This window comes from Ruegeria halocynthiae, from assembly GCF_900106805.1.
In the GTDB taxonomy this organism is placed as follows: domain Bacteria; phylum Pseudomonadota; class Alphaproteobacteria; order Rhodobacterales; family Rhodobacteraceae; genus Ruegeria; species Ruegeria halocynthiae.
In genome coordinates, this window is the sequence record NZ_FNNP01000005.1 from 57672 (window position 1) to 115342 (window position 57671).

Sequence of the window (57671 nt, forward strand, 5' to 3'; positions counted from 1 at the left end):
CGGAGTGTCGGAAATGACCGTAAGCCGGGTGCTGCGCAATCGCGGTGATGTGTCGGATGCCACCCGCGTCCGCGTTCTGGCGGCTGCAAAAAACCTGGGATATGTGCCCAACAAGATCGCCGGCGCGCTGGCCTCAAGCCGGGTGAACCTGGTGGCGGTGATCATTCCATCGCTGTCGAACATGGTTTTTCCCGAGGTTCTGACAGGCATCAATCAGGTGCTGGAGGATACCGAATTGCAGCCCGTGGTTGGCGTGACTGACTATCTGCCCGAGAAGGAAGAAAAGGTTCTGTACGAGATGCTCTCGTGGCGGCCTTCGGGCGTGATCATCGCCGGGCTGGAACACACCGAGGCGGCGCGTACTATGCTGGATTCAGCCGGTATTCCAGTGGTCGAAATCATGGATACCGATGGCAAGCCCGTCGATGCGATGGTCGGCATATCACACCGTCGCGCCGGGCGAGAGATGGCGCAGGCGATCCTGAAGGCCGGATATGAGCATATCGGCTTTATGGGCACCAAAATGCCGCTGGATCATCGCGCGCGGAAACGGTTCGAAGGCTTTACCGAAGTGCTGGGCAAGCATGGGGTCGAGATTGAGGACCGCGAGTTTTATTCGGGCGGCTCGGCTCTGGCCAAGGGGCGTGAGATGACCCAGGCGATGTTGGACCGCTCACCCGATTTGGATTTTCTGTATTATTCCAACGATATGATCGGCGCTGGCGGGTTGTTGTATCTGTTGGATCAGGGCATTGATGTGCCCGGTCAAATCGGATTGGCCGGATTCAACAACGTTGAGCTGCTGCAAGGTCTACCGCGTAAACTGGCCACAATGGATGCCTGCCGGACCGAGATCGGCCGGACCGCGGCCGAGATCATCGCCGCAAAACTCGCCGAGCCGGACGCGGAGGTCGAAACCCGCGTCACACTGACCCCCAAGATCAGTTATGGTGACACGTTGAAACGGCGCTAAAACGGGATGGCATTGCAACGGCTGGACAATCGCGCCGCGCGCGCCCTGTTCATGGATCGCCATGCGCTGTTGGAGCAACCCACAGGAGGGTCGAAAGGTGAGGATCTGCTGCAGCTGATCCATCGTCTGGGCTTTGTCCAGCTTGACAGCATCAACACGGTCGCACGCGCCCATGACATGATCCTGTATGCGCGCAGACCCAGCTATCGCGCGCGCCATCTCAAGCAATTGTATGAACGCGACCGGGCGCTTTTTGAGCATTGGACTCATGATGCAGCCGTCATTCCGATCGAATTCTATCGCCACTGGCACCTAAGGTTCCTGCGCGACGCCGATATGCTGAAAGCGCGCTGGAAGAACTGGCGGCGTGACGGGTTTGAGCAGAAATTTGAAACGGTTCTGCAACATATCCGTGACCATGGTCCGGTCGGGTCGTCCGACGTGGGCAAGGACGAAAAGAAAGGCTCGGGCGGTTGGTGGGACTGGCACCCGTCCAAGACCGCGCTGGAATACCTCTGGCGGTCCGGCGCCTTGACGGTTGTAGGGCGCGATGGGTTTCAGAAACGCTATGATCTGACCGAGCGTGTGTTAGATGCGCATCTCTGCCCCGGTGATACGTGCGATGCCGAGGCGACTGTCGATTGGCTGTGCAATGCAGCGTTTGATCGGCTGGGCATTGCCACGTCCGGTGAGATCGCTGCATTTTGGGATACGGTCAGCGCGACAGAAGCAAAGATCTGGTGTGGGCAGGCTCTGGCGCGCGGCGATATTGAAGAAATCGGCCTTGAATGCGCAGATGGGAGAGAGCGTAAAGTCTTTGCCCGGCCCGGCACCTGCGAACAAGCTGCGGCATTGCACGATGCGCCAGGGCGGATCAGGATTCTCAGCCCCTTTGATCCGATGCTGCGCGACCGGAACCGGGCCGAGCGTTTGTTTGGGTTCCACTATCGTATTGAGGTGTTTGTCCCCGAACCCAAGCGCATCTATGGCTATTATGTCTTCCCGTTGTTGGAAGGGGATCGACTGATCGGGCGCATCGACATGAAGGCGCAGCGTGACCACGACTTATTGCACATTCGTGCAATGTGGCCTGAACGCTCGGTCCGCTGGTCAGATACACGGACCCGGCGGCTGCAGGCCGAGCTTGACCGGGTTCGGAGATTTACTGACCTGGGTAAGGTCACGTTTGCGGATAATTGGCTAAAAAGCCCCAAATAGAGCCTATTATTTTGTCAGAAACCCATGTTCATCCACAAGATTCCGCAAGTCTTTCAGTGACGCCTCCGGGGTTCGTCCCGATGTGTCCATCTGTGCGTTTGCCCGTCCGTACAACGCCTCGCGACTGGCCAAAATGCACTTGAGTTGCTCCATCGCCCTGGGGTTTCCAGCCATCGGACGCTCATCGCCCTGGGCTCTCACTCTTTCCATATGCTCGGTCGGCGAAGTCCGCAGCCAGACGGTATGAAACCGGCTGAGCAGCGTGGTATAGGTCGAGGGTTCGGAAACGATCCCGCCCGCAACGGCCAATACCATGCGATCATGCTCCGTGATAACTCGATCCAGCGCCTGTGCTTCAAGATTGCGATACCCCTCCTGCCCGTAAAAGGCCATCACTTCGGACAATGGCATCCCGGCCATTTCCTCAATCCGAGCCGTCAGCTCGACAAAGGGTAGCCCAAGCGAGGCACCAAGCATGGCACCCAGAGTGGACTTACCCGCGCCTCGCAAGCCAATCAGGCACACACGTTGCGCCCGAGCGTCGTCGTCAGGTCGAGGGCGTAACACCTGAATAACGCTTTCTCTCACGTCATCGCTGGCCTTCCGGAATAGCTCCTGCATCTGCCAAGCGTCCGAATCCCATGGATCGTCTTCTCCGATCAGCCATTCGGCCTTATAGTCCAACGCCCGTGCAATACGCTGCAGAACACCGATCGAGATATTGCCTGCCCCCGCTTCAAGCTGAGCCAAATAGCGAGGCGAAACGCCCGAGCTTTCCGACAGCACCCGGCGCGGGATGCCGCGTATCTGCCGGGCTCGGCGCACGCGCGCGCCAACAAGTGCGCTTAGGTTCTGCGATCCAGCGTCTTCAGATTGCGCCGGGTTTGGCGGCTTGGGCCCATCCATCTCCAACAAACCGTTTGTTCAAAGTACTTCGCAGGCTACGACGCGAAGACCGGGCGGGCAACGGATTTTGCTTTCTGATCCAGTAAGCTTGCCGCCGACAGCGATCAGCTCGGTTATTTGACTCAACAAACGACCTTTATTAGAGCCTGATACGTAGGTGAAATTAGCCTTCCAAGTCGTGAAGCTCACCCAGAAGATCCAGCAGCATCTCATGCCGCTCAGCCCCCAACCGGGAGCGCGTGTGCTCCGCCAGCTGCAACATTTCCGGCAAGTTGGCATGGATAATCTGCAACCCATCTTCGTTGATCTCGACAATCTGACGGCGACGGTCTTTGGTGTCAGGCTTCCGAACGATCAACTTCTTGTCTTCCAGCTTTTTCAGAATGCGCGTCAGGCTGGGCAGCAGAAGACAGGCGCGCACAGCGATCTGAGTCGGTTCCTGCGGGCCCTCTTCCTGCAGAACACGCAGAACACGCCATTGCTGTTCGGTAACGCCTGCATCGGCCAGTACGCCACGGATCGGGCCCATCACCCTCTCCCGTGCGCGCAATAGCGCAATCGGTAGTGAACGGGACGTCAGTGGCAAATTCTTCGACATAAGGAATTTTTACGCAATTCCAGTTGTTTCGCAATAGATCGTTGGTTTAGTCGTTTCGATCACACTACAATTTACTTAACTTGTTTAATATATACATTGAGAACTGTAGATGAAGGTGTTGTATGGACTCCGGCAAAGGCGGGGGCCTGCTGGTATGGCACTGATGATGGAGAGCCAGAGATGAAGTGGGACGAATTTTCCGACTGGGGCAAGAAAATTGCGGATTGGACGCAGGATTATCATCTGAGCGTCGGCAAAAAGCCTGTGCGTGCCCGGACCGAACCCGGTGATGTTCTGAACGCCCTGCCCGCTCATCCTCCCGAGCAAGGTGAAGCGATCGAAGATATCTTTCGCGATTTCGAACAGATCGTGATGCCCGGCATCACACATTGGCAGCACCCTCGGTTCTTTGCCTATTTCAATTCGAATGCCTCGGCCCCATCGGTGCTGGCCGAGTTTCTGGCCAGCGCCATCGCGCCGCAATGCATGTTGTGGCAGACCTCACCCGCTGCGACCGAGATGGAAACGCGGATGATGGACTGGCTGCGCACCGCACTGGACCTGCCAGATGGGTTCGCAGGTGTCATTCAAGACTCGGCCTCCTCCGCGACGCTGGCAGCGGTGCTGACCATGCGTGAAAAAGCCATGAACTGGCAGGGCAATAGCCAAGGTTTGTTCAGTCATAAACCACTGCGCATATACTGCTCGTCCGAGGTGCATACATCGATCGACCGCGCCATATGGGTTGCCGGCATCGGACAGGACAATCTGATACGCATTCCGGTTCAAGGCGACTGGCGCGGGATGAACCCGGAATCACTGGAAGCAGCGATTCAAGTCGATTTAGACTCTGGGTATCAACCAACCGGTGTTATTCTGTGTGTGGGAGGAACTGGAACCGGCGCAACCGATCCGGTAGATCGCTGCCTTGAGATTGCGCGGAAGTACGGGCTCTATACCCATGTCGATGCCGCATGGGCAGGGTCGGCAATGATCTGTCCCGAGTATCGCCATTACTGGCCCGGAATCGATCAGGCCGACAGCATTGTCTTCAACCCGCACAAGTGGCTGGGCGTCCAATTTGACTGTTGCGCGCATTTTCTGAAAGACCCCGATGATCTGGTCCGCACACTGGCAATCAGCCCCGAATATCTGAAGACCCACGGCAAGGATGGCATCATCAATTACTCGGAATGGTCAGTGCCGCTGGGCCGCCGCTTCCGTGCGCTGAAACTGTGGTTTGTCATCCGCACCTATGGGCTAGAGGGGCTCCGCCAACGGCTGCGCAATCACGTCAACTGGTCGGTCGCGCTGCATGATCGGCTGGCGGCCGAACCAGATTTCCGGATCGTCACGCCACCGATGTGGTCGCTATGGACCTTCCGATATGAGCCGGACGGCGCCGTCGATTTGGATGACCTCAACCTGCGACTCGTGAATGCAATCAACGATGACGGCCGAATATACCTGACCCAGACCCGCGTGGATGGAGATCTGGTGATCCGTTTTCAGGCTGGTCAATTCGAAACCACAGAACAAGACGTCATGATGGCATATGACGTGATCACCGAGATCGCACGCGGGATTTAAGCCCGCATTGCCGCCGCGGCCTGAGTGTAACCGCCCGAGGCTCCGTCGACGAAATGTACGTGATCGTCGCGCGTGGCCGAGGGCACAAAGCAGGTCATCATAGCTTCTTGCTGGGCGTGCAGGCCATATCGGATTTTGCCCTGCGCCTGTGCCTGTTCCAACATTCGGGTGATCTGCTCCAAGGTGGCCGGATCACAATCCAACGTCATTTTCAGCCCGTCATCGAACTTGCGGAAATCAGCGTTTCGGCTGACCATCTCTTTGTAGTGGTTGGGTTCGAACTGCCCCAGGCGTATCCCGGTTTTGAACAGCAACCCAATCAACATATTGCCAATTGTAAGCCGTATCTTCTGGACAATCAGATTGCGCCCGGCGCGTGAAACATGGGCGTCGATATCAACGCCTGGCGGGGGCCAACGCATCGGCGGACCTTTTGAAGGTACCGGGTGACCGGCGCGCTCCAACCCCTCGGCCGCTGACAGAACGGATTGGGCCAGAGCGGAGAAATCTGCCTCACTCGCCTCAGATGTTGGTTGAATCACCAAAGATACGATCTGACCATGACGGGCCGGACTATTGGACCAGCGACAGGACAGACCGGTCAGATCGGGTTGCGCGTCAGGTCCGGCCTGTTGAATGATAAAGTGCCCTGATTTCATCTGCGCTTCGGCCCAGGCCAAACCACCGCCCGTAAACATCGCATAGTCAACACCGCTGGATGGAGCGTAGCGGGCGACCCGCAAATCGCGCCCCCCGGCGCGGATATCTACTACGGAAACCAGCGCCGCGCGCAGTGTGATGGCGAATTCTGATTCGGCCCAATTTTGTAGAGACGCCAACGTTTCTCTTGCGGTTTCTGCATCCTGCCCCGGCACCACAAATCCAGCACCATCGCCGCCGAAGACATAGGGGAATACCCGCCCGCCCAGCGCATTAATCATGCCTGATATTACCGCGGCCCCAACCATGTTGACGGTCTTGTATCGCCCACGCGCGACTTCTCCGGTCGAGTCCACGATATCTGCCACCCCCAAAAACCATGTATCAGGCAGAGGTGTGAACTGGGCGGGATCGCTGAGGCGCAGGAAGTTGTCCGAAATTGGAACAGAATCATAAAACTCAAGGTCCGAAGGGGGCATGTTGCTCTCTGAAAATGCTAAAACTGATCAGAAGATAGCCCAATTGTTGAGGATGTCTGCCCCTATCAAATGTCTGGTGCGCTTGTGCAGGCCCAATCGACGTGCCAAGCATCGCATCAAGGCATTCGGGCGAAGGGGCAGAAGATGCAGGCAGGGTTGGTGGTATTGTGTCTGGCCTATGTGCTCAGCCAGTTTTTCCGCGCCTTTCTGGCCGTACTGACCACTGATCTGGGCAGCGATATCGGCGCATCGCCCGAAGATCTGGCCTTTGCCTCGGGCCTTTGGTTTCTGATCTTTGCGGCAATGCAAATCCCGGTGGGGTGGGCGCTGGATCGGATCGGCCCAAGGCGCAGCACTGCCGCGCTGTTGCTGATCGGCGGCGGGGGCGGAGCGGCGCTGTTCGCCATGGCAACAACTCCGTTCCATGTGGCACTGGCTATGGCGTTGATCGGGGTCGGATGCTCACCCGTTCTGATGGCGTCTTATTATATCTTTGCCCGAGAGTTTCCACCTGCGAAATTCGCCACGCTGGCTGCTGTGATGCTGGGCGTGGGCTCAGTCGGCAATTTGGTGGCGTCCTACCCCACGGCGCTCGCGGTCGAGCTGATGGGCTGGCGTACCACGCTGGCCGGGCTGGCGGTTGTCTCGGCGATTGTCGCAACTGGCATCTGGCTGACGGTGCATGATCCCAAGCGGGTCGAGACCGCGCACAAGGGGTCACTTTTGGACCTTCTGAAGGAACCCGCCCTGTGGACGATCCTACCGCTGATGCTGGTGGCATATGCCCCCTCGGCAGCCCTGCGCGGACTTTGGGCGGGGCCTTACTTGCGCGATGTCTTTGACCTCAGCACGACACAGATCGGGCAGGCAACACTGATCATGGGCGCCGCTATGATTGCGGGAACCTTTGCCTATGGGCCTTTGGATCGCATCCTGAACACGCGCAAATGGGTGATCTTTGGCGGTAACGCGCTGGGAGCGGCGGCTTTGGGATTGCTATGCTTGTGGATCGATGGCGGCGTCTGGATATCGGTTCTTCTTCTGGCGATCATTGGGTTTCTGGGCGCCAGCTTTCCGGTCATCATGGCCCATGGGCGGGCTTTTATCCCGGCGCATCTGGTCGGGCGCGGCGTCACTTTGCTGAACCTGTTTGGCATTGGCGGGGTCGGACTGGCGCAATTTGCCACCGGACGCATCCACGCGGCCAGCATCGAAATCAGCCCAACGGCACCATATTCAGCAATTTTTGCGTTTTTCGCTGTCACTCTTGCTATTGGCTGCGTGATCTATCTATTCAGTCGGGACAGCGTGGACTAAGGGACCGGAGGCCGCCCGTGCAGGACATTGAGGTGATTGCGCCCAATCTGAAACATTCCCTGTCGGGCGTGACAACCACGGTGATCCGGCTGTTGCCGATCCAGGACAAAATGATCGGTATACGCGCCACTGGCCCCGGCCTGCCGGATGAATTACCCCATATCAGACTCTGGAAACTGTTGTTGCTGCCCAATCGCAAACGGGTCTGGCACGCGCGTCGAAATACTGAGATGCTGATGGGCCTGTTCCTGCGCACGGTGTTCCGGCGCAACTACAAACTGCTGTTCACCTCCGCCGCGCAGCGGGATCATTCCGGGTTCACAAAACGGCTGATCCGTAAAATGGACGCGCTGATTGCGACGACGCCTCAGGCGGCCTCGTTTCTTGAACATCCCGCAACGGTCATAATGCATGGTGTGAATACCGAGCTGTTCCACCCGTCTGAGGACAAGCAAGCCCTGCGTCAGAAGCTGGGCCTGCCCGAGGGTGTGCTGATCGGATGTTTTGGCCGCATCCGCCCTCAGAAAGGGGTCGATCTGTTGGTTGAGGCCGCGCTAAAGGTTCTGCCCAATCATGCGGACGCCCATGTGATCTTCACCGGCCGCGCCACCAAAGAATTCGAAGCATTTCAGACCGAACAAGAACAAAAGTTGCAAGACGCAGGTCTTGGCGACCGTGTTCATTTTCTGGGTGAGCGTCCCTGGGAAGAAATCGTCGAAACCTACCGCGCGCTTGACCTGTTCGTCGCCCCCGCCCGCCACGAAGGATTCGGCCTGACCCCGATCGAGGCGATGGCCTCGGGCGTGCCGGCCATTGCTTGTCACGGGGTCGGCGCGTTCAGTGCGCAAATCAAAGATGGCGAAACCGGGCGGCTGGTCGAAAAAGACAACGCAGCAGCGTTGGCCGGGGCGTTGGAGGACATGCTGCAGGACCGCGCCGCGCTCGCCGCTGCAGGGCAGGTGGCGCGCGCGCATGTCGAACAAAACTTTCGAATCGAAGGTGAGGCGCAGGCGATTGTGAAGGTCTATCGACACCTTCTGGACGAAGGCTAGCGCCTGCAACCGTGACAAATCGGTGTGGGCAGGTGAATTAAAGCCCGAAAGCCCTTTTTTCTTTGCCGCAACGCAGCTATGAACGCGCGTCCTTAACTTTGGAGACATGAAATGGGCTATCGCGTCGTAGTCGTCGGCGCCACGGGTAACGTGGGCCGCGAAATGCTGAACATCCTGGCAGAACGCCAGTTCCCTGTCGATGAACTTGCAGCACTTGCAAGCCGTCGTTCGCTGGGTACCGAGGTGACTTTTGGCGACAAGACACTCACGACCAAAGACCTGGACACGTTCGATTTCACCGGCTGGGACATGGCGCTGTTTGCCGTGGGCTCTGAGGCCACTAAAGTCTACGCCCCCAAGGCGGCCAAGGCTGGCTGCGTGGTGATCGATAACTCATCGCTTTATCGCTATGATCCGGACATTCCGCTGATCGTGCCGGAATGTAACCCCGAGGCGATCCATGGCTACAAGAACAAGAACATCATCGCCAACCCCAACTGCTCGACCGCGCAGATGGTTGTCGCGCTGAAGCCGCTGCATGATCGCGCACGCATCAAGCGCGTTGTTGTGTCAACCTATCAGTCAGTGTCGGGTTCCGGCAAAGAGGGCATGGATGAACTTTGGGATCAGACCAAAGCCATCTACAACCCCACCACGGACGTGCCGCCGAAGAAGTTCCAGAAACAGATCGCCTTCAACGTCATTCCGCAGATCGACGTCTTCATGGAAGACGGCTCGACCAAGGAAGAGTGGAAGATGGTTGTCGAGACCAAAAAGATCGTCGACCCGTCGATCAAGGTCACCGCAACCTGCGTCCGCGTACCGGTATTCGTCGGCCACTCTGAGGCCGTGAATATCGAGTTCGAAGAATTCCTGGACGAAGACGAAGCCCGCGACATCCTGCGCGAAGCACCTGGCATCATGGTGATCGACAAGCGCGAGGATGGTGGCTACGTCTCACCCATCGAATGCGCGGGCGATTTCGCCACCTTCATCAGCCGCATCCGTCAGGATTCGACCATCGAGAATGGTATCAACCTGTGGTGTGTCAGCGACAATCTGCGCAAGGGCGCCGCCCTGAACGCGGTACAGATCGCTGAACTTCTAGGCCGTGAGGTTTTGAAGAAGGGTTAAGGCCCGAACCGTAATCTCTGGCTGAGTAAACCCCGCTGCACCGCCAGTGGGGTTTATTGTTTTGTCGATAGGCGGAGTGTTCGGAGCGCACAATAACCCTTCTCTGCATTCGCAACGCCCAGCACTAGAAACAGCGGCATTGCGGACAAAGCCGCCATTCACCTGTAATGCTTGATGTCTGTTTTTGGAGAGCTCACCTAGGAAGTAGTAGTTCCCCATTCTCCAGTTGTTCTTCCAACTCTGGCCGAAAATAAACCTCTGCCTGTTGTTCTTCGCCCCGACATGCTCCGATCCACTCACCACTGTACCTTTGTAGCGCGTCGCTAATGAACGATACGGCAGTGCTCTGCTGCTTCTTTGATGAAAACCCTCGGTCGATGGCGATGGGATCATATCCGCTAGAAGGATCGAAGTGGGCTTCCCCCAGTGACCTGTAGCCATTTGTTAATTGAGAACGATAGATCGGTATACCGAGCGATCCTATGACCCAAGTTGTTGAATACTTTGGACCTCGATAGACGCTGGGCGGGAAGGGCCTGCCATTCTTTTGGGCAATCTGCATCCTTATACCGTCGATCTCTATGTAGACGAACATAACACTGTCCATCCCCCGGTTTGCATCGATGAACCGAATTGAGGTCGTTGGATCATTGGTTACAATCGCCCCGGAAAAATAGTCGTACCAGAAATTCAGCCCAATAGAGGATCGGTAAACACGAGGCTTGCACTCAAGTTTCACATTCGGATCAGGTACGCGCCTGCTAGAAGTTTGTGTCAACTAATCCACCGAATTTGCTTATTAACACATTCGTTCTAGCAGACATATGCGCCTAGCGCAGCACAAGTAGTTCGGGCTCAAAGCAGACATCGAAGAGATACTCACAATCTGCTGTTTCACCCCTGCCCCTCGACCAATGCCTTGAGGTTTTCCAAGCCGCGCTCATAATCAGCGCCCACCCATTTATCCATCATCAAACCCATCCAGCGGGACATGGGGTTCATGCCCAGTTCCGAGACGAAGCCCCACGTCACCTGGGTACCCGAGCCTTCGGATTGCAACTGGAACGAGGCGACGGCAGTACCCATGGGACCAAAATCCAGTGCGGTTCTGACGGATTGATCCGGGTTGCTTTCGATAATTTCCTGTGTGCCGGTGCCCACCTGCGGGTTCTCAGAACTCCAACTCAGCGTATTTCCGACCCCGGCATCCGGGCCAGTATAACTAAGCTTGGTTTCCGGGTCGCGCGACAGCCAGGGTGACCATTTCTCGGTCTCTTGCATCGAGTTCACATAAGGAAAAATCGCAGCAGCAGGGGCGTCGATGGTGATGCTGCGCGATACCTCGGCCTTGCCGGGCAGAAGATAAGAGACCCCGACAAGCGCCAGAACAATCACAATCAGGATGACAAAAATACGTTTAATCAATCGCATGGGTCCAATCCGATTCCAACCAAGTCACTCGGATCATAACAAAAATGGCGCGAAATCAGAAACCTGATCCGCGCCATTATGTAATTCTCTGCCCGATTCCGTCAGACTTCAGAAAATTTACCTTCTTTCGGATCATAACACTGCAGACCGCCTTCGCCGATATCAGTCCATAGCCCATGCAGGCTGAGCGATCCTGCCTCAACGGCGGAAGACACAAACGGGAAGGTCATCAGATTCTCAAGCGAGGCCACAACGGCCTGACGTTCGAGCTGACGGGCCTGATCGGTGCTGTCTTCGACATCGGCGACCAGATCAAACTTTGGCTTTAGGATATCCATCCAACGGCCGACAAAGCTCTCTTTTGCTTCCAGCTGTGGGGCCTGACCTTTGCACATATCGATACAGCCCTGCACACCCCCACACTGGGAATGACCCAGCACGATCAGATGGGCAACTTTCAGGGCAGTCACCGCGTATTCGATGGCGGCACTGGTGCCGTGGTGATCCCCGTCCGGCGCGTAGGGCGGCACCAGATTGGCGATGTTGCGATGAATGAAGAACTCACCCTGATCGGCGCCGAAGATCGAGGTTACATGCACCCGGCTGTCACAGCATGAAATGACCATCGCACGGGGGCGTTGCCCTTCGGTCGCCAGACGCCGGTACCAGACTTGATTTTCGGAATAGGTCGTTGCCTTCCAGCCATGGTACCGTTTGACCAAGTAGTTCGGCAAAGGTTTGGCAAAGTTCATTTTCATGCCCCTGTAAATTTGACTGGCTCGCTCTGTAACCCGAATTCGCACAAAATTCGAGACATTATCCCGCTGCACGGCAAGGAATTGCAAAGGTATTTCAGGACAGGGTTGCCACATGCCGTGGGGGCATATCAATTGGGGTGAATGTGGTGGATAAGATAATCACGCTTGAACAAAAAGAATCCGTACGTCTGGACCCAGATCGGCTGAGCAGCCTGTACCATCAGCTCGGCGATACCAATGCGCAGGACGTGTTATGCCGCACTGTCGAGGAACTGGCGGTTCGCCTGTCCAACTGCGAACGGTTCTGGCGAAAACGGGATTGGGTCGGACTGCGCAAATGTGCCAAATCACTAATCGCCATATCCGAGCAGGTCGGGATGACCGCACTGGCGCGTGTGGCCGGCGACGTGGCACATACGGTCGATAGCGGGGATGCGGTGGCAACAGGGGCTACTCTCAGTCGCCTGATCCGGGTTGGAGAGCGGTCACTGACCGCCGTCTGGGATCAGCAGGACCTGTCGGTCTGAGGGGGGTTGCGGGTGCGCCGCAGACAGCTAGTCTGGGCGTAAGTTCAACCAGCCGAGACACGAATGACCTTGTTCTTTGCCCCCGCCTCAGACCCATCACTGCCGCTGCATGTTCTGGCACAATCCGATCTGGAGGGCTGGTTGGCGGATCAACCGGACCCTGTACAGAGCTGGATTGCAGCTGACGGATTTTCTGGCGCGCTGGGTCAAGCCCTTCTGATCCCCAGCCTGGATGGCACACCATCATGTGCGCTGGCAGGATATGGCACCACGGCAATACGGGCGCGAAAGCGGTTTCCCTTGGCCGCAGCGGCAGACTCCTTACCTAAAGGCACCTATCACATCGCCTCGGGCGTTCCCGTCGAAGCGCTTGAGGCCGAGTGCTTCGGCTGGCTCATGACTGGCTATGCCTTTGATCGATATGCGGCGCAAAGCCCGGCCAGCGCCGCGCTGATCGCCCCGGAAGGTGTGAACGCTGCACGGATCGAGATCATGGCGAATGCCGAGGCATTGACGCGCGATCTGGTCAATACACCCGCCTCGGATATGGGGCCTGAGCAGTTACAGCGCGCTGCTGAGACGCTGGCACAGGAATACGGTGCGGGCTGCTCGGTCATCAGCGGTGAAGCGCTGCTGGATCAGGGTTTTCCGATGATCCATGCGGTAGGACGCGCCGCTGAACAGGCGCCCCGATTGATCGAGATGAACTGGGGCAGCAGCGGTCCGAAACTGACATTGGTGGGCAAGGGGGTCTGTTTTGATACCGGCGGGCTCAATCTCAAGCCCGGCGCCTCGATGGGATTGATGAAAAAGGATATGGGCGGGGCCGCCAATGTCCTGGGTCTGGCCCGAATGATCATGGCGCTGGACATGAAACTACAGCTGCGGGTGCTGATCCCTGCGGTCGAGAACGCAGTTGCGGGCAACGCTTTCCGCCCCGGCGACATCCTGACGGCGCGCAACGGGCTGACAGTCGAGATCAACAACACCGATGCCGAAGGGCGGTTGGTGCTTGCAGATGCGCTGGCGCTGGCGCACGAGGGGGCGCCGGATCTATTGATCTCGATGGCCACATTGACGGGCGCCGCTCGGGTGGCGTTGGGGCCCGACCTTGCGCCGTTCTACACTGATGACGACATCGCTGCTGATGCTTTGGCGCGCGCAGGACAAGCCGCCGCTGATCCGGTCTGGCGGCTGCCTTTTCACAACCCCTACGAGGCCATGATCGAACCCGGTATCGCCGATCTAGACAACGCGCCGGCGGGAGGGTTTGCCGGGTCAATCACCGCAGCGCTGTTCCTGCGTCGCTTTGCAGCGGACAGCCGTTACTTGCATTTCGACATCTATTCCTGGCAGCGCAGCAAGGAACCCGGCCACAGCAAAGGCGGCTTGGGGCAAGGTCCTCGCGCCCTGCTGACGGCATTACCAGAGATCCTTGACCTATGACTCAGGCACGCATCATCCATCCGGTCATCAACCTGCTGCGCCAACCTGACGGCCCGCGCGACCGGCAGCTGTTGTTCGGCGACATAGTGACCGTAACCGAAGAACAAGTTGACTGGCGCAAGATCACGGCCAGAAAAGACGGATATCAAGGGTGGGTCGCTGCAAAACATCTGGGCCCGATCGAGCCGCAGACCCACTGGATTGTGGCGGCCTCAACCCATGCCTATGAGCAGCCGGATATGAAAAGCCGTGATCAAACCTCATTGAGCTTTGGCAGCAAGGTCCGAGCCCTGTCGGAACAGGACGGATTTCTGCAAACAACGCTTGGGTTCATTCCGGCGGTTCACGCGGTGCCCGCCTATTCCCGGCTGACCGATCCCGTTGCCGCAGCAGAACTGTTTCTGGGCACGCCTTATCTGTGGGGGGGCAACAGCCGGTTCGGGCTGGATTGCTCGGGCCTGGTGCAGGCTGCATTGCTGGCCTGCGGTATCCCTTGTCCGGGGGACAGTAGCGATCAGGAGCGCGAAGTTGGTCAGCTATTGCCAACAGGCGAAGCCGAACAGCGTGGCGATCTTCTGTGCTGGAAAGGTCATGTGGCCTGGGTCGCGGCCAAGAACCTGCTGCTTCATGCCAATGCCTATCACATGGCTGTTGCGCTAGAGCCTATGGATCAGGCGATTGCCCGCATTGCGGCGCAGGGTGATGGGCCGGTTACGGCGCATAAGCGGCTCTAATCCAGGTCAACCGCCCGGATCAGCTTGCGTTCCAGTACCCTGAGCACCGCCCGCAGATCATGCCCGCGTTTCAGGATGCGCCCATCCATGCCCACCACTGAATACATCCCCTGTCGCAATCTCAGGCGAGGGTGTTTTTCGACACGGTATATCGGATGCTCGGCGGTGCGCCGGAAAATGGAAAACACCGCCATATCCCGCAGGTTAGATATCCCGTAATCGCGCCATTCACCGGCGGCGACCATTCGGCCATAGACAGACAGGATATGAGACATTTCGCGTCGATCAAACGCGATCGGCATCTGGGCAGAGCCGGGCCCGAACCGGCTGGGAGGCTGCATGTTCATACAACAAGCCTTGCCGGAAATCGCTGTCGAATCAAGCCCGACGCTAAATCGGTGTTGTATTTTTGAAGCGCCCGACAGCTATCGCCGCCCAACCTGACGGCAAATCAGGATCACCGGCAGAAGCCCGACAGCCAGAATAACCAGCGACGGTACCGCCGCCCCCTCAAGCCGTTCGTCCGAGGCCAGACGGTAGGCCTGCACTGCCAAAGTGTCGAAATTGAAGGGCCGCATGATCAGCGTCGCGGGCAGTTCTTTCATCACATCCACGAAAACGATCAGCAAGGCCGTCAACAGCGATGGTGTCAGGATCGGCAGATGTACCCGGCGCAGTGTGCCCAGCGGCGTCTGCCCCAATGATCGCGCAGCTGCGTCCATATTGGCGTGCACGGTGCTCTGCCCGCCCTCATAAGCGCTGAGAGCCGCCGCAAGGAACCGCACCATATAAGCCGCAACCAACAGCCAGATCGAGCCGGTTACCAGCAAGCCTGTTGAAATATCGAATGTTTTCCGCATCCAGCCGTCCAGCGCGTTATCAAAACCGGCAAATGGCACAATCAGACCGACAGCAATTACCCCTCCTGGAACCGCATATCCCAAACGCGCCAGATACCCTGCGATGGCAGAACCCCGCCCTGGTCTGAGGCGCTGAAAGAACCCGATACTGACCGCCGCGCTGACCGTGATCACCGCTGCGGTGCCAGCCAGGATCAGTGAATTGCGGATAAATCCCGCATACCGGGTCGTGAACAGGTTCTGCTCGGATTCAAGGCCCATCAGCACCAAGATGAATACCGGCAGCAGAAATCCAAACACCACAGGAGTTGCACAAAGCACAATGGCCGCCGCCGCAGGCCAACCCCTTAACCGCGTCGTAGCCTGTGCCCTGCTGTTTTTGCCTGCCTGATAGTATTTCGCTTTGCCACGCTGTGTGCGCTCAGCCACAGCCATGACCAGCGCAAAGGCAAGCAAACACAGCGCCAATTGCGCCGCAGCGGCGCGGTCGGCCATGGAAAACCAGCTGGTGTAGATACCGGTTGCAAAGGTCTGCACGCCAAAATAGGCCACTGTTCCGAAATCTGCGATGGTCTCCATCACCGCAAGCAATACGCCCCCCGCAATGGCCGGGCGGGCCATTGGCAGAGACACGCGCCAGAAGGCGGACCAAGGGCCATTGCCCAGCGCGCGGGCGGCCAGAAAGGCCGTCGCACTTTGCTGCAGGAACGCCGCTCGCGCCAGCAGATAGACATATGGATATAGTACGAGGATCAGCATGACCGCCGCCCCCTCGGTCGAGCGGATCTCGGGGAACCAGTAATCGCGTGGCCCCCAGCCGGTTATGTTGCGCAGTGTGGATTGCACGATTCCCGGGTGGTCGAGAATGAAGGTATAGGCATAGGCCAGCACATAGGCCGGGAATGCCAGCGGCAGAACCAGCGCAATCTCAAGAAATCGCACACCCGGAAACCGGGCCATTGTCACCAGCCATGCGGCCCCAACCCCGATCGAGAAAGTGCCCGCCGCAACCAGCACCACAAGGACAGCCGTTGTCAGCGCATATCCCGGCAAAACAGTCTCTAACAAATGGGAAACGGTATCGGTCCCGCCGGTTATAGCCGCCAGAATCACCGCGACCATCGGCAACAGGCAGGCTGCCGCGACCGTATAAGAAATCGCAGCCACCAATCGCGTGCCCAGCGCACCGCGATTGCGTGTACCGTGTTCTGCGTATTCGATTTCGACCATGATGCGTGTCTGACAATCCCGAAGGTTCCGCCTTTAATCGACCAAAACGCTTGGAAATACCAGTGCGGCAAATAACAATTCTGCGGAAGCTTGTTCCGCAGATCCAGTGCTGCACATCAATCGTAGACGCGCTGATCCTCAATCACCAACCCGTCCTTGGGCAGAGAACCTGGGGCCACGACCTCTACCGCGCCCTTGAGTTTCAGCACCTCAACGACCGATTTCGCGTAGGCGCCATCATTTTCGCAAGGGCTTTCGATCTGGACGGTCATCGTGTCCATTTCACCCTGCCGGGCCGCGATGACGCGTGCCTTGACGATCTCGTCATGCTTGTCGACCAGTGCGGCCACCTGCTCGGGGCGCACAAACATACCCTTGATCTTGGTGGTCTGATCGGCGCGACCCATCCAGCCCTTGATGCGCATATTTGTACGTCCACACGGGGACTCACCGGGCATCATCGCCGAGAGATCGCCTGTGGCGAAACGGATCAGCGGATAATCGGGGTTGAACGTGGTCACCACAACCTCACCCACTTCACCCGGCGCGACCGGTGTACCCGTACCGGGGGTGACGATCTCGACGATTACATGTTCGTCGATGATCATTCCCTCCATCGCGGGGCTTTCATAGGCGATATTGCCCAGATCAGCCGTCGCATAGCATTGCAAACAGGCAATGTCCCGATCCGCATATTCTTGGCGCAGCGACGGGAACAGCGCACCTCCACCCACAGCAGCCTTCGAAAAACTCAGCGCCACGCCCATTGCGTCGGCTTTGTCCAGAATGATCTTGAGATAGTCAGGCGTCCCGGCATAGGCGGTGCTACCCACATCGCGCGCGGCAGTCACCTGCAATTCAGTCTGGCCGGTTCCGGCCGGCAGGACCGAGGCGCCAACGGCCTGTGCGCCGCTTTCAAAGATCATGCCCGCAGGGGTCAGGTGATAACCAAAACAGTTCTGCACGATGTCGCCCGGTCCAACCCCGGCGGCATTCAGAAAACGCCCCATACGCCACCAGTCATGATCGGTGCTGCCGGGCTCGTAAATCGGACCCGGAGACTGGAACACATGCTGAAAGTTTCGCGCTGGTTTAACCGTAAAACCACCGAATGGAGGCCGCCCGGCTTGAGCCTTGGTCAAATCCGATTTCCGCAACACTGGAAGCTGCGCCAATGCCTGCATATCTGTCACCGAATCCGCCTGAACTGCTGACAGGATATCGGCGTATCCCGGCGCTTTTTTGGCGCGGGCAATCTGTTCTGGCAGGGCGCGCGCATGATCTGCTGCGCGTTCATCGGCAGATCGGGTTTCAAGCTTGTCAAAATAAGTCATCGAAACATCCTCCTTCCACCTACAGCCATCTCTTGCGGCGGCGGTATGAGCGTACGTCGCGAAAGCTTTTTCGGCCATCGTCCGACATGCCGAGATAGAATTCCTTAACGTCGGGATTTTCACGCAGTTCAGCAGCAGGACCGTCCATCACGACACGCCCGGATTCCAGAATATAGCCGTAATGCGCGAACCTAAGAGCCACATTTGTGTTCTGTTCGGCCAGAAGGAAAGACACGCCTTCTTTCTCATTCAGGTCCTTCACAATGCCGAAAATCTCTTCGACCAACTGCGGGGCCAAACCCATCGAGGGTTCGTCCAGTAAGATCGTCTCAGGCCGCGACATCAGCGCCCGGCCCATCGCTACCATTTGTTGCTCTCCACCCGAAGTATAACCGGCCTGACTGCGGCGACGTTCCTTCAGGCGCGGGAAGTAATTGTAAACCAGTTCCAGATCCCGCTGGATCGCAGCTGAACCATCCTTGCGGGTATAGGCGCCGGTCAACAGGTTTTCTTCGACGGTGAGGTGCTCGAAACAGTGGCGACCTTCCATAACCTGGATAACGCCTTTTTCTACCAGATCAGCCGGGTCGCTTTCGTGGACACTCTGGCCGCGATACTTGATCGAGCCTTTGGTGACCTCACCCCGTTCGGAATGCAGTAGATTGGACACCGCCTTGAGTGTGGTGGTCTTGCCAGCGCCGTTCCCGCCGAGCAAGGCCGTGATGCCCCCTTTGGGCACAGTCAGGCTGACACCTTTCAGCACGAGGATCACGTGGTTGTAGATCACCTCGATATTGTTGACCTCAAGCAGGGTCTCCGCCTGCACGTCAGTGGTTTGTGCCGCATCCAGCATCAGCGCGTGTCCTCATGCCTGCCCGATAAGGGCGGTTCGTCAGGAGCGGCAGGCAAGCCACCGCTCCGGGAGTGTTGGCTGCCCCGGGGACGGCCCCGGGGCAGATCGTGGCTTATTCGCAGCGGGGCGAGATGTTGTTTTCGGCCGCATAGGCTGCGGAATCTTCGGCGATCAGCTGGCCAATCACCTCGGCATCTGTCGCCTTGAACTCCTGGATCTGGTTCCAGGTTCCGGTTGAAGCATCCCATTGAACGACACCAACCAGACCCGGGCCGCCGTGATTCTCACAGCTGACCGAGAACTCAGGACCGAACCCGGACATGCCGAGGCCTTCCATCTTGGCGTTGGTCATTTCCAGCGCTTCCATACCATCACGCATCATCGCAGGGGTGATGTCCGCAACACTGTGCATCTCTTGCGCGGTCTTGATGGCCTCAGAGGCCAACATCGCCGCATAGAGACCACGGTTATACTGAACCGCGCCCATCTGATCGCCCGCGCCCGCAGACTTGCCCGCATCGGCGACATATTTCTTCAGGTCGTCATAGACCGGATAGTCATCACCCAAACCGGTGAAGGTCAGCGCCTTGTAGCCAGTGGCCTTGTCGCCCGCAGGCTCAACGTCGAATTCGGCACCAGACCACCATACGCCAATGAAATTCTCCATCGGGAAGCGGATGTTGGCAGCCTCTTGCACGGCGACCTGATTCATCACGCCCCAACCCCACATGACCACATAGTCTGGCTTTTCACGACGAATCTGCAGCCACTGCGACTTTTGCTCCTGACCGGGGTGATCCACCGGCAACAGGGTCAACTCGTAGCCGTGTTTCTCGGCCAGCATCTCAAGCGTGCGGATCGGTTCCTTGCCATAGGCCGAGTTGTGATAGACCAGCGCGATTTTCTTGCCACTCAGGTCTCCGCCGTTTTCATCCAGCAGATAATTGATCGCACCCGAGGCCCCGTTCCAGTAGTTGGCCGGATAGTTGAACACATTGCTGAACACTTTGCCATTTGCAGCCGAGGTGCGGCCATATCCCATCGTGTGCAGCGGAATGCCGTCAGCGGTCACTTTGGGGATCAGCTGATAAGTGATTCCCGTCGACAGCGGCTGATACACCAGCGCGCCTTCGCCTTTGGTGGATTCATAACATTCCACGCCCTTTTCGGTGTTATATCCGGTCTCGCATTCAACCACCCGCACCGGAACGCCGCCGATACCGCCATCACGTTCGTTCAGTAGGGTGAAATAATCGTTGTAGCCATCCGAGAACGGAATCCCGCCCGCCGCGTATGGCCCTGTGCGATAGCTGAGGTCCGGGATCACTAGATCCGCCAGTGCGGGGCCTGAGGCCATCAGCGCGCTTAGCGCCAGGGTTACCAGTTTTTTGTTCATCGGGTGTCTCCTCCCTTGGTTGATCCGATGTTGGGTTCCGGGCTTTCCGCCCGTCTTCTGATTGGGCCTGCCCGCTAATGCGGGAACGGCCAGAGTCTGAGTTTCTCTTTCGCCACACGCCACAGCTGTGCCAATCCATGCGGTTCGAGGATCAGGAATGTGATGATCAGCGCGCCGACGATCACCAGCTGAAGGTGGGCCACAATATCCGTAGGCCAGCCCAGCACATCGACGCCGACGACTTTCAGAACCACGGGCAGCAGCACAAGGAAGGCAGCACCCGCGAAGGAACCAAAAATAGAGCCTAATCCACCGATAATGACCATAAACAGCACCAGGAATGATTTCTGGATACCGAAGACTTCTCCGACTTCGACCGCGCCCAAATAGACTGCAAAGAAAAGCGCGCCGGCGATGCCAACAAAGAACGAACTGACGGCGAATGCGGTCAATTTAGCCTTGAGCGGGTTCACACCGATGATTTCAGCCGCGATATCCATGTCGCGTATGGCCATCCAGGTGCGGCCTGTAGTGCCGCGCGTCAGGTTTCGCGCGATGATCGCGCAGAAACTCAGGAAGATCAGGCAGAACAGATAGGTCGCCCAGGCCGGAGCGTTTGGCCCCGTTATGATGATCCCAAACACATCCCGTTCCGGTGCGTTGATCTGGCCCGAAGCCGAGTAGTTGTAGAACCACGGCACCCGGTTGAACAGCCACACAAGGAAGAACTGCGCCGCCAGCGTGGCTACGGCCAGATAGAACCCTTTGATCCTCAAGCTTGGCAGGCCGAACAAGACGCCGACAATGGCCGTGATCCCTCCGGCCAGCAGGACATGAATGAACATGCTGACATCCGGAAAGGCCGTCATCAGCTTGTAGCAGGCGTAAGCCCCCACAGCCATGAACCCGCCGGTACCTAGTGACACCTGACCGCAATAGCCCACCAGAATGTTCAGCCCGATGGCCGCGATCGCGTAAATCAGAAAAGGCAGCAGCAGGGCGTTTGCCCAATAGTCGTTGATGATGAACGGAATGATCCCGAACGCCACAGCCAGAACGACATAATAGCGATACCGGTCAAACTTGATCGGGAATGTCTGACTGTCAGCTGTGTAGGAGGTTTTGAAATCCCCGGCCTCACGATAGAACATGTCTTACTGTCCCCACTTCTCTTGCGCCCGGTTGCGGGCGGTGACGTCCAGTTGATTGGACCCTTTGGCATATCCCGTGGCCTCAGAGGTACGCACCAGTTTCATGTAAGCTAGAATGCCCATGACCAACCCGGCAAAGGCCAGAAACACCGCATTCACAAGCTGACCTTCGGTCAAATCGCTCGACGTCAGGGCGATATACCCAAAAGCCCAGAACCCGGCCCATGCGATCACGTTGATGATGGCGATAAGCTTGGTCATGCCTTACACCCTCTCAATGATCTTCTCCCCGAACAGACCCTGCGGTCGGAACACCAGGAAGATCAGCGCCAGCACATAGGCAAACCAGTTCTCAGTGGCACCGCCAACCAGCGGGCCGATGGCAAACTCGAACAGCTTTTCACCCACACCAATGATCAGCCCACCAACGATGGCCCCGGGGATCGAGGTAAACCCGCCGAGCATCAGTACCGGCAACGCCTTGAGCGCAATCAGCGACAGCGAGAACTGCACGCCCGATTTGGTGCCCCACATGATGCCTGCGACCAGAGCCACGAAACCGGCCACCGACCAGACCATGACCCAGATGAAATTCAGCGAAATCCCAACCGACAGGGCGGCCTGGTGATCATCTGCCACGGCGCGCATCGCACGGCCTTGCTTGGTGTATTGGCTGAACGCGACCAAGGCTGCGACCAGCAGCGCCGCAATGATCGTCGCCACGATATCCAGATTGTCGATAAAGAAGCCGTAGTCGAATATGTTGAACGTCGTCTCGTCGAGCCAAAGGTTGATGCCCTGCGGCAGACCCACATCCAGCTTCTTGATCTCGGATCCCCACATCAGGTCGGCCACGCCTTCAAGAAAATAGGCCAAACCGATGGTTGCCATGAACAAGATGATCGGCTCTTGCCCGACCAGATGCCGCATGACAAAGCGCTGCACGCACCAGGCCAGCAGCACCATCACACCCATCGTCAGAATAATCGCAAACAGGGCGGGTACGTTCCATCCGAAATAGTGAATATGGGTCCCGAAGGTCGCGTTGATCAGATGCGCAAACGGTACCTGTCCGTTCATTATCCCAACCAGCGTCATCGCCGCGAACAGGGCCATAACCCCCTGTGCATAATTGAAAATCCCCGAAGCTTTGTAGATCAGTACAAAGCCCAGCGCGACCAACGCATAGAGAACCCCGGCCATCAGGCCGTTGAGGATGACCTCCATCGCAAATACGAGTTGTTCAGGCATAGGTGCCTCCCCAAATTTCAGCCCGAGCGTCAGTCATGGCTGACCCCCAGATAGGCGTCGATGACTTCCTGATTGTTGCGCACCTCATCCGGCGTGCCGTCACCAATCTTCTTGCCGTAATCCATCACGACCACACGATCGCTCAGGTCCATCACCACGCCCATGTCATGCTCGATCAGGGCGATGGTGGTGCCGAACTCGTCATTCACGTCGAGAATAAAGCGGCTCATGTCCTCTTTCTCTTCGACATTCATCCCGGCCATCGGCTCATCCAGCAGCAGCAGCTTGGGCTCTGCCGCCAGCGCACGGGCCAGTTCGACGCGTTTCTTCAAGCCGTAAGGCAGGCGGGATACAGGCGTCTTGCGGATGTGCTGAATCTCAAGGAAATCAATGATCTTCTCGACCGCCTCACGGTTCTCGGTCTCTTCGGCTTCAGCTTTGCCCTTCCAAAGCGCCTGCTGAAAAATGTTGGTCTTCATGTATCCCAGCCGTCCGGTCATAACGTTGTCCAACACGCTCATCCCCTCGAACAGGGCGATATTCTGGAATGTCCGTGCAATCCCTTGCTGCGCCACCTCAAAAGGCCGCATTTGGGGGCGTTTCGAGCCGTGGAACCAGACCTCACCCTCTTGCGGGACATAAAACCCTGAGATTACGTTCAGCATCGAGGACTTGCCCGCGCCATTTGGCCCGATGATCGCCCGGATTTCACCTTCGCGAATGTCGAATGAGATATCCTTGATCGCCACCACACCGCCAAAACGCAGCGTGATGTTCTTCATCTCCATCACCACGCCGCCGATCTTGCGGCCGTCTTCGGTAACGTAACCTTCGGAATTATCCAGCATCAGCCACTCCATGATTGGCGCACAAACGGGACGGCGGGCGGGGCGACGACCGCAGGTCGAGCGGCGCTCGAACGGCCCTCATTCCGCCGCCACCTTATGCTGAGCAACCGGCACAACCGGCGCATCCACGATCGCAAGCGTCGCAGAAATCGAACCCTTGCGCCCATCCTCATAGGTCACTTCGGTCGTGGTTGAGACACTCGGTGATCCGTCATAAAGCGCCGCGATAATGTCGCTGAACTTCTCCTCGACAAACCCACGCCGCACTTTGCGGGTTCGGGTCATTTCGCCATCATCGGCATCCAGCTCTTTGTGCAAAACAACAAAGCGATGCACCTGACACCCCGATAGCATCTCATCGGCGGCAACTGATTTGTTCACCGCTTCCACATGGGCCTTGATCGTCTCTAACACACGTGGATTGGCGGTCAGCTCCTGATAGGATGCATAAGCCACATTGTTTCGTTCGGCCCAATTCCCTACTGCCGTCAGGTCAATATTGATGAAAGCGACACAGCGGTCCTTGCCATTGCCGAACAGCACGACCTCAAGGATATCGGGATAGAATTTCAGTTTGTTCTCGACATATTTCGGCGCGAACATCGACCCGTCGGCCATTTTGCCGACGTCCTTGGCGCGGTCAATAATCCGCAAATGACCCGAGTTCTCTTCGATGAACCCGGCGTCGCCCGTCGCGACCCAACCCTCGGCATCCTTGGTCGAGGCCGTCGAATCCGGGTTGTTGTAATACTCGACGAACACCCCGGGCGAACGATAGTAAATCTCGCCTTTATCGTCGATTTTCAGTTCAACATCCGGCGCAGGGACGCCAACGGTATCGGCACGCACTTCGCCATCGGGTTGGACAGTGATGAAAACCGTCGCCTCGGTCTGACCGTAAAGTTGCTTCAGATTGATGCCCAACGAACGATAGAAATCGAAAATCTCAGGCCCGATCGCCTCACCGGCCGTATAACCGACACGGAAGCGGCCATAGCCCAGAGTGTCCTTGAGCGGCCCATAGACCAGAAGATTGCCCAGTGCGTATTTCAACTTGTCGCCGAAACCCACGGGCTTGCCGTCCAGCAGCAGGCCACCAACTTTTTTGGCGTGCGCCATGAAGTGGTGGAACATGCGCTGCTTCAGCTTGCCCGCATCCTCCATCCGGATCATGACATTGGTCAGCTGTGTCTCGAACACGCGCGGCGGGGCAAAGAAATAGGTCGGTCCGATCTCGCGCAGGTCGGTCATCATCGTGTCGGCGCTTTCGGGACAATTCACGCAGAAGCCGCACCAATAAGCCTGACCGATGGAAAAGATGAAATCCCCTACCCACGCCATCGGCAGGTAGGACAAGATATCCTCATTCCTGTTCAGATGGTCAAAGTCAGCCGAGTTCTTGGCACTTTCAATGACATTGCGGTTCGACAGTACAACGCCCTTGGGTTTGCCCGTGGTGCCCGAAGTATAAAGCATCACACAGGTGTCGTCGTAAGTGATCTCGGAAATACGCTTGTCGAGCTCAGCATCAAACCGTGCATGGCCGGCGCGGCCCTCGGCCTTGATGTCGTCCAGAGCATTCATCTGCGAGTGGTCATACTTTCGCATCCCGCGCTTGTCTGTGTACAGGATGTGCTTGATCTGATGCACGTTTTCCTGAATCTCGATGACCTTATCGACCTGCTCCTGATCACCGCAGACAACATATTTCGCGCCGCAATGCTCCATCACATAGGTCATCTCTTCGGCAACCGCGTCTTGATAGAGCGGCACCGGCACCGCACCCGCCATCTGCGCTGCGACCATCGACCAGTAATGCGCCGGACGATTGCGCCCGATTACCGCAATATGATCGCCCTTCTCAACGCCCAACTCCAGAAACCCAAGCGCAATAGCGCGGATTTCCTTGGCGGCTTCCGCCCAGGTCCAGCATTGCCAGATCCCGAATTCCTTTTCCCGATAGGCCGGGGCATCCCCGAACTGGGTCACATTGCGGTGTAGCAGCGCCGGAAGGGAATCCATCCCTTCAGCGCCCAACTGCGTTTGAGCCAATCTTTCTCTCCTCCCCATCCGACCCCTCCCCGGGCCGGAACGACAGACGGGTAACGCGCCCCGGATGCCGATGTCCCGATAAGGGACGTGGGAAAGATCAACGTCAACTTTTTCCTGATGTTTTCTCAATTCTTACGAATTGTAACAGGCAGCTATGACCGAAGCCGATTCATAGAATTGTAACCGTAGCTGCCACAGTCAGAAGTCACGACCTAAGGCGCCATATTTCCGCCGGTTTTATGTGCGACCGAACATATGTGGTGAACTTCGTGCAGGTACGGCGCAATGGATCTGTCAGAATTAACTCAGATAGCCGTATCCAAGCTCTCGGGTATTACGGATAACGCAAACCTGCGACATTTCTGGGTGTATGTCCTATGCGGTATGACCATAGCGATCGTCGCCCATCGGATAGGTGGCGATGACCGAAGATTTCATTCAGTTTTCTTCAGGAAAGAGGTCTGGGGGTCTCGCTCGGCGTTCATTGATTACGTCATCCTCCTGATCAATCCGATCATCTTTGTGTTTGCCCTCGACTGGATCGTCAACACACTTTGGAAACTGACCCCTGTAATCGCTGATGGTATCAGATCTTTGGGTGCAGACCTTCAAAGCGAAGGTGGCTCGGTCTGGGTCGCTGTCGCGCTGACAGTTACGCTGTATATCGTGAATGATTTCATGCGTTGGTGGATGCACTACCTGCAGCATAAGGTTCCGTTTCTGTGGGAATTCCACAAGATACATCACTCGGCAGAACACCTGAACTTTGCAACAGCCGAGCGGCACCACCCGTTCGATGCCGTTTTCTACGGGTTTGGTGCGGTAGGTGCGGCGGCAATTGTGAATGGTGTCTTCATAGGCCTGTTTGGTGATCACCTGACCGCCTATCAGATCGGCGGCGCGAATGTCATATTCTTTGGGTCCAACCTGATCGGCGGTGTTTTACGCCACAGCCCCATCTGGGTCAGCTACGGTCCGCGTATCGAGAATTGGCTGATTTCACCGGCCATGCACCAGATTCATCATTCGAGCGACCCCAAACATTGGGACAAGAACATGGGGGGCGGACTGGCCGTTTGGGATCGGATGGGCGGGACGCTCTATGTTCCCCAAGGCCGGGAAGAATTGCAATTTGGCATCGGGCCGGAAACCGAGGACTATCGGACACTTTTCGGCGTGTATGTCGAACCGTTGATAAAGGCAGCTCGGATTTTTCAGCGTAGTTGAGAACATTGGTAAGCCGAAACCCCTTAATCTCTCTGAAACAGCGGCTCCAATCCTGCGCCTATAGCCAATCTCGTAAAATTGGAATCAGCGGAACATCAGCCGCAGGCATGGGGTAGTTGCGCAGGTCATTCGCACGCACCCACTTTAGCGCCTGCCCTTCATTTGATTGCGGGTTTCCTTCCCATTTCCGACAGGCGAACAACGGCATCAGCAGGTGGAATTCGTCATAGCTGTGGCTGGCGAAGGTCAAGGGCGCAAGGCACGAGGCCCAGGTGCCTATACCCAGTTCCTCATGCAATTCGCGGATCAACGCGGCCTCGGGGGTTTCGCCGGGTTCGATCTTGCCGCCGGGGAATTCCCAGAGACCGGCCATGGATTTACCCTCGGGACGTTGCGCCAAAAGGACGCGACCCTCGATATCGATCAGGGCGACCGCAGAAACCAGAACTGTTTTCACGAGCGATAATCCGCATTGATCTCGATATAGCCGTGGGTCAGGTCGCAGGTCCAGACGGTGGATTTTCCCTCGCCCAGGCCGAGATCGACCGCGATCACCAGGTCCTGGCCTTTCATATAAGCGGCGGCATCTTCTTCGCGGTAGTCCGGGCTGACCCAGCCTTTTTCGGCCACAAGGATATCCCCGAAGGAGATACTGAGAAGGTCGCGATCCGCAGCGGCGCCGGATTTGCCTATGGCCATGACGACACGGCCCCAGTTCGGATCCTCGCCAGCTATGGCGGTTTTGACCAGAGGGGAATTGGCGATCGCCAGCCCATGAGTCTTGGCATCGGCGTCTGTGGTCGCTCCGGTCACACGAATTTCTACGAATTTCGTGGCCCCTTCACCGTCGCGCACCACTTGCTGCGCGAGGTCCAGCATGACTCCTTCCAGCACCTCAGCAAAGGCTGCGTTACCCGTGGCATCGACGCCCGAGGCCCCAGTTGCGCACAGCAACAGACTGTCCGAGGTCGAAGTGTCGCTGTCCACAGTGATGCAATTGAAGGTCCTGTCCGTTTGCGCGCTTAACATCGCCTGCAAGGCAGATTGCTCGACCCGCGCGTCGGTGAAGATGTAAACCAACATGGTCGCCATATCAGGCGCGACCATGCCGGAACCTTTCGCAATCCCTGCAATAGAGACTGTATTGCCATCAATTTCGACCTGTGCAGATGCCCCTTTCGGGAAGGTATCCGTGGTCATGATCGCCCGCGCCGCCTCTTCGACGGCGTGGCGGCTAAGGCCGGATTTCAGCGCCTCTAGCTGCGTCACAATGCGCTCATGAGGCAACGGTTCACCGATCACCCCGGTGGAAGACGTAAAGACACGCTCGACCCGGACGCCGGTCGCTTTAGCGACGGCTTGAGTCACCTCGGCCACCGAAGTCTGACCATGGTGGCCGGTGAAAGCATTTGCGTTGCCCGAGTTCACAAGGATCGCCGCTGGCCCGTCTGAAGACCCGCCAATCTTGTCCTGACAGTCCAGAACAGGGGCAGCGCGCGTGGCCGAACGGGTAAACACCCCGGCGACCGAGGTGCCGGGGTCCATAACGGCCAACATGACATCTGTACGCCCCTGATAACGCACGCCTGCCTCGACAGTGGCAAAGCGCACGCCGTCAATCGCCGGCAATTCGGGGAAGGCCGCAGGGGCCAGTGGGGATACCTTGGTAATCGTGGCCACGGGGCTTACTCCTGCAGCAGCTCGATCTGGCGCATGATCTCGGGGCCAGCCCCTTCGAGCGCGGGTCGTTCGATCGTTGCCTGCTGTGTCAGCTCGTCAACCTTGGCCTGAATCGCCTCCTGCCGAATGGTCTGGGCCAGTTCTTCGCGCACCGCCTCAAGCTCGGGCGCTTGTGATTTGCGTTTGTCGTTCAGCGTGACCAAGTGCCAGCCAAATTGCGTCTGCACCGGGTCCGAAACGCTGCCTTTTTCCAGCGCCACAACCGCATTTTCAAATTCGGGTACCATCTGACCCTTGCCGAACCAACCCAGTGCGCCACCGTTGGGACCGGAAGGGCCGGTTGATTTCTCTTTCGCCAGTTCGGCAAAATCCGCGCCTTCGTCCAGTTGAGTCTTGATGGCTTTAGCCTCATCTTCGCTTTCGACCAAAATATGGCTGGCGTTGAATTCGTCCTCACCTTCGAACTCAGCAAATTGCGAGTCATAGGCGGCCTGTACGGCCTCATCCGTGACAGCTGCTGCTGTAAGCGCCTCGACGGTCTGCACGGCACGCAGGGATCGGGTTTCGTTTTCCAGCCGCAGTGCATTCAGCGTGTTCAATTTGTCTTGTTCAAGGCTCAACAGGTGCTGCTGGACCAATTGCTCGAGGATAAAGTCATAAAGCACATCGTCCTCAAGCTGCTGATATTGCGCAGGCAGAGCTGATGCGGTGGCGATGACGTGACCCAATGTGATCTCATCGCCATTAACCCGCGCCACAACAGTCGAGGCGTCGGGCTTGGTTTCGGCGGCCAGTGGCAAGGCCAGCACGGCAGTCAGGGCCAGCGATGGCAAAAAAGTGAGGCCTTTGGGCATGGAATCATCCTATTTCTTTGCCACAACGGGGCGTGGCGTTGACACTTCAGAACCTGCCGCTTACATCGCTTTGAAGCCTTGGACAGGGCCACCTTTCACCCCCCGTATCTATGGGTTGCGCGCAAGGTGGGCAAGACTGTCGCAACCACGAAAAGAACAGATCCGCTGGAGTGAACATGCTGGGACTCGGAACGCTCGCCAAAAAGGTGTTCGGAACACCGAACGACCGCAAGATCAAGGCGACCCGCCCGCTGGTCGACAAGATCAATGCACTGGAACCCGAGTTCGAGAAACTGTCCGATGAGGGCCTGATCGAAAAAACCGCCGAGCTGCGCAAACGCGCTTTGGACGGTGAGGCACTTGATGACCTGCTGCCCGAAGCTTTTGCCAATGTCCGCGAAGGCGCCAAACGCGCGCTGGGTCTGCGGGCCTTTGACGTGCAGCTGATGGGTGGCGCGTTTCTGCATCAGGGCAATATCTCGGAAATGAAGACGGGTGAAGGCAAGACGCTGGTCGCCACCCTCCCGGCCTATCTGAACGCGCTGACCGGCAAGGGCGTACATATCGTTACGGTGAACGAATACCTGGCCAAGCGCGACTCGGACTGGATGGGCAAGGTGTTTGCCTCTGTGGGTATGACTACCGGTGTGATATGGTCAGGCCAGCCTGACGCCGAAAAATTGGCGGCGTATAAGTGCGACATCACCTATGCCACCAACAACGAGCTGGGCTTTGACTATCTGCGCGACAACATGAAGGCAGATCTGGAGCAGGTGTACCAGAAGCACCACAATTTCGCGATCGTGGACGAGGTGGATTCGATCCTGATCGATGAGGCGCGGACGCCGTTGATCATCTCGGGGCCCGCGCAGGATCGGTCGGACCTGTATACCGCCATCGATGCGGTGATCCCGACCCTGCAAGAGGATCACTTTTCCCTGGACGAAAAGACCCGCAACGTGACCTTCACCGACGAGGGCAATGAGTACCTGGAACAGCAGTTGCTGGAGGCGGGTCTGATCCCCGATGGCCATTCGCTGTACGATCCCGAAAGCACCACCGTGGTGCACCATGTCAATCAGGGCTTGCGTGCGCACAAGCTGCTTCAGCGCGACAAGGATTATATCGTCCGCGATGGCAATGTGGTTCTGATCGACGAATTCACCGGGCGGATGATGCCGGGCCGCCGCCTGTCGGAAGGCCTGCATCAGGCCATCGAGGCCAAGGAAGGCGTTCAGATTCAGCCCGAAAACGTGACGCTGGCCAGCGTGACCTTCCAGAATTATTTCCGCCTGTATAATAAGCTGTCCGGCATGACCGGCACCGCGCTCACCGAGGCCGAGGAATTTGCCGAAATCTATGGTCTTGGCGTAGTCGAAGTTCCGACCAACAAGCCGATTGCCCGCGTCGACAAAGACGATCAGGTCTATCGCACCACGATGGAAAAATACGAGGCGATCCTCAAGCAGGTCAAAAAGGCAGGCGAGAAAGGTCAGCCGGTTCTGGTGGGCACCACGTCGATTGAGAAGTCCGAAGTAATCAGCCAGTTGCTGACCGATGAAGGCATCGAACACAACGTTCTGAACGCCCGCCAGCATGAACAGGAAGCCCAGATCGTGGCCGATGCGGGCCGTTTGGGCACCGTGACAATCGCCACCAACATGGCTGGTCGGGGCACCGATATTCAGTTGGGTGGCAATGTCGAGATGAAGGTTCTGCAGGCACTGGCCGAAAACCCCGACGCCGACCCGGTCGAACTGCGCGCCACCGAAGAAGCGCGCCACGCCGAGGAAAAGGAAAAGGTGATTGAGGCCGGTGGTCTTTATGTCATGGCCTCGGAACGGCACGAAAGCCGTCGCATCGACAACCAGCTGCGCGGCCGCTCGGGCCGCCAAGGCGACCCGGGTCGCACGGTATTCTATCTAAGCCTCGAAGACGACCTGATGCGCATCTTCGGCTCGGAACGGCTGGATAAGGTGCTGACCACGCTGGGCATGAAAGAGGGCGAAGCCATCATTCACCCGTGGGTGAACAAATCGCTGGAACGGGCGCAGTCCAAGGTCGAAGGCCGCAATTTCGATATGCGCAAGAACGTGTTGAAATTCGACGATGTTATGAACGATCAGCGCAGGGTGATCTTCAGCCAGAGGCGCGAGATCATGTCGGCGGATGATCTGTCAGAAGTCGTGTCGGATATGCGCGAGCAGGTGATCGACGACATGATCGACGAGTTCATGCCGCCAAAATCCTATGCAGATCAATGGGACACTGACGGGTTACACGAGGCGATCAAGGATAAACTGACCATTGACGCACCCGTCCAGGACTGGGCTGCCGAAGAAGGTGTGGATGACGAACAGATCCGCGAACGCCTGATCAAATCCGCTGACGAGATGATGGCGCAGAAAGCGGTCGCCTTTGGCCCTGAGAACATGCGCAACATCGAAAAACAGGTTCTGCTGCAAACCATCGACGGTAAGTGGCGCGAGCATCTGCTGACACTGGAACACTTGCGTTCGGTTGTGGGTTTCCGGGGTTATGCCCAGCGCGATCCATTGAACGAATACAAGAACGAAAGCTTCCAACTGTTCGAATCGATGTTGGATTCGTTGCGCGAAACGGTCACGCAGCAATTGTCGCGTGTGCGTCCCCTGAGCGAAGAAGAACAGAAAGAGATGCTGGCGCAGATGGCGGCACAGCAGGTGCAGACGCAACAAGAAGTGGACAAGGCCGCAAGTCAAGCCGAAGCGGTGGCCGAGGCCGGAGCATCAGGCGATGCCCGTCCCGGCTTTGTCGAGGATGATCCAAAAACTTGGGGCAACCCGTCACGCAACGACGCTTGCCCCTGCGGATCAGGCAAAAAGTTCAAACACTGCCATGGCAGATTGACCTAACGTCACCCGATTACGGACACAATGAGTCCGCCTCACGGCCACATATTGGCCGTGATTCAACATCAGATTGCGACTCGCTCCTTCAACTGGGGAGGGTGTCTTGTTTGTAATTAAGAACTACGTGACCACGGGTGGAACCGTTGCCTGTGCCCTGGCCATCGGGTATCTGATGCAAAGCGGATCGGCGCAACAACGCGGCGCTGAACCGGGCGCTAAACGCGTGGCTTCGATCTCGGAACAGGAGACCGGCCTAGCCGGACTCGAAAGCGTTGTTCTGACCTCTTCCTCCCCAACGGAAGCGCGCAATGAAATCTTGCCCGAACCCTCGGCCCCGACCCCAGAACAAAGCCATTTGCCGTCTAATTGTGATCTGAGCGCGCGCGCTCTGGCAGTGCCCGACGCCCAAGTCCGGCTGCGGGTCAAAGCCCCTTGCAACCCGGACGAAACCATCGAGATTCATCACAACGGGCTGGTTTTCAGCACCAAGACCGATGCGCTTGGCGGCTTGAACCTGACTGTCCCAGCGCTGTCCGAATACGCCATTTTCCTGATCTCGTTGCCGGACGAAAAAGGCACGGTTGCGACAACCCACGTACCCGAAATCAACAGCTTCAACCGGATTGCGCTACAATGGCAGGGTGAGACCGACCTGCAGCTTCATGCGCTGGAATTCGGCGCCGGCTATGGAGAAGAAGGCCATGTATGGTCTGGGTCCGACACCAGCGGAGCAGGTTCGGTGATACATTTGGGTCAGGGCGGTTCGGACGCCGCCCGCAAAATCGAGGTCTATTCCTTCCCGATTCAGTCTGCGACAGAGGCGGGAACGATCGAATTGTCGGTAGAAACCGAAGTCACCAAGTCAAATTGCGGCAAGGCTTTGAACGTGCAATCGCTGGAATGGCGCGCCGATCAGCGCCTTCGCTCGCGCGATCTGTCGCTGGACATGCCCGGCTGCGAGGTCGTGGGTGATTTTCTGGTGTTGAATAATCTGTTCTCAGACCTGACAATCGCCGCCAAATAGGCAGCAGGCAGGTCTACGGTCTTCTTATGAAAATTTTTCGTGCGGCGCTGGCCGCGCTTTTCACCCTGTCGTCGGTTCAGGGTGCCACCGCGCAGGACATCATTCTGACTTCGCATGACGGCAAAGTCGAAGTGGTCGGAACCCTGCTGGGATATGATGGCGAGTTTTACCGTGTCGATACTCGGTTCGGCGAGCTGACGGTCGATGGATCAGGCGTCACCTGTGACGGGCCTGCCTGTCCCAGTCTGATCGATTTTGTGGCCGAAATCCGGTTCTCGGGCTCATCTGTGATGGCCGATACTCTGCTGCCCGCACTGGCAGAGGGATTTGCCGCACAGGAAGGATTGACTCTATCGTCGCCTGACAAGATCGGGGAACAGCATGTTTATGCGCTGCATCACCCGGATCGTCAGCCCCCGCTGGCCCGGTTGATGTTTCAGGCAACGGATACGGCCAAGGGCTTTGCCGATCTGGCTGCAAACACCGCAGATATCGTGCTGGCGCAACGTGAGATTCGCCCTGATGAACTACAGCTGACTCGTGATGCTGGCCTGGGTGATCTGACACAGGCGCGCCGATCACGCGTATTGGCGCTGGATGCGATGGTGCCAGTTGTCGCGGCAGACAACCCGGTGCGGCAAATCTCATTGGCTGATCTGGCTAAGGTCTTTGCGGCCCAGATTACCAACTGGGCCGAGCTGGGCGGCCCCGACGCCCCGATAACCCTGCATCTACCACAGGCCGGATCAGGCCTGGTTCAGTCGGTCGAGGATGTGCTTCTGTCCCCTGCCAATGCACAGATTTCCAAAGAAATCTCGCGCCATACACGCAGCAGCGATCTGGACCGCGCGGTTGCCGGCGATCCGTTCGCCATCGGCATCGCCAGCCATGCCGAAGCCAGAAAGGCGCGCGCTCTACCTTTGACGGGAGGCTGCGGTCATGCGTTGACCGCTACGCGGCAATCGGTGAAGACCGAGGATTATCCGCTGACCTCGCCCATGTTCCTGTATCTGCCTCAGCGGCGGTTGCCACGAGCCGCACGTCAGTTTCTCGCCTATATCCAAAGCAATGCAGCGCAGATGATCATCCGGCGGGCGGGGTTTGTTGATCAGTCGCCTGAAACCATTCGGGTCGGTCTTCAGGGTGATCGGCTGGCCAATGCTATTAGCACCGGCGGAGCCGAGGTGGGGTTGGAAGAGTTGCAGCGAATGATTGAAACGCTGCGCCCGTTGTCACGACTGTCATTGTCATTTCGGTTCGAAGCCGGATCATCGCGGCCCGATGCTCAGTCGCGCTCCAACATCCTGCAACTGGCACAGGTACTGGAAAGCGGAACACTCGATGCCCGCCAGCTGACCTTTATCGGGTTCAGTGATGGCGAAGGCGCGGCCACTGCCAACGCGCGTATTGCCTTGCAGCGTGCCAAAACGATTCGCAATTCGGTACTTGCCGCAATTGAAACCAGCATCCCCGACAGCATCGAAATCGCTGTTGACGGCTTTGGCGAGGCCATGCCCATGGCCTGCGACGACACAGAATGGGGTCGCAAAGTGAACCGCCGGGTCGAGGTTTGGATCCGTTAGCCGTTACAGATACGCTTGCGCGCGAAAGCTGAGCTCGGTCGATTTGCCGATTATCAGGTGATCGTGCAAGGTCAGCCCCAGCGCCGAACATGCGTCCTGCATCCGGTTGGTCATGTCGATATCCGACTGCGAGGGCGTGGGGTCCCCGGACGGATGGTTATGCACCAGAATCAGGGCCGACGCATTGAGTTCCAGCGCCCGCTTGGCAACTTCGCGCGGATAGACAGGAACGTGATCCACCGTGCCCTTGGCCTGCTCTTCATCCGCGATCAGGACATTCTTGCGATCCAGATAAAAGACGCGGAATTGCTCGGTCTCACGATGCGCCATCGTGGTGTGGCAGTAATCCAGCAATGCGTCCCAACCCGAGATCACATGACGTTGCATCACCCGCGCGCGGGCCATGCGATGGGCGCAGGCTTCAAGGATTTTCAAGTCCGTGATCACCGTATCTCCCACGCCCTTGATCTGGCGCAGCCGGTCTTCGGGCGCTGTCAGAACACGGTTGAAATCGCCAAACGCATCCAACAGCACCCGCGCCAGAGGTTTCACATCCTGGCGCGGGATTGAGCGGAACAGGACCAGTTCCAACAGTTCATAATCCGGCATCGCGGACGACCCGCCGGTCATGAACCGTTCGCGCAGCCGCTTGCGGTGGTCTTTGATGTAGGAGGGTAACCGACCACTCGGCAGCGGCTGCGCCGGCGCTTCGTCCGTATCAAACAGCATAGGGGCTTCGGCAAAGGCGTCCTGTGTCATAGGTTCATCCTGACGCAGAATCGGTTTCCGAATGGTTAACGCGCCTCCCCCGCCATCCGGGCCGTTGCGCGCCGAACAAACATGTGCAGCAAGATGGAAAACACACCCAGTGTCAGCATCGCGGCGAACATCAGATCCGTCTTGGCGCGACCATTTGCCAGCAGCATCAAATAGCCCAACCCTTGCGAGGAACCGACCCATTCACCAATCACCGCGCCGATGGGGGCGTATACCGCCGCAAGACGCATCCCCGAGGCCAGCGCAGGCAGAGCTGCAGGAATACGGATATGCCACAGTACGGCACGCGGGCTGGCCTGCATCGTCCGCGCTAGGTCCAGAAAACCGGGCGGCGTCCGCATCAACCCGTCAAAGAAGGATGATGTGATCGGGAAATAGATGATCAGCACCGCCATCGCGACCTTTGACCAGAGACCGTAGCCCAGCCATAAAGTCAGCAGCGGTGCCAGTGCAAAAACCGGCAGGGCTTGGGTGAATATGAGCATCGGTTGCACCAGGACGCGCGCAGCCCGAGAGTTGGCGAGTTGCAATGCGGTCACCACGCCCAGAAGCGTCCCACAGCACAAGCCGATCAACACTTCGATGGCGGTGATCCATGTATGTTCGGCAATCAACCATCGACTCTGCCACCAGGTCTCGGCAACTAGCGCCGGGCCCGGCAGGATGAATTTCGGCAACCCGGTCATACTGACGATCGCTTGCCAGACGGCGAGCGCAAAAATTGTTGCTGCTAGCGCTGAAAGGAATTTCATGCCGCCTCTCGCAGCAGTTTCAGCAGCGCGCCTTGCGTTTCCAACGTCTCAAGATCGTCTACATGGCGCGGTGCAGGTGCCTTTGGCGGGTCGCAAGGGGTCAGGCCCAGTTGAGTCATTACGGTGATCGATTGACCCAGACGCGCAGCTTCGGCCGGATCATGTGTGACCAACAGAACCGTGCGTCCTTGCAAGGCTTCAGCGGCAAGGTCCTGCATGTCGGCACGGGTGCGAGCGTCGAGGGCCGAAAACGGCTCGTCCAGTAGGACGATGGGGCGATCCTCCATCAATGTGCGGGCCAGGGCCACGCGTTGGCGTTGTCCACCGGACAATTCGGCGGGTTTCTTGGCCATGTGATCCTGCAGCCGCATCCGTTCGATCAACCGGTCGCGACGGTCCAGATCGACGACTTCGCCCCGTAACCGCGCACCTAATGAGACGTTCTGCACCACCGTCGCCCATGGCAACAGAAGATCATCCTGCGCCATATAGGCCACCCGATCGGGCACAGACTGCCCATCACTGGCTGCGATCTGGCCCGAGAATTCAGCCCCTGTCTCCAACCCCGCAATCAGCCGTAGAACAGTGGTTTTGCCAACGCCCGATCCACCCAACAGACAAGTCCACGCCCCCGCCCCGATGGTCAGGGTCAACGGCGCGAACAAGGTCACGCCATTGATCGTGGCGGTGCCGCTGAAGGTCAGATCGGGCGCAGGTGTCACGGCGTCAGGCCCATTTGCCAGAATTTAACCTCGAGCTCGGTCGCCGTGCGGAAGGTCTGGCACAAGCGATCCCAGCGCGGAGAGACTTCAAACTCAACGCCAATCCGTCTCGTTAGAGCCTGATCAAGCAATTCTCCTACCGCTTCACACGCGCCTTGATAGTCCTCGCTGGCATAGGTTTCGATCCAGTTGCGATAGGTCTCGGACGTCACCTCAGAGGCGAGCCGAGTACCAATCTCACCATAGCCCATCACACAAGGTGCAAGTGCGGCCAGCAGATCAAGCAGATCACCGCTGTACCCTGCTTCCAGCACAAAGCGGGTATAGGCAAGATTCTCGGCCCGTTCAGGAGTGGCGAACAACTCTGCCTGCGAAATACCGGCGGTCTTGCAGATGCCGATATGCAGCTGCATCTCTTCGCTGATCAGCCCGTTTACCGTCCGCGATGCAGCCAGCATTTCTGAATGCGTTTCGGATTTCACCACCGCCAGCGCCCAGGCGCGGGAGAAGTGGATCAGAAACACATAATCTTGTCGCAGATAGTGCAGGAAAGCCTGGCGCGGTAACGTTCCATCTTTGATACCTTCAACAAAGGCGTGACGGGTATACGCCCGCCACGGGTCCTGCGCTGCTTCGCGCATCAGCGCGAACGCCCTGCCATAACTGCTCATTGCGCGGTCACATCGATGGCGATGTTGCTGACCGGGTTCAGGCTGGTGATCATGCCGCTGTCCTTCAGGAACGCTTCGAACCGTGCATACCGGCCTGCATCAAGGCCCGCCGGACGCAGGGCGAAACGGGGCAGCGTATCGACCCAGGCACGAGCGTTCAGCTCATCCTGCAATTCGGCCGAGGTGGCGGCGAAAATCTCCCAGCTTTCCTCGGGGTTGTTGACGATGTATTGCGTCGCCTTCTCGGTTGCGTCGAGAAAACGGGCGATCAAGTCAGTGTCCATGGTGTCGGGATTGGCAACATAGATCAGTTCGTCATAGGGCGGGACACCTTCTTCTTCGATATAGAAGCACCGGCCCGCGACCCCTTCGATATCCATCTGGTTCAGCTCAAAATTCCGAAACGCTCCGATCACGGCGTCCACCTGTCCAGTCATCAGCGACGGGGACAGCGAAAAGTTGACATTGATCAGCTCAATCTCGTCGAGGCCGATATCGTGCTGACCCAGCAGAGTGGTCAGGATCGCCTCTTCCACACCGGCAACCGAAAAACCGATTTTCTTGCCACGCAAATCGGCAAGCGATCTGATCGGACCGTCTTCCAGAACTAACAGACAGTTCAACGGAGTCGCAATCAGCGTGCCAACGCGCTTCAGCGGCAGGCCCTCGTGAATCTGAAGGTGCAGTTGGGGCTGGTAGGACACGGCCAGATCAGCCTGACCAGACGCCACCAGACGCGGCGGGGCAGACGGGTCCGCCGGTGGGATGATTTCGACCTGCAGCCCTTGATCCGCAAAGTACCCGTTTTCCTGCGCCACGATGATCGGTCCGTGATCGGGATTGATGAACCAGTCCAGCAGGACGGTCATCTTGTCCTCGGCCCAGGCAGGCGCTGCGACCATCAGGGCAATAGCGGCAATCAGTTTCTTCATGTCTCGCGTTTCCTTTTCACTCACGAGGTTGAGGCCGCGACGAGGACAATCTCGCCCGGCCAATCCGGTTGGATGCGTTCAGCCACGCGCCAGGCGCGCAAGCCAGAGGTGCAACAGAGTGCCAATCTTTTGCCTTTGTTAGAGTCGATTAATCGTAGATCTTTCGGCAATATTCGCTGTGCATTCGGGTGTAGTGGGATGGGTGCTTCATTCGCATCTCGCAGATCGACAATCTGATCGTCTGCGCTCAGTTGGCTGGCCGAAAGAAACCGGAAATAGCTGTGTGGCTCGGGCGCCTCGTCGAATCTGAAGCTCCTGCTGCGCAGAGTACGACCTTCATATTGAACCATCTGACCGAGGGGGGAAGGATGAGCCCCCAGAATCAGGTTCAACGCCATCTGCGCCTGCATCGCGCCGACGACACCCACGACCGGAGCCAAAACACCCGCCGTGGCGCAGCTGGCCCCGCTGTCGGGCGCATCTGGGAACAACGCGCGCAAAGACGGCGCGCCACCGCAAAAGCCACCAACATATCCCGACAGGCCAAGAACCGATGCGCTGATCAGGGGTTTACCCTGCTCCAGACAAGTATCCGAGAGGATATAGCCGGCCGCATAGCTATCTGCGCAGTCAAGGATCACATCCGCCTGTTCGACAAGATTGGAAGCGTTTTCATTTGTTAGAGCCTGCTTTATGTCGATCAGATCAATCTCGCCATTCAAGGAACGACAGCGATCTGCAGCAATCTCTGCTTTGGCCTGACCGCACTCTGCCTCGGCAAACAAGGTCTGGCGATGCAGGTTCGACAGATCGACGGTATCCCCGTCCACAATCGTGATCCGCCCTATCCCTGCCCCAGCCAGCAGTGGCAGAACCGGCGCAGCTAACCCTCCTGCCCCCACCACCAGCACGCGCGCCGAGGACAGGCGCGCCTGACCCTGAGTCCCGACCTCAGGCAGCAACATCTGACGAGCGTAGCGGCTCATCTTGTGACCTCGATCCATTGGCAGACACGGGCCTCGGGGTCGTCGTTCAGGGTTATGTCCGTAACGGCTGAAACGATGTCCGCACCAGCCTCAAGCACACCCGGCGCACGCTCCACGCTCAGGCCGCCAATACCGACCAGAGGGATACGACCAACTCGCTGCTTCCATTCCGTCACACGGGGCAGACCCTGCTGATGCCATTTCATCTTTTTGAGAATGGTCGGATAGACTGGCCCCAGCGCGACATAGTCGGGGTCCATTGCCAGTACACGTTCAAGCTCATCATCGTCATGGGTCGATACGCCCAGCTTCAACCCTGCCTTGCGGATCACATTCAGGTCGGCACCCTCCAGATCCTCTTGCCCCAGATGAATCCAGTCACAACCCAATTCGATGGCCAGTTGCCAATAGTCATTCACCACCAGCACCGCACCGTGCGAACGGCAAAGATCGCGCGACACCAAAATCTGCGCGCGCACAACGTCTTCGGGCTGGTCCTTCACCCGCATTTGCACCAGCTTGACCCCCAATGGCAGCATTGACCGCAGCCAATCCGAATGGTCAAAAATCGGATAGAAGCGATCCAGCATCATGACAGGAACGCCTTTCCGATCACCGGGGTCGAGGGTTCTGCCATATCGCGTGCCTCGATCGGGTCGGCCTGATACGCCAGCTGGCCAGCTTTGACGGCGCGTACCATGGCGCGGGCCATCATGGCGGGATCTCCGGCTCGGGCCACGGCGGTGTTCACGAGAACCGCGTCGTAGCCCAGCTCCATCGCCCGAGCCGCATGGCTGGGCAACCCGATCCCCGCATCGATCACCAGGGGTACATCAGCAAACTCGGCCCGCATTGCGCGCAAGGCGTATTCGTTGTTCAACCCGCGTCCCGACCCGATGGGCGCCCCCCACGGCATCAGCACCTCGCAACCGGCCCCAAGCAAGCGTTCGCCCACAATCAAATCGTCAGTGGTATAGGGAAAAACCTGAAAGCCATCTTCGGTCAGGATGCGCGCCGCTTCGACCAGTTGAAACACATCCGGTTGCAAACTGTCCGTGTGGCCGATCAGTTCCAGTTTGATCCAACGGGTACCGAACACCTCGTGCGCCATATGAGAAGTGGTCACCGCCTCTTTCACCGTGTGGCAGCCAGCGGTATTGGGCAAAATTAGAACGCCGAGATCCTGTATCATTTGCCAGAAGGTCTGCCCGGCACCGGATTCCCGCCGTAACGACACCGTGGCAACCGCAGCACTGCTTTTACGGAACGATTGCTCGAGAATTGCCGGGCTCGGATATTGCGCCGTGCCCAGCATCAACGGATTGGGCAGTTTGGTGCCATAAAATGCCTTCATCCTCAGCCCCCCTGCATCGGGGCGACGACCTCAACCCGGTCGCCGTCGGTCAGTTTGTGGGCAATGCGCAGGTTTGAGGCCACAAACGCCTCGTTCACAGCGGTGGCAACAGCACCTGAATAGCCGCATTCCTCAAGCAGGTCTGAAAGGGTTTCGGCGCGCACATTGCGCGGCTCGCCATTAAGCACGATCTTCATCAATCATCTCCGAATGTTTGTTTTCCAGGGCCAGATCGACCACACCCCGAGCCAATGCAGGCGCCAGCAAGTACCCGTGCCGATACAACCCGTTGGCATAGATGGTCCGGCCCAGGCGCCGGATGCGAGGCAGGTTGTCAGGGAAGGCCGGACGAAGATCGACACCGATTTCCAACACCTCGGCCTCACCGAAACCCGGGTTCAGGGCAAAGGCCGCGCTGAGCAGTTCCAGCATCGAACGGGCGGTTATGCGGCCACTGTCCTCGGATTCGATCATCGTCGCACCCAACATGTAGATACCGTCACCACGTGGCACGATGTACAGCGGCAATCTGGGGTGCAGTAGACGGACCGGGCGCGTTAGCGCCACGTCGGGGCAACGGATTACCAGCATTTCACCTTTTACGCCGCGCAGATCATGCAGCACATCGCGCGCATACAAACCCCGGCAATCGATGGCATTCTCAAGACGGCTGGGCGCGAGCTTGCGATGAAACTCGACACCGCTTTCGCGCAGTTGGCGGCAAAGATCACCAAGCGCCTGACGCGGATCCAGATGGGCCTCGGCCCGAAAGTAGAGGCCATTGCTACAAGCATCTAGATCAGGCTCTAATAAGGTTATTTCTTCCCGATTGACGTCGATAAATCCCTCGGTTCGTCGGGCAAATCGGCGCAGGTCCGGCAGGTCTCGAGCTTTGGCCACAACCAAAGTACCACGATGATGTAACTGGGTTCGGGCGGCCCACCAGTCTATGGCACATTGACCGAGCCGCAGCACCGGTTCTTCAGCATTTTCGTACTCGCACCATGGCGCCAACATGCCACCCGCCCACCACGAGCAACTATGCGGACCCGGCAGACCCCCGGGATCGAAGACCTGCACCTTTTCACCACGCGCGATCAGCTCACTGGCCACCGCCAAGCCCGCAACGCCCGCCCCTATAACCGACCAGATTGTCATGCGGGCCAAACCCGGTAAAAATGATGCACAGGCCCGTGGCCCTGCCCGATTTCAAGGTTATCCGCCTGCGCAATCGCCCCTTGCAGATACTCATGCGCTTGTGCAACCGCCTCTGTCAGCGGCAGGCCTTTGGCCAATCCGGCGGCAATCGCAGATGACAGAGTGCACCCTGTGCCATGGGTATTCTTTGTATTCCGACGCGGCGCCTTTGTTTCTGCGATCACCCCAGAGGCATCAACCAATATGTCATGGCATGTTTCCCCGGAACTGTGCCCGCCCTTCATCAACACGGATTGCGCGCCAAAGCCGCAAAGCTCCATACCTTGCAAAATCATGTCTTCGGTCGACCCGGCGCTTTGCCAGCCCAGCAGGCGTGCGGCTTCCGGCAGGTTCGGGGTCAAAACCGTTGCGCGTGGCAGCAATATATCTCGCAGTGTCTGCACCGCTTGATCTGCAAGCAGCGGGTCACCCGATTTCGCGACCATGACCGGATCAAGAACCACTGGGCCATCAAAGACAACGATAGCATCTGCGACGGTGTGAATAATTTCTGGGGTTGCCAGCATTCCGATCTTGATGGCCCGGACATCCAGGTCAGCCAATACTGCCGCCACTTGTGCTGCGACAACATCCTGCGGAATGCTATGAACCGCTGTTACCACCTGCGTGTTTTGGGCGGTCACAGCGGTGACAACGCTGGCGCCGTACACGCCCAAAGCCGACATGGCTTTAAGGTCGGCCTGAATTCCAGCACCGCCGCCGCTGTCTGACCCGGCGATTGTCAATGCGATTGCTGCCATTTGCGCGCTCCATCTGTATTGGACAACGGAGCACGGAAAAAACGCTTGGCGTGTTCTAAGACCGTTCCCTCCGCCGGTATTGCCCGGATCAGGTTCGATGGGTTAGCGCATCCACGCCTCTCAGCCCTTCAATCAGGGCACCCCAACGGTTGAGGCGACATTCTCAGACGCCAGATTGAAAATCAAGGAAGAAACAAACCCAATTAAGGCCAGTCCATATGATAGAGTATGGCCAAGCGTTTGGTGCATTTATGGGAAATTGCGAGGCCTGGCCTCGTGCTCCGGGATATATATAGCCAGATGAAGTACGGCCCCCCCTGCTTCATCTGGGCAAAAGATTTCCGGGTGAGACGCGGCTTGTCGCGGCAGGGGCAATGCTGCCTTGTCAGGAGAAGAAGCTGATTAGCCCTTCATTCCGTCCCAAAAGGACTTCACAGACGAGAAAAAGCTTTTTGATTCCGGATGGTTATCCTCACCCAGATCGTCAAATTCCTGCAGCAATTCTTTCTGGCGAGCGGTCAGGTTGACCGGGGTTTCCACCGCGAGTTCGATAAACATATCGCCGATGCCGCCACCACGCAGGGCTGGCATACCTTTGCCGCGCAAACGCATCTGACGGCCTGATTGGCTGCCTGCGGGAATCTGAACACGGCCGCGGCCACCATCGATTGTGGGAACTTCGATCGAACCACCCAGAGCGGCCTTACCCATACTGACCGGGACGCGGCAATAGAGATTCACGCTGTCGCGTTCAAACAATTTATGCTCGGACACCTCGACAAAGATATAAAGATCGCCTGGAGGGCCACCGCGCATACCTGCCTCGCCTTCACCAGCCAAACGGATACGCGTTCCGGTTTCAACGCCCGCCGGAATGTTCACAGACAGCGCTCGATCTTTTTCAACCCGGCCAGCACCACCGCATGATTTACAGGGGTTCTTGATGATCTGACCCAAGCCCGAACAGGTCGGGCAGGTGCGTTCAACAGTGAAGAAGCCTTGTTGTGCTCGGACCTTGCCCATGCCGGAACAGGTCGGGCATGTGGTTGGCTCTACGCCGCCTTCGGCCCCGGTACCCTCGCACGACGAACAGGCAACGGCGGTCGGGACGTTGATGGTTTTCTGCAGGCCTGCATAGGCCTCTTCCAGTGAAACCCGCAGGTTATAGCGCAAGTCCGAGCCACGTGCGGCGCGGCGTCCGCCACCCCCACGCTGGCCGCCCATGAAGTCACCGAACAGATCGTCGAAGACGTCAGAGAATGCGCTGGAGAAATCGCCCTGGCCGCCGAAACCACCACCGGGACGGCCACCGCCGCCCATGCCGTTTTCAAACGCGGCATGGCCAAAGCGGTCATAGGCAGCTTTTTTGTCGCCATCACGCAGAACATCATAGGCCTCGTTGGCCTCTTTGAACTGCGATTCGGCGTCCGGATTGTCCTTGTTGCGATCGGGATGCAGTTCCTTGGCTTTCGTGCGAAAACCTTTCTTGATTTCATCCGCAGAAGCGCCCTTGGACACGCCGAGCACTTCGTAATAGTCGCGTTTGGACATCAGTTCTTCCTTCTGCCTCAACGTAATCGGGCCGGCCCGGCAACCGGACCGGCCCTAATTGGCCCGGTTACCCGTTAGTTACGCTTTTCGTCGTCCAGATCTTCGAACTCGGCATCAACGATGTCATCATCACCCGGCGCTTCATCAGCAGCTGCGGGCTCTTCTTCACCCTCTTCTGCCTGCGACTTGTAGATGGCTTCACCCAGCTTCATGGCCGCTTCGGTGACGTTCTGGATACCCGACTTGATCTTGTCGGCGTTCTCGGTCTCCAACTCGTCCTTCAGGGCCGCGATGGCCAGCTCAATGGCTTCGACGGTCGTCGGATCGACTTTGTCCGAATGTTCTTCGACGGACTTCTCGGTCGAGTGAATCAGGCTTTCCGCCTGGTTCTTCGCCTCGATCAGTTCACGGCGCTCTTTGTCCGCCTCGGCATTCTCTTCGGCGTCCTTGACCATCTTGTCGATGTCTTCATCCGACAGGCCACCAGATGCCTGAATGGTGATCTTCTGCTCTTTGCCGGTGCCTTTGTCTTTGGCCGAAACCGAAACAATGCCGTTGGCGTCGATGTCAAAAGTCACCTCAATCTGAGGCATACCGCGCGGTGCGGGCGGGATTTCTTCGAGGTTGAACTGACCCAGAATCTTGTTATCCGCAGCCATTTCGCGTTCCCCCTGGAAACAACGGATGGTCACAGCGTTCTGGTGGTCCTCGGCGGTCGAGAAGACCTGAGACTTCTTGGTCGGGATCGTTGTATTGCGATCGATCAGGCGGGTGAATACGCCACCCAGCGTCTCGATCCCCAGCGACAGCGGGGTCACGTCCAGCAGAACCACGTCTTTGACGTCGCCCTGCAGAACACCGGCCTGAATGGCGGCGCCCATGGCAACAACTTCGTCCGGGTTCACACCTTTGTGCGGCTCTTTACCGAAGAACTTGGTGACCTCTTCGATCACCTTCGGCATCCGGGTCATACCACCAACCAGAACAACCTCATCAATGTCACCAGCCGACAGGCCCGCGTCTTTCAGAGCAGCCTGACAAGGCTTCATCGACTTCTTGATCAGATCACCTACCAGCGATTCCAGCTTGGCACGGGTCAGTTTCATGACCATGTGCAGCGGCTGACCGTTCGAGCCCATCGAGATGAACGGCTGGTTGATTTCGGTCTGCGAGGTCGAGGACAGTTCGATCTTGGCTTTTTCAGCGGCTTCTTTCAGGCGCTGCAGCGCCATCTTGTCTTGCGACAGATCGACACCGTGTTCCTTTTTGAACTCATCCGCCAGGTAGTTGACGATGCGCATGTCAAAGTCTTCACCACCCAGGAAGGTGTCGCCGTTGGTCGATTTGACCTCGAACAGGCCATCATCGATTTCCAGAATGGTCACGTCGAAGGTACCGCCACCAAGGTCATAGACCGCGATGGTTTGGGTTTCTTCCTTGTCCAGACCATAGGCCAGAGCGGCAGCTGTCGGTTCGTTGATGATCCGCAGCACTTCCAGACCGGCGATTTTACCGGCGTCTTTGGTCGCCTGACGCTGAGCGTCGTTGAAATAGGCCGGAACGGTGATGACCGCCTGTGTGACGTCCTCACCCAGATAGCTCTCGGCGGTTTCCTTCATCTTACCCAGAGTGAAGGCCGAGATCTGGCTTGGGGAGTATTTTTCTCCGCGGGCTTCAACCCACGCGTCGCCATTGCCGCCATCTACGATAGCGTACGGAACCATTTTCTTGTCTTTTTCGACCTCCGCATCATCCACGCGACGACCGATCAGGCGCTTGACGCCGAAAATCGTGTTGTCGGGGTTGGTGACCGCCTGACGTTTTGCAGGCTGACCGACCAGACGCTCATTTTCGGTGAAGGCGACGATCGAGGGCGTAGTTCTCGCCCCTTCTGCGTTTTCGATGACCTTCGGCTGCGAGCCGTCCATGATGGCCACACACGAGTTTGTGGTTCCGAGGTCAATCCCGATTACTTTTCCCATTTTTGCAATCCCTTTCTCTTCAAGGCGATGTCCCGAGGCCGGGACCCGTTATGGCATCCCTGCCCCGATCTGTTGTGCACGAATGGCCCTACACCATCGCGCGTCCCGGCGTATATAAGGGCGGGATCAGGGGCCTGCAAGCGGTCAGAATCGCAGGTTTTCGGGATTCTGCAGCCTTTTTTGGCAAGGTTTTGGCAAGGAATGGGGATTCTTCAATGGCGCAGCTGCTTTTGCGCGGATTTGACATCCGGAAAGGCCATTTGGATACGGCCGCACAAGCAGGTCTGATTGAGCTGTTGCGCCCGATTCTGAAAGCTGCACCGCTTTATCGGCCCATCATGCCCTCGGGCAAGGAGATGTCGGTTCGCATGACCTCGGCCGGGGCGATGGGTTGGGTCACTGATCGGGCGGGGTATCGGTATCAGGACACGCATCCCAAAGGTATGTCGTGGCCCGCAATCCCGGATAAAATCCTGACAATCTGGCAGAACCTGACCGGGGCAGATCGCCAGCCTGATTGCTGCCTGATCAACTATTACGGCGAAGGCACAAGAATGGGCCTGCATCAGGACAAGGATGAAGCCGATTTTTCATGGCCCGTGCTTTCGATCTCATTGGGGGATGATGCCCTGTTTCGCATCGGCAACACAACGCGCGGCGGCAAGACCGAATCGATCTGGCTGAATTCAGGCGATGTGGTGATCATGGGCGGCCCAGCCCGACTGTCCTATCACGGGATCGATCGTATCAGGTTCGGATCGTCCCGTCTGCTGCCTAAGGGTGGGCGCATCAACCTTACATTGCGAGTCGCAGTGTGAAGCGCATTCCAAAAAAGTGGAAACCGGATTTCGGAACAAATTGCGCGAACGGCATAGATCAGCGACGCGCATCCCAGCTTTTTGAGACGTGTTTGCGCGTATAGAATTCACCCAGCAATCCGATCATGGTCAGGACAATCCCGACCCAAAGCGCATATTCCCAGCTGGTATTGCGCGGAAAGTAGTTGCGAAACACGAACCCCCGGCATTGATCAATGATGTGAAACAGCGGGTTCCACGCGAACATGGTCAGCATGAACCCACCCAAAGCGTTGCCAACGAACATCTTGCCCGAGAACACCATATTCATGCGGCGATAGGCATTTGTCAGGATCTCAACCGTACTGGGAAACCAGGGCTTCAGCGCCAATAGAACCAGCCCTACCGAACATCCCGAGAACCAAGACAACACCAGCATCCCGAACGCGCCACCGGGGTCATGAATCTCAAGCGGTGTGACCGCCACACTGTAGACAAACAAGATCACCAGGATCGAGGCAAGCTGCGTATAGAATGTACCGAATGCGGCCGCCGCCAACATCACCATCATGGTCATTGGTGAATGCAAGGTCATCGGATTGTTGCCCGATCCAACGCCAGCAATTGAGGTGGCCGACTTGATATTTGTTATGAACAGAAAGACGCCCGAGAGCAGGAACAGAATGAACTCTCCCCTGATCTTGGCGATACGCGTACCCATGAGCGACAGCAGAAGGTAGAACGCCCCAGCGATCACGACCACCTGAAGTATATTTATCAGGATCGCCATCACCGCATTCGCGTGCTGCGACCGGATATTACGTACAACCGCATGAAATATCAGCTCGGCCGTGGTAAAGACCCCGCCCAGCAATGATTGATTTCGCTTATAGTGAAACACTCGACCGTTCTTTCCTGCTCATGTCACCTGCAATATGGCACGAAATTCTTGCTGTTCCGTATCCGCCGCATCATAAGTCCGTCAGGTGCCTTGATCAACAAACCACAGGAACGGAGCTTTTTTGTGACCTATGACGCCCTAATTCCCGTCATCCGACGGCTGGCTTTGCAGGCAGGCGACAAGATCATGCAGATCTATGAGGCGGATGATTTCGATGTCAAAGTCAAATCCGATTCCAGCCCCGTGACCGAGGCGGATGAGGCCGCGGATGCCCTGATCTCGGCCGGGTTGCGCGAAGCCTTTCCCGATATCTTGCTGGTGACCGAGGAACAGGCAGCCACACATTCGGAAAAGGGCGAGACTTTCCTGATCGTTGATCCGCTGGACGGCACCAAAGAGTTCATCAATCGCCGCGGTGATTTCACTGTAAATATCGCGCTTGTCGAAAACGGCGTGCCGACGCGTGGTGTAGTTTACGCACCTGCGCGGGGTCGGATGTTCTATACACAAGCCGATGGGCAAGCAGTCGAGGAAACCGGTCCATTGAACAAAGATAAAGCCGGTCACGTGACGCCGATATCAGTCTCTAAACCAGACAATTCGGCGCTTTTGATCGTTGCGTCCAAGTCGCATCGAGATCAGGCGACCGAGGATTACATCAACAAATATCAGGTGCGTGACAGCAAAAGCGCGGGGTCGTCGCTTAAATTTTGCTTGGTCGCGACGGGTGAGGCTGACCTCTACCCTCGGGTCGGCCGCACCATGGAATGGGACACTGCCGCAGGCCACGCCGTTCTGTCCGGGGCTGGCGGAGATGTCGTGCGCTTTGACGACCATTCACCACTGACCTATGGCAAAGACGGCTATGCCAACCCGTTTTTCATCGCCTATGCTCCGGGCGTAGACCTGAAGGAAGCCTGATGTCTGTACTGATCGCTATTCCCGCCCGCTATGCTTCGACCCGCTATCCGGGCAAACCTCTGGTGCCGCTGACCGGTGCCAATGGGACCAGCATGACCCTGATCGAGCGGTCCTGGCGTGCGGCCATTTCAGTTTCAGGCGTGGATCGCGTGGTGGTTGCAACTGACGATGACCGCATTCGCGAAGCGGCAGAAAGTTTCGGAGCCGAAGTCGTGATGACCTCGGATACCTGCCGAAATGGCACCGAGCGTTGCGCCGAGACCCATGCGTCACTGGGCGGTGATCATGAGATCGTCGTCAATTTGCAGGGTGATGCACCGCTGACGCCGCATTGGTTTGTCGAAGATCTGATCTCGGGCCTGCGCAATGCACCTGATGCGGGTGTCGCCACCCCGGTCCTGCGCTGTGACGGTAACGCCCTGAACGGGTTGTTGAATGATCGCAAACATGATCGCGTCGGCGGCACAACGGCCGTCTTCGGCAATGATCATAGTGCGCTCTATTTCTCGAAAGAGGTGATCCCATTCACCTCTGATATCTATGCTGGCGCCGATCCCACCCCAGTCTTTCACCATGTCGGGGTATATGCCTACCGCCCTGATGCGCTTGCGGCCTATCCGTCCTGGCCAAGTGGTCCGCTGGAGACACTGGAAGGCCTTGAACAGTTGCGCTTTATGGAGAACGGTCGCAAGGTTTTATGCGTCGAGGTCGAAGCCAAAGGCCGCCAGTTCTGGGAGCTGAACAACCCGCAGGACGTTGCCAAGATAGAAGAGATGATGACCGCAATGGGGCTTGAATGACCCATATTCTGGTCACCGGCGGCGCAGGTTATATCGGCTCTCATGCCTGCAAGGCATTGGCGCAGGCGGGCTACGTGCCCGTGACCTATGACAATCTGGTCACCGGTTGGCAGGATGCGGTCAAATTCGGCCCGTTCGAGCAGGGCGACCTGCTGGACCGCGCGCGCCTGGATGAGGTGTTCGCCAAGTACCAGCCCGCCGCCGTGATGCATTTCGCTGCCCTCAGTCAGGTGGGCGAGGCGATGTCGGAGCCCGGCAAATACTGGTCCAATAATGTAACCGGATCATTGACACTGATTCAGGCAGCGGTGGATGCGGGGTGTCTGGATTTCGTCTTTTCCTCGACCTGCGCCACCTATGGTGAGCATGACAATGTGGTATTGGACGAGGCTTCCCCACAATACCCGTTGAATGCCTATGGCGCCTCGAAACGCGCAATTGAGGATATCCTGCGCGATTTCGAGTCCGCCCATGATCTGAACCATGTCATCTTCCGCTACTTCAACGTGGCCGGGGCCGATCCGGAAGCCGAAGTTGGCGAGTTCCACCAGCCCGAGACCCATCTGGTGCCGCTGATGCTGGATGCCATCGACGGCAAGCGGGATGGATTGACAGTATTCGGCACCGATTACGACACGCCCGACGGGACCTGCATCCGCGATTACGTGCATGTCTGCGATCTGGTTGATGCACATGTTCTGGGGCTGAAGTGGCTTGAGGCGGGCAAGGGCTCTCGTGTGTTCAATTTGGGCACCGGGTCAGGGTTTTCGGTGATGGAGGTGATCGAGCACTCGAAAATTGTCACCAACCGCGTCGTACCCTACAGCATCGGCCCTCGCCGGACCGGAGATTGCACACGACTGGTTTCAGGTTCGATCCGCGCCGAAGATGAGCTCGGTTGGAAGCCAGAACGCTCAACGTTAGAGACGATGATCACCGACGCCTGGCGCTGGCATCAGAATGGCAACTACCGAAAGTGAACATGGAAGATCAGCCGCTAACTTTGGTGCAACGCTACAAGCTGCGCCTGAAACGCAAGCGGCTTTTATGGCGATCCTTTCTAAGCCGTCATCAACTGGCGCCCATTGCCAACAAGACGCAACAGATCACACCAGGAACAATCCTTGCCTTCACTACCTTGCGCAACGAAATCGATCGATTGCCGTGGTTTTTTCAGCATTATCGCGCGCTGGGCGTAGATCACTTTCTGATAGTCGACAACGGCAGCGATGACGGGTCGGTTCCATTTCTATTGGAACAGCCGGATGTATCGCTGTGGCAGACCACCGCAAGCTATCGCGCGTCGCGCTTTGGGCTTGATTGGCTGACCTGGTTGCAGTGGAGATACGGGCACGGACATTGGACACTAATGATCGATGCCGACGAGTTGCTGGTCTACGCCCACCACGACACAGGCACGCTGCACGATCTGACTGCGTGGCTGGACGCAAACGGGCAAAAGGCCTTTGGCGCGCTGATGCTGGACCTCTATCCCAAAGGTCCTTTGGACGCGCAAAGCCATGATCCGAAATCCGATCCAACCAGTGTTCTGGGCTGGTTTGACCCCAGCCCGTATCGCGCGCAGCGCCAGATGCCGATGGGAAATCTGTGGGTCCAGGGCGGAGTGCGCGAGCGGATGTTCTTTTCGGAACAGCGTCGGAAATCCCCAACGCTCAACAAAATCCCTCTGGTCCGGTGGTCGCGACGTATGGCGTATGTAAACTCGTGTCATTCCGCCCTGCCCCGGTCGCTGAACTTTGCCTATGACGGACCGGACGGTCAGGCCCCCTCGGGTGTATTGCTGCATACGAAATTTCTGCCCGAGGTCGTCGAAAAGTCGCGGATCGAGAAACAAAGGCGACAGCATTTTCACGACCCTGATCAGTTTGGCACCTACTATGACGGGATCATCAATGGGCCGGATCTTTGGTCGCCGGAGTCTGTTGAACTGCGTGATTGGCAACAGCTGCAAGAACTGGGTTTGATGAATGCGGGCGGATTTCAGGCCACAACGGGGAAGTAAACCGGATTTAAACCCGTTGCCTCGCAAGGTATTGAGATGTCATAAAACGGTAATCACCCGGCACCACTCAGGCCTCAGGCGGCCCCGGGCAGACGCGCATATCAAAAAAGGTTGGAAATCCGCGTGAGCCTTTTGGATTCCTATCGCATGAGATTGCGGCGCAAGCGCCGACTGTTGCGATGCCTGCGCAAACGACGCGATCTGAATGCGGTGCACGACAATACTGCCGACATAAAGCCAGACGACATTATGTTGATGAGCGTGATGCGGAACGAAAAGATCCGTCTGCCCTATTTTCTGGAATATTACCGCAAGCTGGGCATCAACCACTTCCTGATCGTGGACAACAACAGCAACGACGGCACCCGCGAATACCTGAGCAGTCAGCCCGATGTCTCGCTGTGGTGGACCGATGTAAGCTACAAGACATCGACCTACGGGTTGGACTGGTCGAACTATCTGCTGCGCAGCTACGCCCACAGCCACTGGGTGCTGACCGTCGACCCCGATGAATTCTTTATCTATCCCTTCTGCGACACCCGGCCGATCCGGGCGCTGACCGATTGGCTGGATGATACCGGTGTGCGAAGTTTTGGCACCATGCTGATCGACATGTATCCCGAGGGTACAGTCGAGGACACCCAATACAAGGAAGGTCAGAACCCCTTTGAGGTCGCGCCCTGGTTCGATGCGGGCAACTACATGATTACCCGCAATCCGACATACCGGAACCTTTGGATTCAAGGCGGTCCGCGCGCGCGCGTATTCTTTCAGGACAATCCGTCAAAGGCGCCGGCTCTGAACAAGATACCGCTGGTTAAATGGCACCGGCGCTACGTCTATGTCAGCTCAACACACGCGCTGCTGCCGCGCGGGCTCAATCAGGTCTACGAGGAACAAGGGGGCGAGAAGACCAGCGGTGCGCTGCTTCATGCCAAACTGATCGACACATTGGGTGAAAAGGCACGGGAAGAGCTTCAGCGCGGGCAGCACTATGGCGCATCAGGCGAATACAAGGCCTATGCCAGTCAATTGGAGGACCGACCAGTATTCCGAAACAAATGGTCCGAGAAGTACATCAACTGGCGACAGCTTGAGATTCTTGGGCTGATGTCAAAAGGGAACTGGGCATGAACAGCCTGGGTATCGTGATGCTGGTGCACACCGCTCTGGACCGGGTTGAGCAGGTGGCGCGCCACTGGACCGCTTCGGGTTGTCCTGTGGTGATCCATGTGGACCGCAAGGTGGAAGAACCAGCCTATTCCGATTTCGTGGCAGCCTGCGCCGATGACCCGCTGATCCTGTTTTCGCAACGGCATGTCTGTGAATGGGGCAGCTGGGAAATCGTCGCCGCTTCGCAATCCGCCGCCGCCCTGATGTTGGAGAAGTTCGCGGATGTCCGGCATGTCTATCTATCCTCGGGTGCGTGCCTGCCGCTGCGCCCTGTTTCCGATCTGATTGACTATCTGGCTGATCGCCCCCGGGTCGATTTCATCGAAAGCGCCACCACGCGGGACGTAAGTTGGACCATCGGCGGGCTGGATCTGGAACGGTTCACCCTCCGGTTCCCGTTCTCGTGGCGTAAACAGAGAAAACTGTTTGATTTTTATGTGCGTCTGCAACGCGCTCTGGGACGTCGCCGGGCAATCCCCGAGGGTCTGGTGCCGCACATGGGCAGCCAGTGGTGGTGCCTGACGCGCCAAACACTGTCGGCCATCCTTCAGGACCCCAAACGCAAAGATTATGATCATTATTTCCGTCGGGTCTGGATACCGGATGAAAGCTATTTCCAGACGCTGGCGCGGCTCTATTCCACCCATATCGAAAGCCGGTCGCTAACCCTGTCGAAATTCGACTATCAGGGCCGACCTCACATGTTCTACGATGATCATTTGCAATTGTTGCGCCGGTCCGACTGTTTTGTGGCGCGCAAGGTCTGGCATCGGGCGGATCGATTGTATCAGGCGTTTCTGGCCGATCAGGACAGTGCACTGACCCCAGCCGAGCCCAATCCCGGCAAAATTGACCGCGTGTTTTCCAAAGCGGTCGAGCGGCGCGTTTACGGGCGGGACGGGCTGTATATGCAAAGCCGCTTCCCTCGCGCTGCCACCGAACGCAGCCTGACCGCATTCCCCTATTCCGTGTTTCAGGGTTTTACAGAACTGTTCGAAGATTTCGAACCCTGGCTCGCAAATGCCACCGGCGGACGGGTGCACGGGCATCTGTTCGATCCTGATAAAGCGCACTTTGCCGGGGGTGAAGCGCTGATAAACGGCGCTCTTACCGATTGCGCCAAGCTGCGCGACTATAACTCGTCAGCCTTCCTGTCGAACGTCATCTGGAACACAAGGGGTGAACGACAGTGCTTTCAGTTCGGGCCAACGGATACTCAGAAAATCTACGAGTTTCTGGCGCGGGACCAAAATGCTCAGATTGCCGTAATCTCAGGGGCATGGGCGGTTCCGTTGTTCCGCTCGAACCTGAACTTTGCCGATATCCGGGGCGAGGCCGCCCGTTTGCAGCAGATCGAGACCAAACAGCTCAAGCTTCTGGACGCCGCCCGCGCAAAATCACGTATCCGAATCTGGACGATGGCAGAGTTCGTGGAATCCCCGATGGAGCTGCTGCAAACCGTTCTCGAAGATATGGGCGCCCCGCAACCCACGCATCTGACCGAGGCGCCCACGATGGTCGATCTCACCGGGTTCGGAAAGTTCCTGCAGAACCTCAAGAACCAGGGGATGCATCCCTATCTGATGGGAGATTTTCCGGTGAATGACGTATTCGGCGCGCAGGCCAAATCGTTCAAAAAACCCTATCTGGTGCAGTAGCGCAGTATGACCCGCCGCTTCGATTATTTCATTATTCTGGCTGATATGCGCACCGGGTCAAACCTGCTGGAATTGCATTTGAACACGATGGCAGACGTCACCTGTCACGGAGAAGCGTTCAATCCCTACTTTGTCGGCCTACCAAAACTGGATGAGGTTCTGGGCTTTACTCTGGAAGATCGCGAACAGGACCCGCTGGCCCTAATTGATGCGATCCGAAACGCGCCGGGTGAGATGAACGGCTTTCGCTTCTTCAGTGATCACGATGCCCGGGCTCTCGAACCTGCGCTTGATGATCCGCGATGTGCCAAGATCATCTTGATGCGCAACCCGCTGGACAGTTACATCTCGTGGAAGATTGCCTTGGAAACCAAGCAGTGGCGGCTGGTGAACATCAAGCAGCGGCGCGAGGCGCAGATCACATTCGACACCGGGGAATTCGCTGACCAGCTTGATCAACGGCAGGAATTTCAGCGAACCATTCTCAGGCATCTGCAAACCACCGGGCAGACCCCGTTCTATATCGACTATGGCGATCTGAATGATCTGGACGTTCTGAACGGTCTGGCGGCGTGGCTGGGGGTCAGTTCCCGTCTTGAGGAACTGAACCAACACCTCAAACGTCAGAACCCGGCACCGGCCCTGTCGAAGGTTACCAATCCGGACGAGATGGAACAGGCAATGTCGCAGTATGACCGGTTCAATCTGCATCACATCCCGAATTTCGAACCACGCCGGGGGCCAGCCGTTTCACGTTATGTTATCGCGGCACAAACACCACTGATGTACCTGCCCGTGCGCGGCGGCCCCGAAGCAGAGGTGACACAATGGCTTGCTGATCTGGACGGGGTGGACCTCAATGCTCTGATCACCGGACGCAACCAGAAACAGACACGACAATGGATGCAATCCCATCCCGGCCATCGCAAGTTCACGGTGCTGCGCCATCCGCTGGCGCGCGCCCATGCCGTGTTCTGCGAACGTATCCTCAGCACCGGCCCCGGCGCCTATGTGAGCATCCGCAATATGCTGAGCAGGCGGTATAACGTACCGCTTCCAGACAAGGGGGATCAAAGCGCCTATACGCTCGATCAGCATTACGAGGCATTTTCGGCATTTCTGGGGATGCTGCGCAGTATTCTGGCGGGCCAGACCCCAATCCGCGCTGATGGAGAGTGGTGCGGCCAGTCACAAACGCTCGAAGGTATGGCCGGTTTCACCTTGCCCGACCTGATCCTGCGCGAGGATGAGATGGCAACCGCCTTGCCTGAGCTTGCCCGCCGGGTCGGCCACACGACCCCGCCAACCCCTGCGAAGACCGGGGTGGAGGCGCCGTTTTCACTGGCCCAGATCTATGACTCGCAACTCGAAACCCGGGCGATTGAAGCATACCAGCGTGATTACACTGTGTTTGGGTTTGGCGATTGGAAACCGCTGTGATCAGGGGCGCAGGGTGATGACCGTGCCCTCGTTCACCATCGCATAAATCTCTTCGATCTCGTCATTCTTGACGGCGATGCAGCCCGCAGTCCAATCCGGCGTTTTCTTCGCACGTTTGAACTCGGATCGCAGATTGGGCTGCCCATGAATGAAGATGTCGCCACCGGGATCAACACCAGCGGCCACGGCCTTTGCCCGGTCTGCTGTGTTTGGGTACGAAATACCCAGCGACAGATGATACCGGCTGCGTGGATTGCGGCGGTCGATCAGATACGTGCCTTCGGGGGTACGGCCATCGCCTTTCTTGTTTTTTGTGCCGTTGGGCGCAAAACCCAATTCGACGTCGTATTCCCGCAAAATCTGTTCATTATGCATAAGATAGAGCTTTCGCGCGCCCTTATTGATGACCATTGAGGTCACCTCGGGCCCGCGGTACGAAAGAAATCTGGGTTTGGCTGAAGCACATGCCGATAGACTCAGCGTTGCCACGGCCCCCAATCCAAATACTCGACGATCCATTATTTTCACTGCCTACTGCTCTTTTTATTGCTTACTATTATGCCAGAATTGCGCAAAACTTAAATCACTTTTTGATGTTCGCCTGCCCGATCAGGCGTTGCTCGATCGCTTCCAGCCGGATCAGTACTTCGTCGCGATAGGCATCGGTCTTGACCTCATCCTCAGCATGGTGTGCGTCCTGCATCGAGTTAACGATCAGGCCGACCAGCAGGTTCACAACCGCAAATGTAGTCACCATGATGAAAGGCACGAAGAACAGCCAGGCGTAAGGATAGACCTCCATTACCGGGCGGACGATGCCCATCGACCAGCTTTCCAGCGTCATGATCTGGAATAGCGTATAAGCCGAGAGGCCCAGATCGCCGAACCAATCTGGGAAGGTTCCCGAGAACAGTTTGGTTGAGATTACGGCGCCGATATAGAACAGGATTGCCATCAGCAGGAACACGCTGGCCATACCCGGAAGGGCCGAGATGAAGCCCTCGACCACACGGCGCAGGCGTGGCGCAACCGAGATGACGCGCAGAACCCGCAGGATACGAAGGGCTCGTAGCACTGACAAACCAGCGCCCCCCGGTACCAGCGCAATGCCGACGATGATGAAATCGAAGATATTCCAACCATTGGTAAAAAACTTGCGCCCGGTGGCGACCAGCTTCATCCCGATCTCAGCGACGAAGATCGCAAGGCAAATGCT

General features: G+C 57.5%; 55 protein-coding genes and 1 riboswitch (2 of these 56 cut by a window edge). Of the genes, 21 read left to right on the forward strand and 34 right to left on the reverse strand.

The window, feature by feature from the left end:
* Together BLU89_RS13890 and BLU89_RS13895 are read left to right on the forward strand one after the other, a co-directional pair.
* On the forward strand, positions 1-973 hold the 3' portion of the coding sequence (locus BLU89_RS13890; protein WP_074737442.1) for a LacI family DNA-binding transcriptional regulator. It extends 53 nt beyond the left edge of the window; 973 of the gene's 1026 nt are visible here — the last part of the coding sequence; its start codon lies beyond the left edge, outside the window; it ends in the stop codon at positions 971-973.
* 6 nt (positions 974-979) lie between these two features.
* On the forward strand, positions 980-2191 hold the full coding sequence (locus tag BLU89_RS13895; protein ID WP_074737443.1) for a winged helix-turn-helix domain-containing protein: 1212 nt from the start codon (positions 980-982) through the stop codon (positions 2189-2191).
* Between the two features lie 6 nt (positions 2192-2197).
* Here BLU89_RS13895 and BLU89_RS13900 read toward each other — a convergent pair whose 3' ends face one another.
* Positions 2198-3097 carry a helix-turn-helix transcriptional regulator gene (locus BLU89_RS13900; RefSeq protein WP_074737444.1) on the reverse strand — a complete coding sequence of 300 codons (900 nt, stop codon included), beginning with the start codon at positions 3095-3097 and terminating at the stop codon, positions 2198-2200.
* 163 nt (positions 3098-3260) lie between these two features.
* Complete coding sequence (gene hpaR, locus BLU89_RS13905; RefSeq protein WP_074737445.1) at positions 3261-3695, reverse strand: homoprotocatechuate degradation operon regulator HpaR; 435 nt, start codon at positions 3693-3695, stop codon at positions 3261-3263.
* 180 nt (positions 3696-3875) lie between these two features.
* Between hpaR and BLU89_RS13910 the strand changes: the two genes are divergently transcribed.
* Positions 3876-5285 (forward strand): pyridoxal phosphate-dependent decarboxylase family protein, encoded by a 1410-nt coding sequence (locus tag BLU89_RS13910; protein ID WP_074737446.1) that lies wholly within the window; start codon positions 3876-3878, stop codon positions 5283-5285.
* On the opposite strand, the gene BLU89_RS13915 is transcribed toward BLU89_RS13910, so the two are convergent.
* Positions 5282-6424, reverse strand: coding sequence for a DUF3095 domain-containing protein (locus BLU89_RS13915; protein ID WP_074737447.1), 1143 nt, complete (start codon positions 6422-6424; stop codon positions 5282-5284). The genes BLU89_RS13910 and BLU89_RS13915 overlap by 4 nt on opposite strands.
* 144 nt (positions 6425-6568) lie before the next feature.
* Between BLU89_RS13915 and BLU89_RS13920 the strand changes: the two genes are divergently transcribed.
* From BLU89_RS13920 to BLU89_RS13930, 3 genes are all read left to right on the forward strand, one after another.
* Positions 6569-7741: an MFS transporter gene (locus BLU89_RS13920; RefSeq protein ID WP_074737593.1), complete on the forward strand. Its 1173-nt coding sequence runs from the start codon at positions 6569-6571 to the stop codon at positions 7739-7741.
* Positions 7742-7758: 17 nt separating this feature from the next.
* Positions 7759-8793 carry a glycosyltransferase family 4 protein gene (locus BLU89_RS13925; RefSeq protein ID WP_074737448.1) on the forward strand — a complete coding sequence of 345 codons (1035 nt, stop codon included), beginning with the start codon at positions 7759-7761 and terminating at the stop codon, positions 8791-8793.
* A gap of 111 nt (positions 8794-8904) precedes the next feature.
* Positions 8905-9927, forward strand: coding sequence for an aspartate-semialdehyde dehydrogenase (locus BLU89_RS13930; protein ID WP_074737449.1), 1023 nt, complete (start codon positions 8905-8907; stop codon positions 9925-9927).
* 894 nt (positions 9928-10821) lie between these two features.
* On the opposite strand, the gene BLU89_RS13940 is transcribed toward BLU89_RS13930, so the two are convergent.
* A complete protein-coding gene (locus tag BLU89_RS13940) occupies positions 10822-11358 on the reverse strand; it encodes an SRPBCC family protein (protein ID WP_074737451.1) in 537 nt (178 codons plus the stop codon).
* A gap of 101 nt (positions 11359-11459) precedes the next feature.
* Positions 11460-12110 carry a carbonic anhydrase gene (locus BLU89_RS13945; RefSeq protein ID WP_074737594.1) on the reverse strand — a complete coding sequence of 217 codons (651 nt, stop codon included), beginning with the start codon at positions 12108-12110 and terminating at the stop codon, positions 11460-11462.
* A 143-nt stretch (positions 12111-12253) separates the two neighbouring features.
* Here BLU89_RS13945 and BLU89_RS13950 point away from each other — a divergent pair, with 143 nt between their 5' ends.
* The 3 genes from BLU89_RS13950 to BLU89_RS13960 all read left to right on the forward strand — a co-directional run bounded on the left by BLU89_RS13950 (position 12254) and on the right by BLU89_RS13960 (position 14823).
* A complete protein-coding gene (locus BLU89_RS13950) occupies positions 12254-12643 on the forward strand; it encodes a hypothetical protein (RefSeq protein ID WP_074737452.1) in 390 nt (129 codons plus the stop codon).
* Positions 12644-12706: 63 nt separating this feature from the next.
* A complete protein-coding gene (locus BLU89_RS13955; RefSeq protein WP_074737453.1) occupies positions 12707-14089 on the forward strand; it encodes a leucyl aminopeptidase family protein in 1383 nt (460 codons plus the stop codon).
* Positions 14086-14823, forward strand: coding sequence for a C40 family peptidase (locus BLU89_RS13960; protein ID WP_074737454.1), 738 nt, complete (start codon positions 14086-14088; stop codon positions 14821-14823). The genes BLU89_RS13955 and BLU89_RS13960 overlap by 4 nt, the downstream gene beginning before the upstream one ends.
* On the opposite strand, the gene BLU89_RS13965 is transcribed toward BLU89_RS13960, so the two are convergent.
* The 10 genes from BLU89_RS13965 to BLU89_RS14010 form a co-directional block, all read right to left on the reverse strand.
* On the reverse strand, positions 14820-15170 hold the full coding sequence (locus BLU89_RS13965) for a DUF2794 domain-containing protein (RefSeq protein WP_074737455.1): 351 nt from the start codon (positions 15168-15170) through the stop codon (positions 14820-14822). The two genes, BLU89_RS13960 and BLU89_RS13965, sit on opposite strands and share 4 nt — an antisense overlap.
* Positions 15171-15248: 78 nt before the next feature.
* On the reverse strand, positions 15249-16913 hold the full coding sequence (locus BLU89_RS13970) for an ABC transporter permease (RefSeq protein ID WP_074737456.1): 1665 nt from the start codon (positions 16911-16913) through the stop codon (positions 15249-15251).
* A 116-nt stretch (positions 16914-17029) separates the two neighbouring features.
* The gene (locus tag BLU89_RS13975; protein WP_074737457.1) at positions 17030-18247 is read right to left on the reverse strand and encodes a phenylacetate--CoA ligase family protein; all 1218 of its coding nucleotides are present in this window, start codon (positions 18245-18247) and stop codon (positions 17030-17032) included.
* A 19-nt stretch (positions 18248-18266) separates the two neighbouring features.
* Positions 18267-19100, reverse strand: coding sequence for an ABC transporter ATP-binding protein (locus BLU89_RS13980; protein ID WP_074737458.1), 834 nt, complete (start codon positions 19098-19100; stop codon positions 18267-18269).
* A 112-nt stretch (positions 19101-19212) separates the two neighbouring features.
* A complete protein-coding gene (locus tag BLU89_RS13985; RefSeq protein WP_074737459.1) occupies positions 19213-20496 on the reverse strand; it encodes an ABC transporter substrate-binding protein in 1284 nt (427 codons plus the stop codon).
* A 74-nt stretch (positions 20497-20570) separates the two neighbouring features.
* Positions 20571-21647 carry a branched-chain amino acid ABC transporter permease gene (locus tag BLU89_RS13990; protein ID WP_074737460.1) on the reverse strand — a complete coding sequence of 359 codons (1077 nt, stop codon included), beginning with the start codon at positions 21645-21647 and terminating at the stop codon, positions 20571-20573.
* Between the two features lie 3 nt (positions 21648-21650).
* A complete protein-coding gene (locus BLU89_RS13995; protein ID WP_074737461.1) occupies positions 21651-21908 on the reverse strand; it encodes a hypothetical protein in 258 nt (85 codons plus the stop codon).
* A gap of 3 nt (positions 21909-21911) precedes the next feature.
* Entirely contained in the window at positions 21912-22898 is a 987-nt protein-coding gene (locus BLU89_RS14000; protein WP_074737462.1) for a branched-chain amino acid ABC transporter permease, read from the reverse strand.
* Between the two features lie 29 nt (positions 22899-22927).
* Positions 22928-23746: an ABC transporter ATP-binding protein gene (locus BLU89_RS14005; RefSeq protein ID WP_074737595.1), complete on the reverse strand. Its 819-nt coding sequence runs from the start codon at positions 23744-23746 to the stop codon at positions 22928-22930.
* Positions 23747-23824: 78 nt separating this feature from the next.
* A complete protein-coding gene (locus BLU89_RS14010) occupies positions 23825-25768 on the reverse strand; it encodes an AMP-binding protein (protein ID WP_176797712.1) in 1944 nt (647 codons plus the stop codon).
* A gap of 315 nt (positions 25769-26083) precedes the next feature.
* Between BLU89_RS14010 and BLU89_RS14015 the strand changes: the two genes are divergently transcribed.
* Complete coding sequence (locus BLU89_RS14015; protein ID WP_083347760.1) at positions 26084-27025, forward strand: sterol desaturase family protein; 942 nt, start codon at positions 26084-26086, stop codon at positions 27023-27025.
* 58 nt (positions 27026-27083) lie between these two features.
* Here the strand turns inward: BLU89_RS14015 and mutT are convergent, their stop codons facing one another.
* From mutT to BLU89_RS14030, 3 genes are read right to left on the reverse strand one after another with little or no spacing between them, the layout of a single operon-like run.
* Positions 27084-27482: an 8-oxo-dGTP diphosphatase MutT gene (mutT, locus tag BLU89_RS14020; protein WP_074737465.1), complete on the reverse strand. Its 399-nt coding sequence runs from the start codon at positions 27480-27482 to the stop codon at positions 27084-27086.
* Positions 27479-28705: a bifunctional glutamate N-acetyltransferase/amino-acid acetyltransferase ArgJ gene (gene argJ / locus BLU89_RS14025; RefSeq protein ID WP_074737466.1), complete on the reverse strand. Its 1227-nt coding sequence runs from the start codon at positions 28703-28705 to the stop codon at positions 27479-27481. Before argJ ends, mutT begins: the two co-directional genes overlap by 4 nt.
* A 5-nt stretch (positions 28706-28710) precedes the next feature.
* Positions 28711-29559: a peptidylprolyl isomerase gene (locus BLU89_RS14030; protein WP_074737467.1), complete on the reverse strand. Its 849-nt coding sequence runs from the start codon at positions 29557-29559 to the stop codon at positions 28711-28713.
* Positions 29560-29735: 176 nt separating this feature from the next.
* Here BLU89_RS14030 and secA point away from each other — a divergent pair, with 176 nt between their 5' ends.
* From secA to BLU89_RS14045, 3 genes are all read left to right on the forward strand, one after another.
* Positions 29736-32453 carry a preprotein translocase subunit SecA gene (gene secA / locus BLU89_RS14035; RefSeq protein WP_074737596.1) on the forward strand — a complete coding sequence of 906 codons (2718 nt, stop codon included), beginning with the start codon at positions 29736-29738 and terminating at the stop codon, positions 32451-32453.
* A 100-nt stretch (positions 32454-32553) separates the two neighbouring features.
* Complete coding sequence (locus BLU89_RS14040; protein ID WP_074737468.1) at positions 32554-33474, forward strand: hypothetical protein; 921 nt, start codon at positions 32554-32556, stop codon at positions 33472-33474.
* 26 nt (positions 33475-33500) lie between these two features.
* Positions 33501-35057, forward strand: a complete 1557-nt coding sequence (locus tag BLU89_RS14045; RefSeq protein WP_074737469.1) for a phosphate ABC transporter substrate-binding/OmpA family protein — start codon at positions 33501-33503, stop codon at positions 35055-35057.
* A 3-nt stretch (positions 35058-35060) separates the two neighbouring features.
* Here BLU89_RS14045 and radC read toward each other — a convergent pair whose 3' ends face one another.
* The 13 genes from radC to dnaK all read right to left on the reverse strand — a co-directional run bounded on the left by radC (position 35061) and on the right by dnaK (position 46742).
* Positions 35061-35816, reverse strand: coding sequence for a RadC family protein (radC, locus tag BLU89_RS14050; protein ID WP_074737470.1), 756 nt, complete (start codon positions 35814-35816; stop codon positions 35061-35063).
* A gap of 35 nt (positions 35817-35851) precedes the next feature.
* Positions 35852-36586, reverse strand: a complete 735-nt coding sequence (locus BLU89_RS14055) for an ABC transporter permease (RefSeq protein ID WP_074737471.1) — start codon at positions 36584-36586, stop codon at positions 35852-35854.
* Positions 36583-37308: an ABC transporter ATP-binding protein gene (locus BLU89_RS14060; protein ID WP_074737472.1), complete on the reverse strand. Its 726-nt coding sequence runs from the start codon at positions 37306-37308 to the stop codon at positions 36583-36585. The genes BLU89_RS14055 and BLU89_RS14060 overlap by 4 nt, the downstream gene beginning before the upstream one ends.
* Complete coding sequence (gene tenA, locus BLU89_RS14065) at positions 37305-37979, reverse strand: thiaminase II (RefSeq protein WP_074737473.1); 675 nt, start codon at positions 37977-37979, stop codon at positions 37305-37307. The genes BLU89_RS14060 and tenA overlap by 4 nt, the downstream gene beginning before the upstream one ends.
* Entirely contained in the window at positions 37976-38911 is a 936-nt protein-coding gene (locus tag BLU89_RS14070; RefSeq protein WP_074737474.1) for an ABC transporter substrate-binding protein, read from the reverse strand. The genes tenA and BLU89_RS14070 overlap by 4 nt, the downstream gene beginning before the upstream one ends.
* Before the next feature lie 20 nt (positions 38912-38931).
* Positions 38932-39897 carry a HesA/MoeB/ThiF family protein gene (locus tag BLU89_RS14075; RefSeq protein ID WP_083347762.1) on the reverse strand — a complete coding sequence of 322 codons (966 nt, stop codon included), beginning with the start codon at positions 39895-39897 and terminating at the stop codon, positions 38932-38934.
* On the reverse strand, positions 39894-40490 hold the full coding sequence (locus BLU89_RS14080; protein ID WP_074737476.1) for a thiamine phosphate synthase: 597 nt from the start codon (positions 40488-40490) through the stop codon (positions 39894-39896). The genes BLU89_RS14075 and BLU89_RS14080 overlap by 4 nt, the downstream gene beginning before the upstream one ends.
* Positions 40487-41251 carry a thiazole synthase gene (locus BLU89_RS14085; RefSeq protein WP_074737477.1) on the reverse strand — a complete coding sequence of 255 codons (765 nt, stop codon included), beginning with the start codon at positions 41249-41251 and terminating at the stop codon, positions 40487-40489. The genes BLU89_RS14080 and BLU89_RS14085 overlap by 4 nt, the downstream gene beginning before the upstream one ends.
* A 2-nt stretch (positions 41252-41253) precedes the next feature.
* Complete coding sequence (thiS, locus tag BLU89_RS14090) at positions 41254-41448, reverse strand: sulfur carrier protein ThiS (protein WP_074737478.1); 195 nt, start codon at positions 41446-41448, stop codon at positions 41254-41256.
* A complete protein-coding gene (locus tag BLU89_RS14095) occupies positions 41432-42409 on the reverse strand; it encodes an FAD-dependent oxidoreductase (protein WP_074737479.1) in 978 nt (325 codons plus the stop codon). Before BLU89_RS14095 ends, thiS begins: the two co-directional genes overlap by 17 nt.
* Positions 42406-43209 carry a bifunctional hydroxymethylpyrimidine kinase/phosphomethylpyrimidine kinase gene (thiD, locus tag BLU89_RS14100; RefSeq protein ID WP_074737480.1) on the reverse strand — a complete coding sequence of 268 codons (804 nt, stop codon included), beginning with the start codon at positions 43207-43209 and terminating at the stop codon, positions 42406-42408. Before thiD ends, BLU89_RS14095 begins: the two co-directional genes overlap by 4 nt.
* Positions 43210-43257: 48 nt before the next feature.
* Positions 43258-43364, reverse strand: a riboswitch (TPP riboswitch).
* Between the two features lie 247 nt (positions 43365-43611).
* Entirely contained in the window at positions 43612-44760 is a 1149-nt protein-coding gene (dnaJ, locus tag BLU89_RS14105; protein ID WP_074737481.1) for a molecular chaperone DnaJ, read from the reverse strand.
* Between the two features lie 74 nt (positions 44761-44834).
* Positions 44835-46742 (reverse strand): molecular chaperone DnaK, encoded by a 1908-nt coding sequence (dnaK, locus tag BLU89_RS14110; RefSeq protein ID WP_074737482.1) that lies wholly within the window; start codon positions 46740-46742, stop codon positions 44835-44837.
* A gap of 215 nt (positions 46743-46957) precedes the next feature.
* On the opposite strand from dnaK, the gene BLU89_RS14115 reads away from it, so the two are divergent.
* Positions 46958-47560: an alpha-ketoglutarate-dependent dioxygenase AlkB family protein gene (locus tag BLU89_RS14115; protein WP_074737597.1), complete on the forward strand. Its 603-nt coding sequence runs from the start codon at positions 46958-46960 to the stop codon at positions 47558-47560.
* Positions 47561-47618: 58 nt separating this feature from the next.
* Here BLU89_RS14115 and BLU89_RS14120 read toward each other — a convergent pair whose 3' ends face one another.
* A complete protein-coding gene (locus BLU89_RS14120; protein WP_074737483.1) occupies positions 47619-48440 on the reverse strand; it encodes an ABC transporter permease in 822 nt (273 codons plus the stop codon).
* A 123-nt stretch (positions 48441-48563) separates the two neighbouring features.
* On the opposite strand from BLU89_RS14120, the gene cysQ reads away from it, so the two are divergent.
* The 7 genes from cysQ (at position 48564) to BLU89_RS14155 (ending at position 56455) form a co-directional block, all read left to right on the forward strand.
* A complete protein-coding gene (cysQ, locus tag BLU89_RS14125; RefSeq protein ID WP_074737598.1) occupies positions 48564-49361 on the forward strand; it encodes a 3'(2'),5'-bisphosphate nucleotidase CysQ in 798 nt (265 codons plus the stop codon).
* Complete coding sequence (locus BLU89_RS14130) at positions 49361-50161, forward strand: 3-deoxy-manno-octulosonate cytidylyltransferase family protein (protein ID WP_074737484.1); 801 nt, start codon at positions 49361-49363, stop codon at positions 50159-50161. Before cysQ ends, BLU89_RS14130 begins: the two co-directional genes overlap by 1 nt.
* A complete protein-coding gene (galE, locus tag BLU89_RS14135; RefSeq protein ID WP_074737485.1) occupies positions 50158-51141 on the forward strand; it encodes a UDP-glucose 4-epimerase GalE in 984 nt (327 codons plus the stop codon). The genes BLU89_RS14130 and galE overlap by 4 nt, the downstream gene beginning before the upstream one ends.
* Before the next feature lie 2 nt (positions 51142-51143).
* Entirely contained in the window at positions 51144-52184 is a 1041-nt protein-coding gene (locus BLU89_RS14140) for a glycosyltransferase family 2 protein (protein WP_074737486.1), read from the forward strand.
* Positions 52185-52331: 147 nt separating this feature from the next.
* Entirely contained in the window at positions 52332-53318 is a 987-nt protein-coding gene (locus BLU89_RS14145; protein ID WP_074737487.1) for a glycosyltransferase family 2 protein, read from the forward strand.
* Positions 53315-55015 (forward strand): DUF5927 domain-containing protein, encoded by a 1701-nt coding sequence (locus BLU89_RS14150; RefSeq protein ID WP_074737488.1) that lies wholly within the window; start codon positions 53315-53317, stop codon positions 55013-55015. The genes BLU89_RS14145 and BLU89_RS14150 overlap by 4 nt, the downstream gene beginning before the upstream one ends.
* 6 nt (positions 55016-55021) lie before the next feature.
* Positions 55022-56455, forward strand: a complete 1434-nt coding sequence (locus BLU89_RS14155; protein WP_074737489.1) for a nodulation protein NodH — start codon at positions 55022-55024, stop codon at positions 56453-56455.
* On the opposite strand, the gene BLU89_RS14160 is transcribed toward BLU89_RS14155, so the two are convergent.
* Together BLU89_RS14160 and BLU89_RS14165 are read right to left on the reverse strand one after the other, a co-directional pair.
* Entirely contained in the window at positions 56456-56974 is a 519-nt protein-coding gene (locus BLU89_RS14160; RefSeq protein WP_074737490.1) for a L,D-transpeptidase family protein, read from the reverse strand.
* A 64-nt stretch (positions 56975-57038) separates the two neighbouring features.
* A protein-coding gene (locus tag BLU89_RS14165; protein WP_074737491.1) for an ion transporter crosses the window boundary here: on the reverse strand, positions 57039-57671 show its 3' portion. The gene runs 153 nt beyond the window's last position; only the last 633 of its 786 coding nucleotides appear in the window; its start codon lies off the right edge, out of view; it ends in the stop codon at positions 57039-57041.

Excerpts from the sequence above, each read along its gene's own strand:
- BLU89_RS13985 (WP_074737459.1), bottom strand. The coding sequence starts at position 20,496 with ATGAACAAAAAACTGGTAACCCTGGCGCTAAGCGCGCTGATGGCCTCA.
- BLU89_RS13970 (WP_074737456.1), bottom strand. The coding sequence starts at position 16,913 with ATGGTCGAAATCGAATACGCAGAACACGGTACACGCAATCGCGGTGCG.
- BLU89_RS13980 (WP_074737458.1), bottom strand. The coding sequence starts at position 19,100 with ATGCTGGATGCGGCACAAACCACTGACGTGCAGGCGGAGACCCTGCTT.
- BLU89_RS13940 (WP_074737451.1), bottom strand. The coding sequence starts at position 11,358 with ATGCGATTGATTAAACGTATTTTTGTCATCCTGATTGTGATTGTTCTG.
- BLU89_RS14015 (WP_083347760.1), top strand. The coding sequence starts at position 26,084 with ATGGATCTGTCAGAATTAACTCAGATAGCCGTATCCAAGCTCTCGGGT.
- BLU89_RS13900 (WP_074737444.1), bottom strand. The coding sequence starts at position 3,097 with ATGGATGGGCCCAAGCCGCCAAACCCGGCGCAATCTGAAGACGCTGGA.
- radC (WP_074737470.1), bottom strand. The coding sequence starts at position 35,816 with ATGACACAGGACGCCTTTGCCGAAGCCCCTATGCTGTTTGATACGGAC.
- BLU89_RS14080 (WP_074737476.1), bottom strand. The coding sequence starts at position 40,490 with ATGATGCTGGATCGCTTCTATCCGATTTTTGACCATTCGGATTGGCTG.
- BLU89_RS13895 (WP_074737443.1), top strand. The coding sequence starts at position 980 with ATGGCATTGCAACGGCTGGACAATCGCGCCGCGCGCGCCCTGTTCATG.
- dnaJ (WP_074737481.1), bottom strand. The coding sequence starts at position 44,760 with ATGTCCAAACGCGACTATTACGAAGTGCTCGGCGTGTCCAAGGGCGCT.
- secA (WP_074737596.1), top strand. The coding sequence starts at position 29,736 with ATGCTGGGACTCGGAACGCTCGCCAAAAAGGTGTTCGGAACACCGAAC.
- BLU89_RS14030 (WP_074737467.1), bottom strand. The coding sequence starts at position 29,559 with ATGCCCAAAGGCCTCACTTTTTTGCCATCGCTGGCCCTGACTGCCGTG.
- BLU89_RS13990 (WP_074737460.1), bottom strand. The coding sequence starts at position 21,647 with ATGTTCTATCGTGAGGCCGGGGATTTCAAAACCTCCTACACAGCTGAC.
- BLU89_RS14085 (WP_074737477.1), bottom strand. The coding sequence starts at position 41,251 with ATGAAGGCATTTTATGGCACCAAACTGCCCAATCCGTTGATGCTGGGC.
- tenA (WP_074737473.1), bottom strand. The coding sequence starts at position 37,979 with ATGAGCAGTTATGGCAGGGCGTTCGCGCTGATGCGCGAAGCAGCGCAG.
- BLU89_RS14160 (WP_074737490.1), bottom strand. The coding sequence starts at position 56,974 with ATGGATCGTCGAGTATTTGGATTGGGGGCCGTGGCAACGCTGAGTCTA.
- BLU89_RS14070 (WP_074737474.1), bottom strand. The coding sequence starts at position 38,911 with ATGAAGAAACTGATTGCCGCTATTGCCCTGATGGTCGCAGCGCCTGCC.
- BLU89_RS14140 (WP_074737486.1), top strand. The coding sequence starts at position 51,144 with ATGGAAGATCAGCCGCTAACTTTGGTGCAACGCTACAAGCTGCGCCTG.
- BLU89_RS13915 (WP_074737447.1), bottom strand. The coding sequence starts at position 6,424 with ATGCCCCCTTCGGACCTTGAGTTTTATGATTCTGTTCCAATTTCGGAC.
- BLU89_RS14130 (WP_074737484.1), top strand. The coding sequence starts at position 49,361 with ATGTCTGTACTGATCGCTATTCCCGCCCGCTATGCTTCGACCCGCTAT.
- BLU89_RS14155 (WP_074737489.1), top strand. The coding sequence starts at position 55,022 with ATGACCCGCCGCTTCGATTATTTCATTATTCTGGCTGATATGCGCACC.
- BLU89_RS13945 (WP_074737594.1), bottom strand. The coding sequence starts at position 12,110 with ATGAACTTTGCCAAACCTTTGCCGAACTACTTGGTCAAACGGTACCAT.
- BLU89_RS14150 (WP_074737488.1), top strand. The coding sequence starts at position 53,315 with ATGAACAGCCTGGGTATCGTGATGCTGGTGCACACCGCTCTGGACCGG.
- BLU89_RS14075 (WP_083347762.1), bottom strand. The coding sequence starts at position 39,897 with ATGAGCCGCTACGCTCGTCAGATGTTGCTGCCTGAGGTCGGGACTCAG.
- BLU89_RS14095 (WP_074737479.1), bottom strand. The coding sequence starts at position 42,409 with ATGACAATCTGGTCGGTTATAGGGGCGGGCGTTGCGGGCTTGGCGGTG.
- galE (WP_074737485.1), top strand. The coding sequence starts at position 50,158 with ATGACCCATATTCTGGTCACCGGCGGCGCAGGTTATATCGGCTCTCAT.
- BLU89_RS13920 (WP_074737593.1), top strand. The coding sequence starts at position 6,569 with ATGCAGGCAGGGTTGGTGGTATTGTGTCTGGCCTATGTGCTCAGCCAG.
- thiD (WP_074737480.1), bottom strand. The coding sequence starts at position 43,209 with ATGGCAGCAATCGCATTGACAATCGCCGGGTCAGACAGCGGCGGCGGT.
- BLU89_RS13995 (WP_074737461.1), bottom strand. The coding sequence starts at position 21,908 with ATGACCAAGCTTATCGCCATCATCAACGTGATCGCATGGGCCGGGTTC.
- BLU89_RS14000 (WP_074737462.1), bottom strand. The coding sequence starts at position 22,898 with ATGCCTGAACAACTCGTATTTGCGATGGAGGTCATCCTCAACGGCCTG.
- BLU89_RS14055 (WP_074737471.1), bottom strand. The coding sequence starts at position 36,586 with ATGAAATTCCTTTCAGCGCTAGCAGCAACAATTTTTGCGCTCGCCGTC.
- thiS (WP_074737478.1), bottom strand. The coding sequence starts at position 41,448 with ATGAAGATCGTGCTTAATGGCGAGCCGCGCAATGTGCGCGCCGAAACC.
- BLU89_RS13975 (WP_074737457.1), bottom strand. The coding sequence starts at position 18,247 with ATGACTTATTTTGACAAGCTTGAAACCCGATCTGCCGATGAACGCGCA.
- BLU89_RS13960 (WP_074737454.1), top strand. The coding sequence starts at position 14,086 with ATGACTCAGGCACGCATCATCCATCCGGTCATCAACCTGCTGCGCCAA.
- hpaR (WP_074737445.1), bottom strand. The coding sequence starts at position 3,695 with ATGTCGAAGAATTTGCCACTGACGTCCCGTTCACTACCGATTGCGCTA.
- BLU89_RS13955 (WP_074737453.1), top strand. The coding sequence starts at position 12,707 with ATGACCTTGTTCTTTGCCCCCGCCTCAGACCCATCACTGCCGCTGCAT.
- BLU89_RS13910 (WP_074737446.1), top strand. The coding sequence starts at position 3,876 with ATGAAGTGGGACGAATTTTCCGACTGGGGCAAGAAAATTGCGGATTGG.
- dnaK (WP_074737482.1), bottom strand. The coding sequence starts at position 46,742 with ATGGGAAAAGTAATCGGGATTGACCTCGGAACCACAAACTCGTGTGTG.
- BLU89_RS14145 (WP_074737487.1), top strand. The coding sequence starts at position 52,332 with ATGAGATTGCGGCGCAAGCGCCGACTGTTGCGATGCCTGCGCAAACGA.
- BLU89_RS14045 (WP_074737469.1), top strand. The coding sequence starts at position 33,501 with ATGAAAATTTTTCGTGCGGCGCTGGCCGCGCTTTTCACCCTGTCGTCG.
- BLU89_RS14005 (WP_074737595.1), bottom strand. The coding sequence starts at position 23,746 with ATGCTGGATAATTCCGAAGGTTACGTTACCGAAGACGGCCGCAAGATC.
- BLU89_RS13930 (WP_074737449.1), top strand. The coding sequence starts at position 8,905 with ATGGGCTATCGCGTCGTAGTCGTCGGCGCCACGGGTAACGTGGGCCGC.
- BLU89_RS14115 (WP_074737597.1), top strand. The coding sequence starts at position 46,958 with ATGGCGCAGCTGCTTTTGCGCGGATTTGACATCCGGAAAGGCCATTTG.
- BLU89_RS13965 (WP_074737455.1), bottom strand. The coding sequence starts at position 15,170 with ATGAACATGCAGCCTCCCAGCCGGTTCGGGCCCGGCTCTGCCCAGATG.
- BLU89_RS14010 (WP_176797712.1), bottom strand. The coding sequence starts at position 25,768 with ATGGATTCCCTTCCGGCGCTGCTACACCGCAATGTGACCCAGTTCGGG.